The sequence below is a fragment of the Microbacterium sp. M28 genome, assembly GCF_025836995.1.
GTDB lineage: Bacteria > Actinomycetota > Actinomycetes > Actinomycetales > Microbacteriaceae > Microbacterium.
Genome location: NZ_CP107546.1, coordinates 3,060,955 through 3,115,014, shown reverse-complemented (window position 1 = coordinate 3,115,014; position 54,060 = coordinate 3,060,955). Strand labels below are relative to the sequence as shown.

Below are 54,060 nucleotides of genomic sequence, written 5' to 3'. Positions count from 1 at the left end.
GAGGACGCGAACGTCTACGACCGGCATCCGCGGGAACTCATGGGGGAGTGACGCTCGTCCGCGCGGGGTCCCTGTCATCCGCGGAAACGAGACGTGCGCACGCGGTCCGTCGTCCTTAGATTGGGTGTTCCCCGCTTGCTGTGAAGGAGTCCCGCGTGTCCGACTTTCAGACCACGACCGCCGCGCGCACGGCACAGCATCCGTTCGACAGCAGGACCCGCTTCCAGCTCGATCGGCCCGAGAGCCGCAAGTGGAGTCTGCATCCGGGGCGCATCGGTGCCTGGGTCGCCGAGATGGACTTCGGGGTCGCGCCCGAGATCGCCGAGGCGATGCACCGCGCGATCGACGAGGAGAACCTCGGTTACCTCTCGCCTCCGCTCGCCGCGGAGCTGGGTAGCGCGACGGCCGACTGGATGAGCGCCGAATACGGCTGGGCCGTCGACCCCGAGCGGGTGCACGCCGTCTCCGATGTCATGGCCGTCCTGCGGGTGGCGGTCGAGGAGTACGCGCCGGCCGGGTCACCGGTGATCGTGCCGACTCCGGCGTATATGCCGTTCCTGACATATCTGCCCACGATCGGGCATCCGGTGATCGAGGTCCCCGGCGTCGAGGTCGACGGTCGGTGGCAGCACGACCTGCAGCGCATCGACGAGGCGTTCGCCGCCGGTGCCCGCACGCTCGTGCTGTGCAACCCGCACAACCCGACCGGGACCGTCGCCGATCGCGCCGAACTCGAGGCCATCGCCGAGATCGTCGAGAGGCACGGTGGGCGGGTGTTCGCCGATGAGATCCATGCTCCGCTGCGGTTCGGCGGGCGACCGTTCATCCCGTACGCGTCGGTGTCGGAGGCGACCGCCGCGCACACCATCACCGGTACGAGCGCGTCGAAGGCGTGGAACATCCCGGGCCTCAAGACGGCGCAGCTGATCACGTCGAACGATGCCGATCAGCAGCTCTACCGCGGCTTCGGGTTCTCGGTGCAGCACGGCGCGGCGACGCTGGGCGTGGTGGCCTCGACGGCCGCGTACCGGGCGGGGAAGCCGTGGCTGGACGGCGTGATCGACTACCTGGACGGCTCGCGCACGCTGCTCGGATCGCTGGTGTCTGAGCATCTGCCCGGCGCCGTGTATCGGGAGCCGGAGGCGACGTACATCGGCTGGATCGACACGAAAGCCCTCGGCATCCCCGGCCCGCCCGCGGAGTTCTTCCGCGACCAGGCCGGGGTCGTCCTCACCGAAGGACGCCTGCTCGGGCGCGGGTACGAGGACTTCGTACGTGTGGTGTTCGCCACGCCGCGGCCGATCCTTGAAGAGGCGTTCGCGGCGATGGGGGCGGCTGTCCGTAGTGAGCGCTGACCTGCGCTCCTAGAGGTCGACCTTGGCGTTGTCGCCGCCGTCGTACTGCCTTCCCGTGAGCTTGGACTTCACGAAACTGAAGGCGGTGGCGATCTTCCCGCCGGGGCTGTCCCAGTACTCCGCCGATTCGGCCGTGAACTTCAGCACGCCGACGAAGGGGTCGTCCGGTCCGTCGGGGAACCACGCTTCGACCACCGGGTTCCACAGTTCTTCGATCTTCTGGCGGTCTTCGATGAGGCGGGCCGTGCCGGAGAGCGACACCCACGAGTCGGAGGAGCTGAACGAGACGTTCGCCTCGGAGTCGGCGGCGAGGTCCGCCACCGGAGACGCTTTCTTCGAGACCAGGAACCACAGGTCGCCGTCGAACTCCGCTTCCTGGACGGTGAGCGGATGGGCCACCAGCTTGCCGTCCGTGTGCCGGGTCGCGAACATGGCGAAGCGGAAGTCCTTGATGAGCTCGGCGACCTTCTTGCGCTCGTCGATGGTGTCGGTCATGGTGTCACCTTTCCCTGTCGTCGGATGCTGCACATGCAATGATGCCCGCTCGGCCGGGTTGCGCCGAGGGGGTTGAGGCGGGGACGGGCAGCGGCTACGGCATCCGACGTCAGTGTGCGGGCTGGGGACGCCAACCCGACCAGTCGGGACGATCGACGATGCAGAAGCGGTTGCCCTCGGGGTCTTCCATGATCACGTAATCGGCGTCTTCCGGCAGGTTGTCCCAGTGCACCTCGCGGGCGCCGAGCTCGGTGAGTCGACGCACCTCGGCGGCCTGGTCGTCGGCGTAGATGTCGAGGTGGATGCGTGGCGGCAGGATCCGCTCGGAATGATGGGCATCCAGGGCGATGCAGGGGGCGTCTGCATCACGCGGTGTGAGGACGACCCAGTCCTCGTCCGCCGGATCCCGCTCGACGTAGCCGAGCGCAGCCTGCCAGAAACGGGACTGCGCGGGGAGGTCGCTGACGCGGATCACGATCGACACGATCTTCAACATGCGGCACAGCGTAAGTCGGGCTCTGGCACCCGGACAAGGGGGATGCGCGGGGCGAGGACCATCGCCCCGCGCATCCGGGGCTTACTGAACCGACCAGCCGCCGTCCGAGGCGAGGATCGCGCCGTTGATGTTCACGGCGTCGTCCGAGAGCAGGAACGTGATCGAGGCGGCGAGGTGCTCGGCCGTCGCCACAGTGGGGATCGCCTGCTGGAACGGCGCCAGGCGCGCGGAGCCGTACTCGGACATGTTCGGGGGCATCGGGATGCCGGTGGCGACGCCGCCCGGAGCGACGGAGTTCACGCGAATGCCCTTCGGCCCGTACATGAACGCCGCCGACTTCGTGACGCCGATGATGCCGTGCTTGCTGGCCGTGTAGGCGTTGCCGGAGGAGTTTCCTCGGAGGCCCGCTTCGCTGGAGACGTTGAGGATCGCGCCGGTTCCGGCGGCTTCCATGATCGGCAGGACCGCGCGCATGAGCTTGAACGGTGCGGTGAGGTTGATGGCGATGACGCGGTCCCACACGGCATCCGTCGTCTCGCCCGCGGGGGAGAAATCGTCGTTGATGCCGGCGATGTTCGCGAGGCCGTCGATTTTGTCGCCGGCGGCGGCGATAACTGCGTCGATGGCATCCTGCTTCGTGAGGTCGCCCGCGACCGTGATGACATCGGGAAGTTCGGCCTTGAGGGCCTCGAGCTTCTCGGCGGAGATGTCGGCCGCGACGACGCGTCCGCCTTCGCGGGCGATGCGGGATGCCGTGGCCCTGCCGATGCCGGATGCCGCGCCGGTGACGATCACGGTCTTGCCGGCGAAGCGGCCGGTGGTGGGCTTCTCGGTCCAGCCGGTGGATTCGGCATCCTCGGGGATCTCGCCGCCGTTGGCAGAGCGGACGAGGTCGTCGACGACGGCCTGGGGCAGGGCGCCCTGGCTCATGGCGACGAGCTGCTGCAGGGGCAGGCCGAGGACGGGGGTGAGGACTTCGGGGTCGGCGCCGGTCTTCTCGAACAGGCCGCGGATGAGCGGTCCGCCGGTGGGATCGTTCAGCCATTCGCCGATGGTGGAGTGTGCGGTCAGGGCCATCGTGGTCTCCTTCTTTCGCTTTCTCTATATAACGCAACGGTGCGTCTAGTTATTTCTGAGGGTACTACTCGGTAGCCTGTGAGCGTGCCGAGACCTCGAAGCGAACAGGCGCGCCAGGCCGTGCTGGCGGCGATGCGCGCCGCGCTCGTGGATGAGGGGTACTCGTCCGCGTCGATCGAGGGGCTGGCCGCAGCGGCCGGTGTCTCGAAGCAGACGATCTATCGCTGGTGGCCGTCGAAGGCGGCGATCCTGGGGGAGGCGCTGCTCGACGGAACGCTGCCCGGCGCGGACATCGCGCTGCCGCAGACCTCGGATCTCGAGGCTGACCTACGGGCGTGGTTCACTGCGATGTCCGCATCGCTGGGGGATGCCGAGGGCGTGGCGCTCGCGCGGGCGCTCATCGCCGTCACCGCGACCGATGCCGAACTGGGTGCCGCGCTGAACGAGAAGCTGGCGGCGCCGATCCGCGGATGGGTGTCGCAACGGCTGGCTCGTGCGGTCGAGGCCGGGGATGTGCGGGCGGACGTGGATGCCGCGGTGATCGCCGATCAGTTCGTCGCGATGGCCAGCTACGGGGCGCTGCAGGGGAAGGTGCTCGGGGCAGAGCAGGTGGATGCTGTGGTGGGAGTGCTGATGCGGGGGATCACCTCCTAGCTCGCTGAGCTTGTCGAAGCGCGCGCCCGCCCTTCGTTCGCTGAGCTTGTCGAAGCGCCACACACCGTCAGGCGACGTTCTCGATCAGATTCAGCTGCGTCCCATCCGGGTCGACGAGGAAGCCCGCTCGCTGCCCCCAAGGCTGAGGCTCCACGGGGTGCAGCCGAGGGAACCCGACGGACGCCTCGATGACCCCGGTCGCCCTGATCTGCCGGTACAGCTCATCGACATCGTCGACGCGGATGCTGCACATGAAGGAACTCTCCTCGGGCACGAGGCCGGGAAACGCGAAGAACTCCAACTGGAGCGACCTGCGGCGGAGGATCAGCCAGCCAGCGTCGCGATGGACCAGTCCGAACCCGAACCCTCCGTAGAACGTGATCGTGGCGTCGAAGTCGCGGGATGGCAGATTCGGCACCGCGTGGTCGGTCATGCCGGAAGCCTAATCACCTGGCTCGTGCATCTGACAACGATGTGGATGCCGTGGGGTGAGGGAGCACTTCGTGTCAGGGCTTGGCGGTCTTCTGCATCATCACTTTGCGGGCCACATCGAAGAAGTTCGGGAGGTAGTCGCTTACGCCATCCATCAAGGTCGCCGGATCGATCTTGCCCGTGTATATCTGCTCGCAGAGGCGCATCCACGCTTCGCCGGTGGCCGCGGTGAGTGCGCCGGCGACGCCCGCGTTCACGACGCTACCGACGCCCGGAACCAACTTGATGAAGCTGCGCGTCAGTGCCTGCCCAGAGATCTGCACGCCGAGCTGGGCCAGTGCCCCGGCAGACATCATCGTCTTGAGCTCCAGGTCGTAGATCGTTGCGATGCGGCCCATCATTCCGAGCTGGATCGGCGCCAAGGCCACCGCATCCGCGACGGGGATGGGCGTCGCCGCTGCCGTGGCTGCGAGCGCTGCGGCTCCGGCGATGATGGGGCGCACCATCTCGCGCTTCCACGGGAGGTTGAGCCGCTGAGCAATGCGAAAGGCGTCCTTCGCGTCTTCGGGGGAGAGTGCGAGCGTCTCCGCGACAAGCTCACCGAGTCCATGGCCCTTGCCCTTCCCGTTCGGATCGCTGGTCGATGTGAGCATGACGCGCTCGTAGGGGATAGCGAGCGGCTGTCCGTTCTCGTCGACCGGATGCTCCAACCAGTCGACGAACTCTTCCAGCCCTTTGGCCGCGGTGTACTTGCCCGTGATCGGATTTCGCGCCCAGTCGACTTTGGTCAGGACGAGGATCACCGGCAGACCGCGGGCATCCAATTCCCGGATCATCTCGATGTCAGCGGGCGTAAGGCGGTCGTCGTTGGCTTTCACGCAGTACCAGACGACCGCGATCTGCTCCGCAGACGTCCGTTGGGAGATCGTCTCCAGATGACGCTTCAACTGCTCGCCCGGAGGAACGGCCGAACCGATCTCGAAGCCTTCGATGTCCCAGATGCCGAGCGAGTCGTCATGGTGGTAGTGCACGCCGCGAGTCACCGGTAAGCCTTTGCCGACCTTGGCCAAGTCGCGACCGAAGACTGCGTTCACGAGTGAGGACTTGCCCACACCCGTGCCACCGATCACGGCGAGGTTGAACCGGCCGTACCGGGACTTCGCCTCGGAAGTCGCGTCGAGAAACGGCTGTCCGTCAACCTCGTGAGGTGGGTCGACTCGTTCCGAGGCGTCAGGTCCGGTCATGACGTGAACTCGAACTCGAGCGTGATGTCAGGATCGATAGCCTCCGCGATGCGGGTGTAGAACGCCTCGGCCTGATCTTCGAGGACAGAACGGAAGCCTTCGACGTGCTCGTCTATCGCGTGGTCGGACAGAATTTCCTCGAACACCTCGTCGGTGTCGATCTTCGGGGTTGTCCAGCTGAGGACGCCGTTCTCTTCGTTGGCCACGCTCAGTTCGGGGTTGGCATAGCCCAGCGAGATGAACTCGGGGATGTGGACGTGATATGAGCTGTCGCCCGTCGGGACGATATCCACGTCCTTTCCCTCGATCCCGAATTTCGCGTCGTAGTCGTAGCGCACCAGTACTGAACGCTCGGTGCCCGGAAGCGTGAGGAGCTGGACGTCGCCGATCGCGAGCTTCAGGCCGTCGGCACGCTCCTCCTCGACGTCTGTCATCCCGGCAGTCAGGAGGACGACTTGTTCTTCACCCTTGATCGACCGGATCACCTGGGTGTCGCGGGACTCGGCAGCGCCGAGAAACTTGCCCAGCACGACGCCGGCGAATGCGGCCCCACCGATGAGCGCGAGGATGAAGAGGGCGAGCAGGAGCTTGGCCCAGATCGGTGTCTTTCGGGCAGGGCTTTGTGGCGCCAACGTAGGCGGCGTGGTCATCGCGGTCATGTGTGAGTATCCCCAGATTCCTCGTGCGGTGCGATTGTGGTGGTACCGATGAGATCGGGGTAGCCTGCGGCGGACAAGCTCTTCTCAAGCGTGGTGCACCAATGATCCTCGTGGTCTCCGGTCCCGACGCCGTGCAGAAAAAGCAGGGTGGGTTGTGGCGGCATGGAGTCCTCGTTTCTCCCCGAAAAGTGCAGCGTGCACGACGATCAGAGTAGCGCCCGGCACACGCTCCTTGGCCTCGCGGTCGTCACTACCCCCGAGCGGGTCTGCAACTACTGCTGACATGGCCTGCGGTCCTGCCAGATGTATCAGGCAGGACCCCGCGCGCTCTTGATCATTGAATGGATCCTCTGCGCGAATCGGAGTCGTGATGTCAGGTCGGTGGACGGGCAAACGCGCGCTCGTGACAGGCGCCAGCAATGGCGTCGGACTCGAGATCGCCCGCAGCCTGGCGGAGGAAGGCGCACGGTTGATCCTCCCGGTGCGCAGCCGGCTCAGGGGAGATGCCGCCGCCCGCAGCATCCTCGCATCGGTCCCGGACGCCGAGATCGACGTCCGCGATCTCGATCTCGCCCGTCCGGAGACCGTGACGGCACTCGCGATGGAGTTGCGCGCCGAGGGCGAGGCCGTCGATCTCTACGTGATGAACGCCGGCGTCGTGCTACTCGGCGATGCCGAGCGTCACCTGACCGAGCAGGGGATCGAGCTGCATCTCCAGACCAACTTCCTCGGCCATTACGCGCTGACGCTACTGCTGCTGCCGTTGCTTCGACGCAGCCGCGCACGTATTGCCGTGCAGCTCAGCCTCGCCGCCCCGCACGGGCGACTGGATGATCTGCAATCCGAGCGGCGATATCACCCGCTGCGTGCCTACGCGGCATCCAAGCGTGCACTCGGGATCTACGCCTACGCGCTCGCTCAGTCCAGCGTCGCAGGCATCTGGGGCGTGAACGTGCAACTGTGCCATCCCGGCGTGGTGCCGGGCACCGGCATCGCGGCCGACGCTCGCAAACGGGCGCCCGCCGCCACCAGCCGGTTCGTCGAACGCCTCGGCAGCACGCCTCGCCAAGCAGCGGAAACTGCGCTCGCCGCGCTGGCATCCGACGCCGTGCCCGGACAGTACTACGTGCCTTCCGCGGCCTTCGAACTGTCGGGTTCACCGCGCGAGCGCCCGGCGCCCAATGCGTTCACCGATCCGCGGGAAGCCGACCGGATCCTGGAGATGGCCGAAAGTCTGGCGATCGCGTCGCGCTGCACATAGCGGCTCCGCGCACATCGATGGGAGTCAGAACGGCGTCTCATCCACCCCGCTCGCCGCCCAGCTCTGCCCCGGCGCCGCCCATCCGTCCGTCGTGCCCGATCCACCGCCGGCCCCCGCAGGCGCAGTCACCGCAGCATCCCGGGCCTGCCCGCCTCCGAAGCTCCCGCCCGACCGCTCCTCGCGCGTCACCTGCGCGGTCGCATATCGCAGCGACGGTCCGATCTCGTCGATCTGCAGCTCCATGCTGACGCGGTTGTTGCCCTCGCGGTCCTGATACTCGCGCTGCTGCAGCCGCCCGCTGGCGATCACGCGCATGCCCTTGGTGAGCGAGCCTGTGATGTTCGTCGCAAGATCCCGCCAGGCGGAGCAGCGCATGAAAAGAGCGTCGCCGTCTTTCCACTCGTTCGCCTGTCGGTCGAAGCTGCGCGGCGTGCTGGCGATTGTGAAGCTGGCGACCGCGACCCCGCCCTGCGTCTGGCGCAGCTCGGGTTCGGCGGTCAGGTTGCCCACGACGGTGATGATCGTCTCGTTCATGTTCTTCACTCCGGTTCCGTATGCTCTTCATCTCGTGTCGAGACTGCCTCGTCGGTGAGGTGAGCTCAGCGTACGCCGCCGCGCCGACATCGACCGCCCGCCGACTCGCATAGCACGCGGCATTCCGCGTCAAAATGGATAAGTATACGTATTCAGACCGTTATGGAGGATTCTCTAACTTAGGCTTCCCATACTCGACTGCATACGTATACCATCGGCCGTATGGCACACATGAAGCATCGGATCCTGCCGGTTCTCGCACTCGCAGCCGTGGGCACAGTCGCCCTCACCAGCTGCGGAGCCGGCAGTCGTACCGACAACGAGAACGCGACAACGGTGTCGTGCGACTACACCGCGCCCGAAGGTAAGACGACGGTCAACGTCCTCGCCTACAACTCCTCCGCCATCGACCCGTTCACGGACACGATGGTCTCCAGCTGCACCACCGACGATGTGACCCTGAAGCACGACCCCATCGACTTCGGCGGGCAGGTCACCAAGACGACCGCGACCCTCTCCGGTGAAACCGGCACCTACGACATCATCGAGACCTACGGATTCGTCATCCCCGGCCTCGCGAGCGACGAGAAGCTCGTCCCCCTCAACGACCTGTACGAGAAGTACGCCGACGACTACGGCCTGGACGCGATCAGCGAATCGATGCGCGAGGGCATGTCGTTCGACGGGGAACTGTACGCCCTGCCGATGCAGGCACAGATGTTCGTCATGGCCTACCGCACCGACGTGTTCGAAGACCTCGGACTCGACGTGCCGACGACCTTCGACGAGATGATCGCGGCGGCCCAGGCGATCCAGGATGCCGGAGTCATGGACTACCCGATCGCGCTGCCCTGGCTCGCGACCAGCGATGTCACGACCAGTTACGAAGCAGCCATGAACTCGCTCGGCGCTGATTTCGTCGACGAGTCAGGCAACGTCACCCTGAACACGCCGGAGGCGAAGCAGGCGCTCGAAGCGCTCATCACACTGAAGCCCTACATGGACCCGCAGGTCACGACGTTCGACCAGCCCAAGGTCCAGCAGCAGATGTACAACGGCACCGCCGCGATGTCCATCATGTTCTCCGGCCGCATGAACGACCTGACGCTGCCCGCGAACTCCAAGCTCGCCGACTCCTTCGGCTTCGCCGGGGCCCCCAAGCTGACCTCCGACGCGGAGTTCTCCTACAACCGGCTCTCCATCGACGGCTGGTCGATCCCCTTCAACACGAAGCTCGATCACGAGATGCTGTTCGTCATGATGGCGTCGGCCGTGAGCGAGGACGCCTCGACCGCCTCCGTCCCCGCGGCCTACCCGGCACGCGAGGGCATGGTGACCGCGGACAACTCGCCGTACGGTGAAGCAGCCAACGATTCGATCGCGTCGGCCATGCCGCCGATCGTCAACGCCTCGCTGGCCGACATCACCAACGAGATCCGTCCGATCCTCGTCGACGTCATCAACGGCAAGACGACCGTGGACGATGGTCTCGCACAGATGCAGGCCGCCGGCGAGAACATCGCGGGCTGAGTTCGACCGACGTCCGATGACGGTGATCCGGGAGCCACGGCATCCGGATCACCGTCACCCCGGAAAGGATGCCAATGAAGGCACGTGAATTCTGGCTGCTCGTGCTCCCGAGCGTCGTCGTGATGGGAGGACTCCTCGTCCTCCCGCTGATCAAGACGATCCAGTGGAGTCTCGAAGAGGTCAGGTACGGAACCCCTGGAACGTTCGTCGGCTTCGCCAACTTCGCCGACGCACTGACCGATCCGCGCTTCGGCAGCGCCGTGATGTTCACGGTGGCGGTGACCGTCGTGACGACGATCATCCTGCTCTTCCTCGGCTACATCATCGCCACCGGCATCAACCGCATCACCACGTCGCGACCGCTGGTGCTGGGCATCATGCTCGTCTCGTACGTGCTGCCGAACCTCGTCGGCGCCGTCGCGTTCTCGTGGCTGTTCGACGACAACTTCGGTGGGGTCGTCAACCGGCTGATCGGCTTCTTCGGCGGCACGCAGGTGCTCTGGTTCACCGACCAGGTGCCCAACGCCATCCTCGTCATCGCGAACACCGTGTGGCACATGCTGCCGTTCGCGATGCTCATCATCCTCGCCGGCCTCCAGGGCGTGCCGGCAGAGCTGCGCGAGGCGTCGAAGATCGACGGCGCGAACGCCCTGCAGACGCACCTGCACGTCATCATCCCGACGATCCGCGGCGTGCTCGGCTTCGTCACGCTGATCACGATCATGGACGTGCTGCGCATGTTCGACAACCTGATCCCGCTCTCCCCGCAGGCCGCGTCGATCGGCAACGAGTCGATCATGCTCTACGTCTACTCCGTCGCCTTCGCCGACGGCGCCCAGAAGCTCGGGCTCGGCAGCGCGATCAACGTGCTCACGATCATCCTCATCCTCATCATGCTGATCCCGTTCATCCGGGGCATCTTCAAGGAAGCGAAGGCCGAACGATGACGCTCACGGACCTCGACCTTTCCACCCGCGCCGTCACCACGGCCGGCACCGGCAAGCGCCGCTCCGGCTCCCGTCGCCGGCCGCCGGTGATCACCGGCATCCTGCTGGCGATCCTGTGCGTGGTGATGCTCAGTCCGTTCATCTGGATGGCGCTGTCGGTCACCAAGCCGACCGACGTCGCCTTCTCGAACCCGCCCGTGCTGTGGGGATACGAGCCGACCCTCACGGCCTTCGTGGACCTGTGGCAGACGACCTACTTCGCGGACTATCTCGTCAACACCATCGTGGTCGCCGTCGTCTCGACCGTGATCGCCCTCGTCATCGGCATCCCGGCGGCCTACGCGTTGTCGCGCTTCCCGAGCTACGTGTCGGCGCTGCTGCTGATCCTTGCGCTGATCTTCCGCGCCCTGCCCCGCTTCGCCGTTGTGCTGCCGATGTACGACATCAGCCGCGCCATCGGCATCTACGACACCACCTTCGCGCTCGCCATCGCCCTGGTCGCGATCAACCAGCCGTTCACGATCTGGCTGCTGCGGAACTTCTTCGCCGAGATCCCGCGCGAACTGGACGAGGCCGCGATGATCGACGGCTGCACCCGCATCGGGATGCTGCGGCGCGTCATGATCCCGCTCATGGGCCCCGGCATCCTCACCGCGGGGATCTTCGTCTTCCTGTTCGCCTTCCAGGAGTACCTCACCGCCCTGGTACTCACCGATACGTCCTCCAAGACGGTTCCGGTGTTCATCGCGACACAGCTCGGGCAGACGCTGCCGATGCTGCAGCAGGCCGGCGCGGCATCCATGCTCCTGACCATCCCGGTGTTCGTGATCGCCTTCATCGCGCAGAAATACCTGGTGGCGGGTCTGAGCGACGGCGCCGTCAAGGGCTGACGTGCATCCGATCGTCCTGCTGCCGGGCATGAACTGCTCGGCGGACCTCTGGTCCGACTGCGAGTTCGGCGAGACGCTGACGCCGTCGCTCGCGCACGAGACGATCGACGATCAGGTCGACGCGCTCCTCGCGGAACTGCCGAATCGGTTCGTCCTCGCAGGGCTCTCCCTGGGCGCCATCGTCGCGATGGCGCTCGCCCTGCGGGCGCCGGAGCGCGTGACCGGACTGGTCCTCTCCTCGACGAACGCGAAAGCCCCCACACGGGCGCAGCAGGACGGCTGGCAGGAATGGCTGCGCCGACTGGATGCCGGAGACACGGCACGCGACCTGCAGCACGGCATCCTTCCACTGCTCCTCTCAGAAGACGTCCGCCTGCGCCGACCCGATCTCGTGGAGCGCACGCTCCGCATGGGAGACGAGACGAGTGCGGCGCACCTGCGCGCGCAGCTGCGCATGCAGAGCACGCGCACCGATCTGCTGCCCCGGCTGTCGCGGCTGCCGATGCCGGCGCTGGTCATCTCCGGCCGCGAGGATGCCCTGTGCCCGCCGACCTTCCACGCCGAGATCGCCCATGAGATCGCGTGTACGCGCCTGGTCTCCGTGGATGCCGGGCACCTGGTGCCCCTCGAACGGCCGCGGGAGTTCAGCGATCTCGTCGGCACCTGGCGCGAGCGGCAGCGGATCTGACGGGAGGCCGTGGATCCCCTGCCGCTCGGCGCGTGCTCAGCGGGTCGGCGCCGCCAATGCCTGCAGATGCTGCATGAGCGAGGACGCCAGGTTGTAGACGACCAGGTTCGCTCCGTCCGCGAACGCCTGCTCGCCGCCCTCGCGGGTGCCGACGATGTCCATCCGCAGCGAACCGGCCGCAGCGAGCTCGGCGTTCACGGAGGCGATGGCCTCGGCGAGCGGTGGATCGGATTCCCCGCTGGAGGCCGCGAGATCGGCCGGCCCGATCATGATGCCGTCCAGCCGAGGCGTCGCGATGATCCCCGCCGCGGCAGCGACGCCGCCCGGCGACTCGATCATGCCCAGCACCAGCGTGTTCTCCAGGAACCAGTCCTTGTGCGCCGCCGGTGGTGTCTGCCCGAACCGTCCGGCGCGGCTGTACGTCGCGAAGCCGCGCGACCCGACCGGCGGATACATCGCGGCATCCACCAGGGCGGCCGCGTCATCCGATGTGTCCAGATGCGGGGCGAGGATGCCCTGCGCCCCCTGATCGAGGACGCGGAGGATCTGGTTGCGGTCGTCCTCGCCCACGCGCACGACGACCGGCACGTCGTGCACGCCCGCCAGAGCGATGTGGTTGCGCAGCGCGATGAGATCCGCCGGTCCGTGTTCGCAGTCGATCAGCACGAAGTCCATGCCGGCGATCGCCGACATCTCGACGAGCTCTTCCGCCGGCATCCGCACGAGGACACCCACGAGCCGCTCGCCGTCCAGCGCTCGCTCCCGCAGTGACGCGGTCATCACGCCACCATGCCCGCGGACAGGTCGACGTCCGCGCCGCACATCCCCGGCATCCCGAGCATCGCGACGACCGCGGAGCCGACCTCCGCCTCGGTGACCATGCGGCCGAGCGCCGAACGCGAGACGAACGCCGCCTCGGCATCCTCGACCGACGAGCCGGAGCGCTGCGCCTCGAGGCGGAAGTTGCGCTCCATGCGCGGGCCGGCCACGGGGCCGGGGGAGAGGGTGTTCACCCGTACCCCGGCAGGGCCGACCTCGAACGCCAGCGTCGAGGTCAGGCCGATCACCGCCATCTTCGAAGCGCAGTACGGGGTCCGATGTGCGAGCGGGCGCTTGCCGGAGACCGACGCGACGTTGATGACGTCGCCGTCGCCTCGAGCGATCATGCCCGGCAGCAGCGCGCGGCACATCATGAACGTGCCGCGGACGTTGACGTCGAACACCTCGTCCCAGTCGTCGACCTCGATGTCGACCAGCGCCGACACCGGCCCGGCGATGCCGGCGTTGTTGACGAGGATCGACACCTCGGTGCCCTCGAGCGATTCCGCCAGGGCGGCGACGGATGCCGGATCCGACACGTCGCCGGCGATCCACCGTGCTCGGGAGCCGAGCTCGGTCGCCACGGCTTCCAGCTTCGCGGTGTCGCGGCCGACCAGGATGACCTCCGCACCGGCGGCGTGCAGGGACCGCGCGATCGCCGCGCCCAGTCCGCTGCCGCCGCCGGTGACGACCGCGATGCGATCGGTGAGGTCCGTCATCGAACGCCTGCCTCCGCGGGGTGCGCCGCCTCGATCCACTCGTACTCCGCTCCGGCGTGCCGCCAGGCGCGGGCGTCGCCCGAGCGGGCGTGGCCCTCGAACAGTTCGACGCGCGACGCGCGACCGCACACCTCGCCGAGCTGCGCGGACGACTCGGCCGAGGTGACCTCCTGATAGGTGACCGTGCGCAGGTACTTGCCCACCCACAGCCCGCCCGTGTAGCGAGCGGCGCCCAGCGTCGGGAGCACGTGGTTCGTGCCGATCACCTTGTCGCCGTAGGAGACGCAGGTGTTCTCCCCGAGGAAGAGCGCGCCATAATCGTGCATGCGGGTGAGCGCCTCCCGCGGGTTCTGCGTGAACACCTGCACGTGCTCGAACGCGAAGTCGTCCGCGATGCGGTACGCCTCGTCCAGATCCTCGGCGACGATGACCTGACCCCAGTCGCGCCAGGCCGGTTCGGCGTAGTCGCGCGTCGACATCCCGGGGAGCAGCTTCTCGATCCACTCGATGACCTGTTCGCCGAGGGCCTGCGACGTCGTCACGAGGACGGCGGGGGACTCCGGGCCGTGCTCGGCCTGCGACAGCAGGTCGACCGCGGTGAAGAACGGGTCGGCGTGCTCGTCGGCCACGATGAGGATCTCGGTTGGACCGGCGAACAGGTCGATGCCGACCTCGCCGAACAGCTGGCGCTTGGCCTCGGCGACATAGGCGTTGCCTGGGCCGGCGATCATGTTGACCCGCTCGATCGTGTCGGTGCCGACGGCCATCGCCGCCACAGCCTGGATTCCGCCGAGGACGTAGATCTCATCGGCGCCCGCCATCTTCATCGCGGCCACGGTGGCCGCGGGGATCTCGCCGCGGATGGGCGGCGTGCACGCGACGACCCGGGGGACGCCGGCGACCTTCGCGGTGATGATCGTCATGTGCGCGGAGGCGGTGAGAGGGTACTTGCCGCCGGGGATGTAGGCACCGGCGGCCTGCACCGGCACGTGCTTCTGACCCAGGAAGACGCCGGGAAGCGTCTCGACCTCGATGTCGACGAGCGAGTCGCGCTGCGCCTGCGCGAAGCGGCGGACCTGCGTCTGGACGAACTCGATGTCGGCGATGACCTGCGGATCCAGCGTCGCGATGATGTCGTCGACTTCGTCGTCTGAGAGCCGGTAGGAGGGCGGGCTCCAGTTGTCGAACTTCTCCGCGTAGCGGCGGACGGCGTCATCGCCGTTCTCCCGGATATCCGCGATGATATCCCGCACGCGCTCGGCGACATCCTGCTGCGATGTGTCAGCGAACGTCTTCGTCGGCGCGCTCTTCAGATGCAGGGGCATAGACTGATCCTTTCAATGCATACGTATGTGGCAAGTATGACCCCGTATGCACAGACGGTCAAGCGCACTAGAATCCGAAGAGCTCGGAGGGGGACAGCCAATGGTGGTTACCAGTAGGGACGTCGCGCGGCTGGCCGGCGTTTCGCAGCCAACAGTGTCGCGTGCGCTGCGGGATGATCCGCGGGTCTCCGCCGAGACGAAGGTCAGGGTCCGCGAAGCCGCGCAGGTGCTGGGATACGTCCCCAGTGAAGCCGGCCGAGCACTGTCCTCCGGACGCACGCGCCGGATCGGACTGCTGCTGACCGACCTCGACAACCAGTTCTATTCGCACATCATCGCCCCGGCCCATCGCGAGCTCGAGCGTCTCGGCTACCAGCTCATGCTGCACACCGAGTCGGCAGACAACGACACGATCGCGGAGCGCCTCACCGCCAACGGCCTGGATGGCGTCATTCTCGCGACGATGACGATGGATTCGGTCGCGCCCGTGCGGCTCAAGGACCGCGGACTGCCGTTCGTCTACTTCAACCGGACCGGCTCGCTCGTCGACGCCGATGCGGCCGTCGTCGACCCCGCTCCCGGCTACCGAGAGGCCGTCGCCACCGCCGCGGAACACGGTCACCGTCGGGTCGGCGCCGTGCTCGGGCCGAGCAACACCAGCACGGCGCAGGTCCGCGAGCGCGCGCTGACCGACGCCCTCCGCGAGCACGGCATCGCCCTCGATGAGTCGGCGATCCGACGCGGTGTCTACAGCGCCGCGGCCGGCGAGGCCGGCGCGAGCGAGCTGCTGCAGGGACCCGATCGCCCGACGCTGCTGTTCTGCGGCAACGACGTCGTCGCCTACGGGGCGCTCAACGCCGCGCATCGCGCGGGTCTGCGGGTTCCGGAGGACCTCTCGATCGTCGGGTTCGACGACCTGCCCGAGGCATCCTGGCCGATCATCGATCTGGCCACGGTCGGCTACGACATCGGGGGGATGGCGGCCGCCGCGGCCGACCTGATGGTGCGCAGGATCGAGGCTCCGGATGCTCCGCTCGAGCGCACCCGATTCGCCTCGGCGTTCGTCGCGCGACGCAGTCTCGCGGAGGCGCCCGCCTCCTGAGCGGTGCATCTGGCCTGACACGCGTGTGTCTGAGCGATGACCCTTGCATCCGGTTGTGCATACGCATACACTGCCAATCATCGCCAGTCCGTGAGCATCGAGGTTCATGGTCGACGACGTCTCACGAAGGAGTAAACGAGCGTGCCACTGGATCCGGTCGCCTATCAGCCCTACACCGACCCCGATGACTTCATCCGCGAGGTCACCGACCTCATCTGGGTCGATCGTTCCATCAGCTACATCCGCGAGAACTACGAGCCGGACTCGATCGTCCACGGCGCGTACGGAACCTCGACGACGCGCGACGAGGTGATCGAGGGCACTCTCATGCGCATCTCGGCCACGCCGGATCGCACCGGGCAGGCCGAGGACGTGATCTGGGAGGCGCGCGGCGACGACGCGTTCCTCAGCTCGCACCTCGTGCTCTCGGGCAGCCTGCTGACCTCGGAGCACAGCCGCACGATCGCGAACTGCCTGTACCGGCGCGGGCGCATGGTCGAGGAGTGGGTCGTCCGCGACTCGCTCGCCGGCGCGCTGGCTCGCGGCGCGGACCTCGACGAGCTCGCCAGGGCGCAAGCCTTCCGCGGGTACACGGGTTCGTGGACCGAGCCGGCACCCGCCGACCCGATCTCGGTCGGCGACTCCGGCCCCCGCCCGGACGACCACCGCTCCGAGGTCGAGCGCGTGATCGACATGATCCAGACCGTCTGGAACGAGCGCGACCTGCAGAAGGTCGAGAAGTACTTCGACCGCGACCTGGTTCTGGTGACGGTCGGCAACCGGGTGATCATCCGGCCCGAGGGCTACCGCCGCGCGCTGCTCGGCTTCCTCGAGGCGTTCCCCGGTGGGCAGTTCGAGATCCGCGACATCCAGACCAACTACGACGTCCGCTACGCGGGTCTGCGCGTCGCCGTCACCTGGAAGTTCGTCGGCACCTACAACGGCAAGCCCAACTACGGCCCGCTGACGGGCAAGCCCGTCGACGTGCTCGGCATCTCGCAGTTCACGTTCCACAAGGGCGCGCTGGTCAAAGAGGTGCGTCTCTGGGACGACATCGCGCTGCGCGCGCAGATCGCCGGAATGCGCGGCGACGAGCCGGTCGGTCCGAGCAACATCTACTGATCGAGAAGAGGAAGAGAAGACCATGAGCGACGTCATCGTCGACACGAAGGAGATCGAGCGCCGGACCATCCGCCGCTCGGACTGGGTCCCGTGCAACTCGGCATTCATCGACTGTCGGACCCCGGGGTCCGACCAGAAGGAGAACTACTCCTTCATCGGGGTCGGGGTGTCGCAGAACGCCAGCCAGTACATCAACCTGACCGAGAACCACGGGTTCAACACCGGCGCCGCCGGTATGCCCAACGGCATCTCGAACAACCTGCACCTGCACTTCACCGCCGAGGTGTTCATCAACCTGGGCGGCGAGTTCCGCCTCCGCTGGGGCGTGGACGGCAAGCAGGGCGAGTACATCAGCCACGATGGCGATGTCATCTCGATCCCGACGTGGATCTTCCGCGGGTTCACGAACGAGGGCCCGGATGAGGGCATCCTCTACACCGTGCTCGGGCGCGACGACACCGGAGGAATCATCTGGGGGCCGTCCGTGCTGCGTGAAGCCGAGTCCTACGGCCTGCACCTGACCGCGGACAACCGGCTGATCGACACCGTCGCCGGTGACGAACTGCCGGACGACGTCGCCCTGATCACGCCGATGAAGCAGGAGTACATCGACGAGCTCACGACGTACTCGGTCGAGGAGATGCGTTCGCGTGTGGTCCAGCCGGGCGATCGCGCCTACTCGTCGCACTCGCTGCTGTGCGCGGCCGTCGACGGCGGCCGGGCGGATGTCGCGCTCGTGATCGGGTACGGCATGACGGAGAACCGTCGGCAGGTGCCGTCCATCCACGAGCCGCACTCCTTCAACCTCGCCTGGGTGCGGGCGGAGGCCGGGCAGGGGGTGCTCACGCATCGCCACCAGCAGACGCAGGCGCTGCTGATCAAGTCGGGGCGCTGGGCCATCACCGTCAACGACGACCCGTCCACCACCGTGACGCTCGGCGCCGGTGACTCATTCTCGGTGCCTGTCGGCGCCTGGCGGTCGTACTCCTGCGTGGAGGACGGCGAGTCAGGACCCGGCGAGATCCTCGTGATCAACGGCGGAGACGACCGCGTCTACCTGGAGTGGGCGCCCGAGGTCATCGAGGCGGCAGCCGCGGCCGACTGGACCATCGACCCGAACGGCTACCTGGCGCCTCTGGGCGTCATGGTGACGGCGACGGAAGACGACTGACCCGAACCACGAGGGGCCGGAGCGACCCTCCGGCCCCTCGTCATGTCGTCCGCGAAACGTGGCCGTGCCACCTCAGATAAGGCGCGTGCGTCCGCCGTGCTCGGTCACGCGTTCCAACAGCATCTGCTGGGCGAGTTCGGCGAGCCGCTGTGTCGCCGGCGAGATGACCACGCCCTCCCGTTGCACGAGGGCAACGGTGTCGTACAGAGGCTCGGAGAGCGGGAACGTGCGGATGTCCTCGGGGAACGCGTCGGATTCGGCGATGGTGCGCGACACGATGGTGTCGGCGGCTCCAGCCGCCACCAGCCCGAGGGCGGTCTCGACATGTTCGACTTCGATCGCGGGCTCGAGTGTCAGGCCCCGCGCCTGCGCTCGGTCAAGAAGCTGCCGGCGCGTGGGATCGTTCCAGCCGGCGTAGGCGTCGTACAGCACGAGCTTCGCGGCGGCGATCTCCTCGATGCCGATGGCGCCGCCACGTGCTGCGCGGGTCGACGAGGCGAAGACGACCTCGTCGCGGAACAGGGGGGTCACCGACAGGCCGGTCGCCGAGATCGGCAGCACGACCAGTCCCGCCTCGATCTCGCCCGTCGCGACCGATTCCGCCACGAGAGCCGAGTTCAGGCCGACCAGACGCACTCGCACGTGGGGATGGCGCAGATGGAACGTCTCGACCAGATCGGACAGGTCGTAGTAGGCCGCGTTGCGCAGGACTCCGAAGGTGCAGATGCCACCGTCGAGCGATCGAAGCGCGGCGAGCGCGCCCATGCCGTCGCCGATCGCCGATACCGCGCGGAGGGCGTGCGGGCGCAGTTCGCGAGCAGCCGCTGTAGGCACCAGCCGGCGTCCGCCACGGGTGAACAGCGGCAATCCGAGCTCGCGCTCGAGGCGTGCGATGAGTTCGGAAACCGAGGCCTGGGTGGAGTCGATCTCCATCGCGGCTGCAGTGAAGGACCCCGAGTCCATCGCTGCGAGAAACGCCCTCAGTTGAGCAAGAGTCACGCGAGAACGATACAGCGATCACCCGCGACGGGGGCGCTCAACGCGTGCCGAAGGCCACAGAGCGGATGCCCGTGCGCGCCGATTCGGCGGCGGCGAGCTCGCGCTCGGCGGTGAGATCGAGCGAGCGGCCGAGCAGCGCGTAGACGCCGCCGGAGACGATCAGGCCAGCGAAAAGCGCGATGTCGATGCCGCCGAGCATCGTCGCCACGGGGCCGGTGTACCAGACGGTCGACACGAAAGGCACCATGGCGACGATGCCGGCCGCGTAGGCGGTGAGGCCACGCCAACCCCAGGAACCGTACAGTCCGCGCGGTTCGAAGATCTGGGTGACGGCGTAGGTGCCGCGGCGCACGAAGTAGTAGTCGACGAGGTTGACCGATGTCCATGGGACGAGCACGTACAGCAGCACCACGAGGAAGCTGCCGAAGCTGTCGAGGAACTCACCCGACGACAGTGCGGCGCCCAGGAAACCGGATGCCGCGACGACCGCGCAGGCGATGATGCGCAGCCGGCGGGTGGCGCGGACACCGTGCAGCGAGTCCAGCGTCGCGATGACCTCGAGTGCGGCGGCGTAGATGTTCACGGTGATCACTGTGATGAGCGCGGGCAGAGCCGCCACGAGGAGCACGATTCCGGAGCCGGGGATGACCTCGTCGGCGGCTCGGCGGACGGCCTCGATCGGATCGAGGCCGGCGAAGAGCGACGCGACGTACGCGCCGAGGATCATCAGCCAGCTGGCGCCGACGAAAACCCCGGAGTAGGTGTAGAACGACGCCTTCGCGGGGCTGGTCTGCGGCGGCAGGTAACGCGAGTAGTCCGAGACGTAGGGCGCCCACCCCAGGGCGTACGCCGAAGCGGCCCCGAACTGCACCAGGAAAGCCGGCCAGTTCACCTCGCCGGACCAGAAGCTCGCCGCGGGCAATGGAACGAAGAAGATGGCCAGCACGGAGAAGAGGCCGAAAGTCGCGAGGAAGAGCCAGGTGAGCCATGCCTGGGTGCGGTGGATCCAGTGGTAACCGAAGATCGCCAGTGAGAGCGCGAGGATCGTGATCAGCGCGTACCAGAGCAGCGGGGTGTCCATGCCGGTGACGGTCGCGACGACATCGGCGGCGAGGATCTGGTTGAAGATGTTGAACCCGACGATGCTGGCGATGACCACGAGGCAGATCACCGCCACGCCGCGGTACCCGAACTGCGCACGCGATTGGATCATCTGCGGCAGCCCGAGCTGCGGTCCCTGGGCGGAGTGGAAAGCGGTGAACACCGTACCGACGGCGCAGCCGAGCAGGACGGCAAGCACCGAAGTGAGGAAGTCCGCGCCCATCGCGACACCGACCATTCCGCTGGCGAGGGTCGTGAGGTTGGCGTTGGACATGAACCACAGCGGGAACAGTGAGGTCGGCTTTCCGGTGCGCTCGTCGAGCGGCACGTAGTCGATCGATTTGACTTCGATGGCAGCGGTGCGCGGAGCGGCGGGGGCGGCATCCATGACGGCATCCTTTCGCGCGGCCCGGTCGGGCGCCGGTTGCGCAGGTGGTGTTCGGGAGTGGATCAGTAGAGTTCGGGGCGCCGATCGGCGAACACGTCGTTGCGCGGGCCGATGGCCTTGTCGTCCGGGAAGAGTTCGACATCGGCGAGCGCGATTCCTTCGACCTGCTCGTCGGCGATCCACCCGTGAGCATCGATGATCGCGCTGCCGCCCGTCCACGGCACATCGCGCTCGCTGCCGTGACGGTCGGCGATGACGATGGGCAGGCGTGACGAGCGGGCGGCAGCCATGGCCTGGACGGTCTCGGGCGGATGCTCCTGCGGTGGACGCGGAACGAGCGGCCAGTTGACGGGGAGCGCGAGGATCGACGCGCCGGAGAGAGCAAGACCGCGCGGGACCTCCGGGAACTCATTGTCGTAGCAGATGGCCACTCCGAGGCGGAAGTCGTCGGTATCCACGAGGAGCCCCGGGTGGTCACCCGGCGTGAACACGGCCTTCTCCTGGTCCCAGAGGTGGGACTTGCGGTAGTCAGCGAGCCGGCGTCCGTGGCCGATCACCGCCGCCGTGTTGAAGAGCCGGTCACCGTCTCGTTCGGCATAGCCGAAGACGGTGATGACATCCGCCGGAAGCCGGTGCCCGAGGTTCGTCAAGAGCGCATCGTCCGCGCGGAGGGCGAGACCGCGCGCCTCGGTGGCGTCCTCGAAGACATAGCCACTGGTGGCGAGTTCCGGCGCCACGACGAGCTCTGCTCCCCGGTGGGCAGCCTCGACCACGGCGGTGACGATCGACTCGAGATTGCGCTCGATGTCACCGAAGACGATGGTCGGACTGACCGCCGCGACTTTGGGCATAGGGACACGCTAGGGCGGTGACGACCCGGCGGCAATGCGGACGCGGCGATAGGTGGCAATGGATTTACCTGTGGCAAAACCATAGGCAAGCCCTATGAAAGACACAATGATGTCCCGGCTTGTCCGATGTTCACGCCGATCGTAATCTGCTCCTATGCGCTACAGCTCACCCGTTCTGCAGAGCCTCGACGGCTCCTACCACCACCTCAAAACCCCGCTCATCGATGCCCCGGCAGCGCAGCGCGATCCCGCGGTCATCGAGACCGTCTCCGGGATGCTCAGCGACATCCAGAAGCGCGGCATCGACGCCGTCCTGGACTACGCGCGCACGCTGGACCGGTACGACGGCCGCGACATCGAACTCTCCGCCGCGCAGATCGCGTCCAGCGGTGATCGTCTGCCGAGCGACCTGCGCGAGGCGATCGAACTCGGCGCCGCGCGGACCCAGGCGTTCGCGAAGGAGTCGCGTGCGCACCTGAAGGACTTCGAGACCGAGCTCGTCCCGGGGCTGGTCACCGGCGCGCGGTACGTCCCCGTCTCGCGGGTCGGCGCCTATCTTCCCGCCGGCCGCTTCCCCCTGACGGCCAGCGCCTTCATGACCGTCGGCGTCGCCAAGGCCGCCGGCGTCCCCACGGTCATCGCGTGCACCCCGCCGCAGCCCGACGGCAACGCGAACGACGCGGTCGTCTACGCCGCGCACCTCTCCGGGGTCGATCGCGTGTTCGTGCTCGGCGGTGTGCAGGCGCTCGCCGCCATGGCGTACGGACTGCTCGGAGACCTGCCGGTCGATATGCTCGTCGGCGCGGGCAACGCCTTCGTGGCAGAGGCCAAGCGCCAGCTGTTCGGCACCGTCGCGATCGATCTGCTCGCCGGTCCCAGCGAGGTCGCGGTGATCTCCGATGAGACCGCCGACCCCGAGCTCGTCGCCGCTGACCTGCTCGGCCAGGCCGAGCACGGTCCGAACTCGCCCGCTGCGCTCGTCACGACATCCGAGGAGCACGGCAAGGCGGTCATCGCAGCCGTGGAGCGTCAGCTCGAGACCCTGTCGACCGCCGAGATCTGCGGCCCCGCGTGGCGCAACTACGGCGTGGTCACCGTCGCGAAGGACCGTGAGACCGCGGCGGCGTTGATGGACGACCTCGCCCCCGAGCACCTCGAGCTGCTCACCGCCGACGACGACTGGTACCACGAGAACCTCCGCAACTACGGGTCGCTGTTCATCGGGCCGTGGAGCACCGTCGCCTACTCGGACAAGGGCATGGCGGGCACCAACCACGTTCTGCCGACGGCCGGTGGGGCCAAGCACAGCGCCGGTCTGTCGGTGTCGCGCTTCCTGAAGCCGCTGACCTATCAGCGGATCGCCCGTGAGGCGACGCCCGAGCTCGCGAACGCCGTGCAGGTGATCTCGGATTCCGAGGGCATGGCGGCGCACAGCGCTACCGCGACGCTGCGACTCGAGCGGCTCTGAAATCGGATGCCGGGGGCGGAGCACACGCCCGCCCCGGCATCCCGCAACGGGCTCTACGCTCGAACCATGACCACCGACGTCCGCAACATCGACACCGCTCTCGCCGCGATCTCGGAGCACTGGCAGCCGCACCGCCTGACGAGCATCAACGATTACGACGTCAAGGTCGTGAAGCTTCAGGGCGAGTTCGTCTGGCACACGCATCCCGACACCGATGAACTCTTCATGGTGATCAGCGGGGAGCTGACGATCCAGCTCCGCGACCGCGATGTCGTCCTCGGGCCGAACGACGTGTTCGTCGTCCCGAAGGGCGTCGAGCACTGCCCGAAGGCGGACGGCGAGGTGCACGCGCTGCTGTTCGAGCCGCAGGGCACGGTCAACACCGGGGACGCCGGAGGCGAGCGCACTTCAGAGCTGCGCGAACTCGGCTGAGCTCGTACCGCGGACATCGGTGGAATCAAATCGGCCAGCACGTATGGGTCAAATGAAGCAGAATGCCTAGTGGATCTGCATGCTGATTTGATTATCTGATTCCAGATTTGGAGCGGATGCCGCCTCAGGCGGATACTCGGGTCATCCCCGCAGCCCGTTTTCGACCGGAATCCGCCATGAATCCTGCCGCTGTTCTCACGTCGGACGCGACCATCGCCGTTGTCGGTGCCGGCCGCCTCGGCACGGTCCTTGCACGGGCGCTGCGCGCCACGGAGTTCGACGTCCGCGGGCCCTCCGGCCGCACCGACGAGATCCCGCAGAGTGACATCGCACTCCTCTGTGTCCCGGATGCGGCGATCCCCGAGGCGGCGGCGCGCACGCGACCGCACGTCACCCTGCTCGGCCACGTCTCGGGCGCCACGCCGCTGACCGACGTCGACTTCAGCATCCACCCGCTTCAGACCTTCACCGGCACCGAGTCGCCCGAGGTCTTCCACGGCATCGGCGCCGCGATCGACGGGCGCACGCCGATCGCCCGCGAGGCGGCGGAACACCTCGCCCGCGCCGTCGGCGCTCGGCCGTTCCCCGTCGATGACGCCCACCGTGCGAGCTATCACGCGGCGGCATCCTTCGCCTCGAACTTCGTGTTGACCGTGCTGGATGCCGCAGAGCACCTCGCCGAGTCCGCCGGCGTCTCGGACGCTCGCGACCTGCTCGCGCCGCTGGTCCGACAGAGCGTCGATAACTGGCGCGAACGCGGCGCGAGCGAGGCCCTGACCGGCCCCATCGCCCGCGGCGACATCGCGACCGTCGAGCGGCAACGCGAGGCCGCGGAGCGGGAAGGCCTCGACGTGCTGTTCGATGCGCTCGCGAACGCGACAGGGGTGGTCGCTCGGGGTGAGCGCGTTTCGACTCGGTCGCTGCGCTCCCTCGCTCAACGAACGGAGAAGGGGCGCTCCCTCGCTCACGGAGCGGAGAACCCCGCTGCAGGGACGAGTGGAGGAGACGCATGAAGATCCTCCGCACCATCACCGAGATCCGCGCCACCGTGCAGGCCGCGCGTGCCGAACACCGCACCGTCGGCCTCGTCCCCACGATGGGGGCCTTCCACGAGGGCCACCTCTCCCTCATGCGCGAGGCCCGCGCCCACAACGATCTCGTCGTCGTCTCGCTGTTCGTCAATCCGACCCAGTTCGCGGCGAACGAGGACCTCAGCACCTACCCCCGCGACGAAGCCCGTGACGCGGCGCTCGCTGAAGCCGAGGGCGTCGACGTCCTCTTCGCGCCCGAGCCGTCCGAGGTCTACCCCGACGGGTTCGCGACCACGGTCCACGTCGCCGGCATCACCGAGGTGCTGGACGGCGCGAGCCGCGGCATCCATCACTTCGACGGCGTCGCGACCGTCGTGATCAAGCTTTTCGGGATCGTCCGCCCCGACGTCGCGTATTTCGGGCAGAAGGATGCCCAGCAGGTGCTCGTCGTCCGCCGCGTCGTGCGCGACCTGAACCTCGACGTCCGCATCGAAGCCTGCCCGATCGTGCGCGAGGCCGACGGGCTCGCCATGAGCTCGCGCAACGTCTACCTCGACCCGGATGCCCGCGCGCAGGCGACAGCCCTCAGCCGCGCACTCGATGCCGCGCATGCCGTCCACGACGCCGGCGCTCGGGATGCCGCAGTCATCCGCACGGCAGCCCTCGAGGTCCTCGACGGCGCCGGGATCAGCCCGGAATACCTCGAACTCCGCGATGCCGAGACCCTCGAGCCCGTCGCGACCACTCGGAACGACACCCTCCTCGCCGTCGCCGCCCGCGTCGGCGCCGCCCGACTGATCGACAACCACACCCTGAGAGGCGACGCCTGATGCGACGCACCATGCTGAAGTCGAAGATCCACCGCGCGACCATCACGGCCAGCGATCTGAACTACGTCGGATCCATCACGGTCGACCCCGACCTGCTCGACGCCGCCGACATCCTGCCGTACGAGCAGGTGCACGTCGTCGACGTGAACAACGGCGCCCGGTTCGTCACGTACACGCTGGCAGGCGAACGCGGGACCGGCGAGATCAAGGTCAACGGCGCCGCCGCCCGCCTCGTGCACACCGGCGACACGATCATCGTCATCTCCTACGCGGACTACTCCCGCGAAGACTTCGAGGGCTACGAGCCGGTGGTCGTTCACGTCGACCCCACCAACGCGATCGTCCAGATCGACGCCGCCGTCGGAGAGCTGGTCGCCTGATGAGCGCGCGCCCCGCCCCTGCCCGGCGTCTCACGCTGCGCGACCTCGCCGCCAAGAAGGCCGCCGGCGAGAAGATCGTCATGGTGACCGCCTACGACCACCCCAGCGCGCAGATCGTCGAGGCTGCCGGTGTCGACGTCGTGCTGGTCGGCGACTCCGCCGCGATGACGGTGCTCGGCTACGACAGCACCGTCCCGGTCACGATCGACGAGATGCTCATGCTCACCAAGGCCGTGCGGCGGGGCCTCGAACGTCCCCTGCTCGTCGGTGATCTGCCGTTCGGCTCGTACGAGGCATCCGACGCCGAGGCCATCGCGACGGCACGACGCTTCGTCAAGGAAGCCGGCGTCGACCTCGTCAAGATCGAACGCGGCGGCACGTCGATCGATCGGGCCCGCGCGCTCGTGTCGGCAGGAATTCCCGTCGTCGGACACGTCGGACTCACCCCGCAGACGGCCGCGTCGTTCGGCGGCTACCGCGCACAGGGACGGCGTGCCGACGCCGCGCTCGCCGTGATCGACGACGCCATCGCGCTGCAGGATGCCGGATGCACGATGCTCGTCATCGAGGCCGTCCCGTCCGAGGTGACGGCTGCGCTCATGCCGCTGCTTGAGATCCCCGTCGTCGGGATCGGTGCCGGAGCGGATGCCGACGGGCAGGTGCTCGTGTTCCATGATCTGCTCGGCATCCACGCCGGCGGAGCCGCGCGCTTCGTGCGCCGTTACGCCGACCTGCGCACGGATGCCATCGCCGGTGTCACGGCTTACGCCGACGAGGTGCGCAGCGGGGCTTACCCGGCGTCCGAGCACACGTACGCCATGGCGAGGGGCGAGGTCGGTCGGCTCGAGAAGCTGCTCGCCGCGCGCTGAGTCCGTGCGGCGAGATCAGGGCGTCTGCCTGAGATCAGGACGATCCCGGCCGGATCGTCCTGATCTCGAGCCACTCTCCTGATCTCGCGCAGCCGGCTCAGCCCGCGGCATCCTCCGGCACCCACCGAAGCAGGTCGCCCGGCTGGCACTCGAGCGCCTCGCACAGCGCATCCAGCGTCGTGAACCGGACTGCCTTGGCCCGTCCGTTCTTGAGCACGGCGAGGTTGGTCGGCGTGATGCCGATCCGTTCGGCGAGCTCTCCGACACCCATCTTGCGGCGCGCGAGCATGACGTCGATGTCGACGATCACCGGCATCAGATGACCTCGCCCAGTTCGGAGCGCAGCGCCTGCGCCTCGTCCTCTCTGGCGATCGCCTGGCGCAGCAGCGCCTTCATGACGACGACGAGCAGCGCGATCCCGCCGAGCACCAGCGATGCCCCGCAGATCAGCCCGACCAGACCGGGCGCCATGGACCCCGGCGCCAGGATGATCGCCAGCGTCAGCGCGAGGACGGCCGCCACCGCGAAGCACGCGATGATCGCGTTGACCCATCCGAACGAGGATGCCGAGAAGATCGACCCCCGCTTGACCTTCGTGAGCAGCATCCAGACGGAGACGGCGAACACCTGCATCGTCAGGATGCCGAGGGCGATGATCCCCACGAAGACGATGCGTCCCCAGAGCTCTTCCTCGCCGAGATCGAGCCAGAGCGCGGGCACGATGAGCGCCTGCACCACCAGCGATCCCAGCAGCGCCAAGGCGATCACGACCTGCAGCACCACGATGGTCACTTTTCCCACGGTTCCGACCCTTCATCGAGCAACAGTAGGAATCTATCGTTAATCGTTCGATCTGGGAAGTGCCTGCGAACATGCGCCGGGCCTTCCGCGCGCGGAGTTAACGACATATCGTTGACTATCGCTCACCTACGAGGAGGCATCATGAACGGTTCATTCCCCACCGGCGGTTTCGGCTTCGGACCCAACGGACCAGGAGCATCGATCTTCGACGCGTTCGAGCAGCTCCGCCAGACGTTCGAGCAGCCCCGACCGGGCGGATCCTCACGCATGGCCCGCGGTGACGTCCGCGCCGCCGTCATCGCCCTGCTCGCCGAGCAGCCCATGCACGGCTACCAGATCATCAGCGAGATCTCCGACCGCACCGGCGGCGCCTGGAAGCCCAGTGCCGGCTCGGTCTACCCGACGCTCCAGCTGCTCGCCGACGAAGGGCTCATCGCCGCAGAGGAGCAGAACGGTCGCAAGACCTACTCGCTCACCGAGGCCGGCCGGGCCGAGGCGGATGCCGCGGCCGACAAGCCGGCCCCGTGGGAGGCCTTCGGCGGACGCACGGCCGCGAACCTCACCGCCTTGCCCAAGGCGGGCATGGAACTCGCCGGCGTCGCCGCGCAGGTCGCCCGCACCGGTACCCCCGACCAGGTCCAGAAGGCCGTGGACGTGCTCGACGAGGCGCGCCGTAAGCTGTACGCGATCCTCGCCGACAGCTGATCGGAGCGCGCATGGGCAAGGCGGATGCCGACGCAGGCGTGAACGAGGACGCGGATGCCGTGCGAGCCGGGTCAACCGCTCCACCGTCCGCGCCCGCGCCGTTCGCGGACGACGCCGGGCGCGGAACCCCCGCACACCGCGCCCGCTACCGCCGCATCGTGGGCTTCGCGGCGCGCGAGTTCCTGACGGTCTGGTGGTTCGAGCTGGTCCTGCCGCGGTTCGGTCTCGCGTCGCGGGCGGAGCGCACCCGGACGGCGCGGCTGCAGCGTTTCGCGCGCCGCTTCCATGCGCTCGCCGTCGAGCTCGGCGGACTCATGATCAAGGTCGGACAGTTCATGTCGTCGCGCCTCGACGTCCTCCCGCCCGAGATCACTGCCGAGCTCGAAGGACTGCAGGACGAGGTCCCCGCCGTCCCGTTCGCGGACATCCGCGCGCTCGCCGAGGTCGAGCTCGGCGTTCCGCTGGCCCGCGCCTATGCGTGGTTCGACGAGACGGCGCTCGCCGCGGCATCCCTCGGGCAGGCGCATCGCGCGCGCCTGTCGGATCAGGATGCCGAGGACACGGGCCTGCGCGACGTCGTCGTCAAGGTGCAGCGGCCGGGGATCGACGGGATCGTCGCGACCGATCTCGCCGCCCTGCGGCGCGTGGCGCGGTGGGCGAGCCGGGTGCGGCTGGTGTCGAACCGCGTCGATGCGCCAGCGCTCGTCGAGGAGTTCGCGCAGACGTGCCGCGAAGAGATCGACTATCTGCACGAAGCGGCCGGCGCCGAACGGTTCGCCGCGGACTTCGCCGGCGACCAGCGCGTCGCCGCTCCGGAGGTCGTCTGGGAGCGCAGCACCCGCCGCGTTCTGACGCTGTCCGACGTCACGGCGATCAAGATCAACGACACGGCGGCGCTCCGGGCGGCCGGGATCGACCCGACGGATGTGGCGAACGTGTTCGCCGACGTCATGCTCGATCAGGTCTTCACGCACGGCTTCGTGCACGCCGACCCGCACCCGGGCAACATCTTCGTCACGCCCTTGGATGCGGATGCCGGAGGCCCCGCGTGGCGGCTCACGTTCGTCGACTTCGGGATGATGACGTCCGTCCCGGACTCGCTGCGGGCAGGATTGCGCACGCTCGTGATCGCGGTCGCCGGCCGTGACAGCAAGGGGCTGGTCGCGGCCGCGCAGGAGATCGGCGTCCTGCTCCCGTCCGCGGACACGCGGGAGCTCGAACGGGCTCTGACCACCCTGTTCGCGCGCTTCGGCGGCATGGGCTTCGCCGAGCTGCGCGACGTCGACCCGCGCGAGTTCACGGGGTTCGCGACCGAGTTCACCGACACGGTGCGGGAGCTCCCCGTGCAGCTGCCGGAGAACCTACTGCTGCTCATCCGTGCCGTCTCGCTCACGTCGGGGCTGTGCAGCGCGCTGGATCCTGCCTTCAACATCTGGGACCCGGTCGAACCGTACGCGGCGAAGCTGCTCCAGGATGAGGGCGGCAATCTCGTGCAGGACTTCAGCAAGCAGGCGGCGGCGAACGTCGGCATCCTGTGGCGTCTGCCGAAGCGTCTCGACGACGTCATCTCCAGCGCCGACAACGGCACGCTGTCGTTCGACACCTCACGGCTGGAGCGGCGCCTGGACACGCTCGTCGGCATCGGCAAGCGCGTCGTCTCGGCCGTGCTGTTCATGGCGCTCGTGGTCGGCGGCGCGCTGATGCTGGCGCCGGCGCCGGTTCTCGCCTGGATCCTGATCGGTGTCTCCGCGCTGCCGTTGCTGCACGCCCTCTTCGGCGGCCGACGGCGGACTTAATCTCCTGGCGTTTCGAATCGCTTTGTTTGCTCGAAATCGGCCGATCTCGAGCAAACAAAGCGATTCGAACGGGTCAGGCCTTCGCTCCCTCGGCGGCGCTGGTGATGCGAGCGGCCATGCCGGCGAAGATCGATCCGTGGAACGGCAGGACGGCGAACCAGTACAGCCGCCCGGTCAGCCCGCGCGGGAAGAAGATCGCCCGCTGTTCGTAGCGGGCATCCACGCCATCCGGCACTGCCCGCAGCTCCAGCCAGGCGGAACCGGGGACCTTCATCTCGGCGCGCAGCCGCAGCAGGCCGCCGGTCTCGGTATCCGGCTCCTCGACCGCTTCGACCCGCCAGAAGTCGATCGCGTCGCCGACCTGGGCCCTCGTGCGGCTGCGGCGCCCGCGGCGCAGCCCGACGCCGCCCATCAGTCGGTCCATCCAGCCGCGCACGGCCCAGAGGAACGGTGACGAATACCAGCCGTTCTCGCCGCCGATGCCGACGATCACGCGCCACAGCTCGTTCACCGACGCCTTCGTCTGCATGGTGCGCGCATCGGTGAACACGGTGCGGCCGGCCCAATCCGGGTCACTGGGAAGCGGGTCGCTGGGGGCTCCGTAGACCTCGGCATCCTGCCAGCTCGTCTCCACACTGTCGGCGTCGACGCGTCCGAGCGCGAGGCGCACCGCCGTCCGATACGGGGTGAGGCCGCCGTCCGGCGGCGGGATCAACGCGTCGACGTCGTCGTTCTTGACGACGCACTCGTTCTGCAGGGAGGCGACGAGCGGACGCGCGATCGAGCGGGGGACCGGGGTGACGAGATTCACCCAGTGCGATGCCAGCTCGGGCGTCAGCACGGGGAGGGCGGCGATGCCGCGCTGGGGAAGACCTGCCTCGACGGCGTACCCGTTCATCATCTGCCCGTACCGCAGCACGTCAGGGCCGCCGATGTCCACCGTACGATTCACCTCGTCGCCGACGTGCGCGGCACCGAGCAGGTAGTGCAGGACATCGCGGATCGCGATCGGCTGGATGCGGTTGCGCACCCACTTCGGCGCCGGCATGTACGGCAGCACCTCGGTCAGGTGCCGGATCATCTCGAACGACGCCGAACCGGATCCGATCACGACACCCGCCTGCAGCACGAGCGTCGGCACGCCGGAATCGAGGAGGATCTCGCCGACCTCGACGCGCGAACGCAGATGCGGCGAGAGCTTCACGTCGGTCGGATGCAGGCCGCCGAGATAGACGATCCGGCGCACACCGGCATCCTTGGTGGCCTGCGCGATCGTCGTCGCGGCGCGCTGGTCGGCATCTTCGAAGCCCTTCCCGGCGCCCATCGAGTGGATGAGGTAGTAGACGACGTCGACGTCGTCCATGGCGGTGCGCACGGCATCCGCCTCGTCGGCCGAGCCCTCGACGATCTCGCACTCCGATCCCCAGGGGAAGGACGCGGCGCGGGCGGCATCCCTCGCGAGCACCCGCACGCGGTAGCCGCCGTTGAGCAGACGGGGCGTCAGGCGCCCGCCGATGTACCCCGTCGCGCCGAGTACGAGCGCGCGAGGAGCGCCGCCGTCCTCGCGGGGGAGGGCGCGCAAGGCGCTCTCGCGGCCGGTGGGCTGGGTGAGCTCTGTCATGCCCCCGAGCGTAGGCGGCGGGTGGCGCGACGGCGAAGCGGTTGCGCTCGAGGGGGATCTGTGACTTCTGCGGTGCGCCGTCACATGTACGCTTGTACGCATGACTTCTGCGCCCGGCCCGGACCTCGCGACCCGGCGTGCCCGCATCGCGGTCTCCGCGCTGTTCCTCACCAACGGCGCCCTGTTCGCGAACATCCTGCCGCGCTACCCCGAGATCAAGGCCGCGCTCGAGCTCGACAACATCGCGTACGGCGTCTCGGTCGCGGCCTTCCCGGCCGGAGCGATCGTCGCCGGTCTCGCGGCCGCCGTCCTGATCCGGCGGATCGGCTCGGCGCGGGTCGCCGTGGTCGGCACGGTGCTCACCGGCCTCGGACTGCTGGCCGCCGCCTTCGCGCCGTCCGCGGTGCTGTTCGCCCTGGCCCTCTTCCTCGGCGGGGCATCGGATGCCATCACGGACGTCGCGCAGAACGCGCACGGCCTGCGGGTGCAGAAGCGCTACGGCCGCTCGATCATCAACTCTTTCCACGCGATCTGGTCGATCGGCGCGGTCCTCGGCGGCGCGATGGCGGCGGGTGCGATCGCCCTGCGCATCCCGGTCGGCATCCATCTGTCGATCTCGACCGCCCTGTTCGCGATCGTCGCGCTCGTCGCCCTGAAGTTCTGCCTCCCCGGGCGTGACGAGGAGACGACGGAGGATGCCGTCGCCGACGTGCCGGAGATCCAGGGCGCCGTGCGCCGCGGCGTCAGGCCGCGCACGATCTGGATGCTCGTCGCCCTCACCCTGATCGCGATGGCCGGCGCCGTCGCGGAGGACGCGGGCAACACCTGGGCCACGCTCTATCTGTCCGAATCGCTCGGGGCGCCGGCCGCGATCGCCTCACTGGGCTTCATCGCGCTCGTGGGTGCGCAGTTCATCGGACGGCTCCTCGGCGACGGACTGGTCGACCGCTTCGGCCAGCGTGCCGTCGCCAGGGTCGGCGGCCTCATCGCCGCGGTCGGCATCGGCTTCGCCCTGGCCTTCCCGAGCGTGCCGGGGACGATCGCCGGATTCGCCGCCGTCGGATTCGGCATCGCGACGCTCATCCCGGCCGCGATGCACGCGGCCGACGAACTGCCGGGACTGCGGCACGGCGTCGGACTCACGGTCGTGTCGTGGCTGCTGCGGCTCGGGTTCCTGCTGTCGCCGCCGTTCGTCGGCTTCATCGCCGAGACGTTCAGTCTGCAGGCGGGGCTCCTGGTCGCTCCGATCGCGGGGCTCGTCGCGTTCGCGCTCGCCGGAGTGCTGGAGAAGCGGCCCGCGCGGGGCTGAGCCCGGGGACGGATGTCGGGGAAATTCCCGGATGTCGGGAGGTTCGGGCCGGTTTCGCCCGACATCCGGGCATCGTCCTGACATCTGTCCCGGATGTCGGGGACTGGACTGTGCGGCGTCAGCATCGGACGCGGCGGCGCGGTTCACAACTCCTCAGAAATCGCGGTCGCCTCGCGTTCGGGCCGCCATGATGCGCGATTCCACGCGGACAAGGCGATTCGAGCGCGCGATCGGTGAGGAGTTGTGAACAGCGACCGACCGGTCAGCTCCGCGCGTCGGCCGCGGCGAGGCCGGTCCGCATCGCCTCGCGGTCCGCGGCATCCCACGGGCCGGACGCGGCCAGCGGGATCTCGGTCATGAATCGGCGCTGATCCTCCGGGATGCGGGCGACCACGGCATCCGGATCCGACCCGGCAGTCGCGTACAACGCCGGGCCGTCGGCGTAGAACGGGTCGGTCAGGACGAGCCGGCCGTCCGAGCCGCGCATGACGTTCGACGGATTCTCGTCGATCGGCCCGCACCACGGCAGCTCGGCGAGGGCGCGCTCGTGGATCTCCCGCAGGACGCCGGTGAGCTCGGCGACGCTCTCGTCCTCGTCCGCGATGAGGCGGTGCAGCCCGGCGGCGTCCGCCGGGTCGACGGGGTGCAGTCGTTCCATGAGCATGAGGTCTCCGCCGCCGATGAGCCGGTGGTGCGCGAACAATCGCGGCACGAGCAGCGTGTGCTCGGCGCGACGGTAGAGCTCGGCGGTGTAGGGCCCTGTCGGATCGAACGGGCTGATCCGCGCGACCGTCTGCCCATCGGACGACAGCAGTGCGATCGCCCAGTCTCCGGCTCCGATGCGCGACCAGCCGGCATCGGTGAAGAAGCGCTCGACGTCACGGTGGTCGACGTTCGGTGCGAACGACGGGATCTTCGGGGTCATCGATCCAGTCTCCAACAATTCGGATCGGAAACCTCTTGACACGGCATCCGCTCCGCCGTAACGTACAACCAAATGGTTGCACAAACAGAACTGAGCGAAGCGGAGATCGACCGTGTGTTCCACGCACTGGCGACGTCGACGCGGCGTGACATCCTGCGCAGGACGATCGAACAGGAGCAGTCCGTCTCGGCACTCGCCGCCGAATACGACATGTCGTTCGCGGCCGTCCAGAAGCACGTCGCCGTGCTCGAGGCCGCGCACCTCATCATCAAGCGCGCCGAGGGACGCGAGCGGCTCGTCCGCGCCGACCCTGCGATGATCGCCCGCGCCAGGGTGCTCCTCGCCCGATACGAAGAACTCTGGCGGGCACGCGTCGCCCGCCTCGACGACCTGCTGGCAGAGCAAGACCGCCCTGCCGGCTCCGAACCGAAACAAGGAGACTGACATGCCCGTCACCGACGTCATCACCGACGCTGACAACCTGACCATGACCGTCATCGCCGACTTCGCCGCCCCCGTCGAGCGCGTGTGGTCGGCGTACAGCGACCCGCGCCAGCTCGAACGCTTCTGGGGTCCCCCCGGATGGCCGGCGACCTTCACCGCCTGGGACCACACGGTCGGCGGCCGCGCGCACTACCGGATGAACGGCCCGCACGGTGAGACGCCGGGCGGCCTGTGGGAGTTCCTCGCGATCGAGGAGCCGCACCGCTTCGAGGTGCTCGACAGCTTCGCCGACGAGAACGGCGCGCCGGTCGAGGAGCCGCCCGCGACCCGCATGACGTTCGAGTTCTCGGCGACCGACGACGGCACCCGGATGGTGACCACCAGCCATTTCCCGTCGGCCGCGGCGCTCGAGCAGCTCGTCGGCATGGGCATGGTCGAGGGCCTCAAGCTGGCCATGTCGCAGCTGGATGTCGTCCTGCAGGATCTCCGTGAGTACGCGGAGGGCAAGGGTACGCAGGTCGAGTTGCTCGACGACACGCACGTGCGCATCACGCGTCTGGTGAACGGACCGCGCGAGCTCGTCTGGCGTGCGCACCACGATCCGGAACTGATCCGGAAGTGGATGCTGGGACCCGACGGCTGGGAGATGACGGAGTGCGTCGTCGGCACGGAGCCGGGCGCCGCGTACCGCAACTCCTGGGCCCCGGTCGGCGACACCGAGGGCGAGCCCTTCGGGTTCGAAGGCGAAGTGCTCGTGTTCGACCCGCCGCGTCGTTCGGTCACGACCGAGCGCATGCAGGGGATGCCGACCGAGACGCTCAACGACCTCAACCTCTACGAGGAGGACGGCGCCACCCTCATCACGCTGTTCATCGAGTACCCGGACAAGGACACGCGCGACATGATCCTCGCCACCGGCATGACCGATGGCATGGAGGCATCTTACGCGCGACTGGAGAGCACCCTGCTCGCCGTCTGACCCGTGCGTGTCAGAGACCGGACGTCCCGTCCGCGGGGCGGCCGGTCTCTGCATGCGCCGCGCGCCGCTCCCGTGCGTCCTGGAAGGCGATCGTCGCCAGGATGCCGATGAGCAGGATCAGCTCGAAGGCGTTCGTCGCGGCACCACTGGCGATCGGGATCGGGATCGCACTGCCGATCACCATCACGACCGTGACCACGGCGAGCCACGGCCAGCGCTGCCGGATCCACGTGCCGACACCTGCGACCAGCAGCGCGGCGGCGACCACGAGCACCATGAGCGGCGGGCCGGACGCGGCATTCGCGTCGTCGTAGCTCAGCGATCCGTACTCGCGCACCGGCTCGAGCGACACCTGCGCTGCGCCGACCACGATCTCGTACGCCATGAGCGCGAGCGTGATCAGGATCGCGACGGCCACGGACACGGGTCGCGCCGCCCAGCGCACTCCCGACCGGGCGAGGATGCTCCACGCGACGAGCACGAGCAGCGGCGTCGCCAGGGCGTGGAGCCAGAACCGTGCGCCGTTGGCGGTCTCCAGCGACGCGCCTTCGCCGATCATCGCGCCGAATCCGAGGATCGCGTTGTCGTACACGAGGCCGAGGACGACCAGCAGTACGAGATCCGAGGCGCTCGGGCGCCCTCGGCGCGCGAGCAGGACCACGCCCCAGACGAGAAGCACCAGATAGGCGCCGGCGAAACACAGGTACAGGATGCTGTCCACGATCATCTCCTCCGTCGCCCGACCACGGTAGACGGTGCGGGTCGGTCGACGGATGCGGTTGACAGCGTCGAGCCGCTATGAGATCAGCCGCGCGGCTCCCGCGTCGACCAGAGCGCCAGGGCGACGAGCACCGGCTGGAAGAACAGCCGCACGAACCGCTTCATGTCGGTGTCGAGACCGAAGCCGTCGCGGTGGTGCATCCACTGTGACACGTTGCCGGGGAAGACCGCGACGAAGAACAGGGCCGCGACCGTCCCGACGAGCCGGCGGTGCCGATGCGCGAACAGCAGCTTCGCACCCAACGCGACCTCGACCACCCCGGATGCGACGACCGTCGTGTCCGGATCCAGCGGCAGCGACTCAGGCACCTGCGCGCGGAACTCGCGACGGGCGAAGGTGAGGTGCGCGATGCCCGCGAACGCCAGCGCAGACCCGAGGAAGAGCCGGCCGATGGTCCGTGCGGGAGACGACATGGTGCGAGTGTACGCGCCGGACGGACGGTTATGGCGGGCTCGCGTGCGGCAGCGGGAGCGACGTACGGTGGACCGATGATCGATTGGACCTCCTGGACCGGAACAGCCGTCGCCATCGCCATCGCTCTGCTCGCCGCCGTCATCGCCGTGGTGCTGACGCGGCTCATCGCGGCGATCGTGAGCCGCAAGGTGCCCTGGGTCGCCGACCTGGATCGCCGCATCCGTCGCGCGTGGAGCGCGGTCTGCATCACCGTGGCGCTCTGGATCGCCTGCGCGATCTCGCAACCGCTGGAGGAGCGGTGGTGGCCGGCGGTCTCCCGCCTCTTCCTGATCCTCACGATCCTCTTCGGCGCCTGGCTGATCGCCGCTCTCGTCTCCTTCGGCTTCGAGCGTCTCCTGCTCCGCAACGACGCGACGCTCGTCGGCGCCGACATGCGCCGGCGGCGCACCCAGGTGATCGTGATCCACCGTCTCGTGCTGGTGCTCATCGGCGTCGCCGCGGTCGGCACCGCCCTGTTCACCTTCCCCGAACTGCGCGTGGTCGGCACCAGCCTGCTCGCCTCCGCCGGAATCGTCAGCATCATCGCCGGCCTCGCCGCCCAGTCGATCTTCGGGAACCTCATCGCGGGCATCCAGATCGCCTTCACCGACGCGATCCGTGTCGGCGACGTCGTCGTCGTCGAGGGGGAGTGGGGCACGATCGGGGAGATCAACCTGTCGTACGTCGTCGTCTACATCTGGGACGAGCGTCGGCTGGTCGTGCCGTGCAGCTACTTCACGACCAACCCGATCGAGACCTGGACACGGCGCTCCGACAAGATCCTCGGCACGGTCTACATGGAGCTCGACTGGCGGGTCCCGATGGATACCGTGCGCGAGAAGTTCCTCGAGATCGTCGACGCATCGCCGTCCTGGGACCGCCGCTCGGCGAGCGCCGTCGTCACCGATTCCGTGGGTGGCAACGTCACCGTGCGGTTCGTGATGTCGGCGAAGGACTCCTCCGACCAGTGGGATCTGCGCTGCCATGTGCGCGAAAGCCTGATGACGTGGCTGCAGCGGGAGCACCCTGAGGCGCTGCCGCGCACGCGCGTGCTCGTCGACGCGCCAGCGGCCGAGAAGGTTCCCGCCGCCGGGTGACGCCGTCAGATCAGGCGGCGCAGCGCCTCTTCCAGGGACACGCCCTGCGCGTCGGCCCGATCGCGCAGGCGTGCATGCTCGTCCGGTGTGAGCGAGAGGTGCAGGTCGATCGCCTCTGCGGTCGGAGCGTCGAGTCCCGCGAGCAGGTCGGACGCCTCGGCCCACAGCGGAGCCGCGAGGGATGCCGCTGCGGCGGGCGACGGGGCGGATGCCGCGGCCGCCGCGGTCGTGTCCGCCGCCGTCGTGGGAGCGCGGCGAGCTGAGTCGGCCATTGCGCCGGGGCCGTCGGCCGGAGCGGATGCCGCGCCGGCCGCGCCGGGGCCGCTTGCCGAGTCGCCGGCCGTGCGCGCCCCCGCGGCGACCGCCGCCGACCCGGCGACGGCGGCTCCGGCATCCGAAGCCCGTGTGAAACCGGGGCCCCGGCGCGGCTCGACCTTGGCCTGATACGCCTTCGCGGCGGCGTTCGCGCGTTCGTCCGCCGCCTCGTTCAGGGCGTGGCCCGCGTGACCCTTGACCCACGAGAACGACACGTCCCGCCCGCGCATCTCCTCGTCCAGCGCCTCCATGAGCTCGCGGTTGAGCACGGGGCCGCCGTCGGACTTGCGCCATCCGCGGCGCTTCCAGCCCGGCATCCACTTGGTGATCGAGTCGATGACGTACTTGCTGTCGCACTCGATGACGAGCTTCTCGTCCGTGCCGGCCGTCGCGCGCAGCAGCTCGAGCACGGCCTGCAGCTCACCCTGGTTGTTCGTTCCGTGCGGCGATCCGCCCGCTGCCCAGTTCGCGTCGTCGATGTACCAGGCCCAGCCGTTGGGGCCGGGGTTGCCCAGGGCGGAGCCGTCTGCCGCGGCGGTGATCGTCATCCTTCGAGCGTAGCCGCGCGCGCTGCACGGCCCGGGCGTGGCGGATCAGGCGCGGCGGAACGTGAAATATCCCGCGACGGCGCCGTGATTGACCACGCCCTCACCGGTGCCGAAGATGCGGGCGGACGTCGTCGCCCCGCTCTCGACGAACGTGTAGCCGGTGTGCTCGAGGCGCCACCCGGACTTCTCGATCTCACCGAGGAAGTACCCGATGGTGTCATCCGTTGACATCATGTTGCCCGCGGAACCCCAGGACGACGACTCGCCCGTGAGCAGGCTCACGTCGAGTTGCAGGTGCAGCAGGAGGTCGCCACGGGCGTGGACGTCCTTGGCGTGCTGCAGCAGCCGAGCGGCCACATCTGCTGTGGGCATCATTCCTCCACGGTCTCGAACGTCCGGATCGGCACCAGCGTAGCGATCATCCCCATTCGATGGCGATGACGATCGAGCGCTCGACGCCGCCGTCGACGGGAGTCTCGTAGCGCACCGGCATCCCCGGGTGGGCGACGGAGAACCAGAACGTGGCCGGCTGCGCATTCGGCTGGTCGCGCACTTCGTAGCGCAGGCACTCCACCGTGCCGATCGGCAGATCCAGCGTCTCGGACGACAGCACCGTCCGATCGGACGGGAACGCCGCGTGCGCCTGCAACTCGGACCAGGTGACGCGGCTGCTCTCGATCCGCCCGTCGACGATCCCGGTCGGACCGGACGTCCAACGATCCAGTGTGGCGCCATCGGCATCCGTCTCGCGGAAGCGATTCACCCGCAGCGAACTCGTGCCGTCGGGCGTTTCGATCCGGATCCGGATCGTCTTGCCGCCGCCTGTCGCGCGGCGGATCTCGTCGGCCGTGAACGGGGTCGGCAGGAGGCCGGGGCCGAGGACGTGCGCCTCGGGATCAGCGTCGATCATGCTGCCATTCTGCCCGGTGCGCGACGAAGCATGCGATTCGATTCCCCTCGACGGGTCGAGGCGGGATGCTGGGGTCATGGACATCTCCATCGACACGGAATGCGTGATCGCCGGCGGCGGACCCGCCGGGCTCATGCTGGGCCTCCTCCTCGCCCGGGCGGGCGTCGACGTCGTCGTCCTGGAGAAGCACGCGGACTTCCTCCGCGACTTCCGCGGCGACACGATCCATCCATCGACTCAGGATCTGCTGGCCGAGCTCGGCCTCCTCGACGCGTTCCTGCAGCGCCCGCACGCCGACATGCCCCGAGTGCGGCTGAGCTGGCACGGGCAGGAGCTCACGCTCGCGGACTTCACGCGGCTGCCCACCCGCCGGAAGGTCATGACGTTCATGCCGCAGTGGGACTTCCTGGATCTGCTCGCCGATGCCGCGGCGCGCCACCGCGGCTTCCGGCTGCTGCGTTCCACGCGCGCATCGGGGCTGATCCGCGACGGCGATCGCGTCGTCGGCGTCACCGCGGACGGACCAGACGGCGCCGTGACGGTGACCGCACGACTCGTCGTCGACGCGTCGGGGCGCGACTCGGACCTCCGAGCGCAGGCGGGTCTCATCCCCGTCGGGGTCGCCGCCGCCATGGACGTCCTCTGGTTCCGGCTTCCGAAGGCGCCGGACGAGCACTACCCGTTCGTGCAGGCCGGTGCGGGCATGATCATCACGATCGACCGCGGCGACTTCTTCCAGATCGCGCACGTGATCCCCGCCGGATCCTGGACCGGCTCGGAACAGGACCTGGTGGGCGTGAAGCAGCGCATCGCCGGGATCTCACCGCGCATGGCGGAACCCGTCGCGACCGTGTCGACCGACGACGTGCACCTGCTGCGCGTGCGGCTCGAGCGGCTGCGCCACTGGTACGTCGACGGCCTGCTGTGCATCGGCGATGCGGCGCACGCGATGTCGCCCGCCGGCGGCGTCGGCATCAATCTGGCGATCCAGGATGCCGTTGCCGCCGCACGGCTTCTCGCCCCAGTGCTGCGCGAGCGCGCGCCGAGGGGGCGCGAGCTGCGTCGCGTGCAGAGACGACGCATGTGGCCGGTGCGGGTCACCCAGCGGGTGCAGCGCATGATGCAGCGGCCGCTGCTGGCGACGTCCGCGCCCGACGGTGCGCTTCCGGTGCCGCTGCGCGTGGTGCGCGATCACCCGGCGCTGACGCACGTCACCGGACGATTCATCGGGCTCGGTGCGCGACCGGAACGCCTCGGCTGAGACGGCCGCCGTTACGGGCCGACGACCCGATCGACGAGCTCGCGGATCAGGGCGCGGTCGGTCGGCGTCACATCGAGGGCGGAGTGGATGCTGATGCCCTCGATCGTCGCATCGAGAAGTCGAGCAGTCGTCGGATCGAAGTGCCGCTCGAGCGCGACCCGACTGCGTGCCATCCAGGCCGTGGTGAGCTCCCGGTAGCGTTCATCCCGCGCCGCGAGCGTGTACAGCTCATGCGAGAGGACCAGCTCTCGGTGGCCGGCGAACACATCCTGCTGGATGAGGTCGACGACGGCATCCTTGGCCTGATCCCGCGTCATGTCATGCCCGAGGCGGGCTTCGAAGCCGTCGGCGATCGTGTGCGAGAGGCGGGTGAAGGCAGCGCGAAGCAGGTCGTCCATGCCGTCGAAGTGGTAGGTCATCGAACCCAGCGGGACTCCGGCGGCCTCGGCCACGCGGCGGTGCGTGGTCCCCGCGACGCCGCGTTCGGCGATCACGTCGAGGCACGCGTCGATGATGCGGTCACGGCGCTCGGGGTCGTAGCGCGGGTTCGTGGCCATCAGATGCTCCGGACGACCTTCGCCGGATTGCCGACGGCGACCACGTTCGCCGGGATGTCCTTTGTGACGACCGCTCCGGCGCCGATCACGCTGTTGTCTCCGATGGTGACGCCGGGACATACGATGACCCCGCCGCCGAGCCAGACGTTGTCGCCGATCGTGATGGGCTGGGCCGCTTCGAGCTTGTCGCGCCGCGGCTGAGGTTCGACCGGGTGCGTCGGCGTGAGCAGTTGGACGTTCGGTCCGATCTGGCAATCGGCGCCGATCGTGATCTTCGCGACGTCGAGCGCCGTGAGGTTGAAGTTGATGAACGTGCGCGCCCCGATGGAGATGTGCTCGCCGTAGTCGACGAACAGGGGAGGGCGGATGACGGCATCCGGAGCCAGTTCGCCGATGAGGTCCTCGAGCCAGCCGCGTGCGGCGGGGTCGCCGGAGATCACCTGGCGGTGGTACAGATCCGCCAACCGGGCCGCCCGCGCTGCACGCTTCTCGATCTCGGGGTCGTCGGCGATGTAGAGGTCGCCGGCGAGCATGCGCTCGTGGTTCGTGCGGGTGTCGCCGAGGAAGTAGTCCTGCATGTGTACGAGTGTACACATCGTCGGAGGGGGCCGGATCAGGGTGCGGGTGGTGCGCCGTCGCTGTGGTCGGCGGCCTCGGGGACCGGTGGCGCGACGGGGAACACGATCGACTCGACCGAGGCGCCGAGACCGATGCTCAGCGGGTCGATCTGGCCCGGAGGAAGCTCGTCGGCGGCATCCGATTCGGAGGGCTCGCCGGGGAGCGCGGCCCAGGCGCCCTTGTCTTCGGGGCGTTGCGTGAACATTCCCATGCGTCCATTGTGCGCCCCGTCGCCTGCTCAGTACTCGGCGATGACGATCTTCTTCTGGTTCATCATCGTCTCGTAGGCGCCAGGGCGCTCCATGAGTTCGCCCATGTTCTCTGGGACGATCTGCCAGCTGACCCCGTAACGGTCGGCGAGCCAACCGCACTGCTCGGCCTCGGGCACAGCGCTGAGGGCGTCCCAGAGCCGATCGATCTCGGCCTGGTCGGCGCAGCGCACCTCGAGCGAGACGCCGGCGCCGAACGTGAAGTCCTGCACGACGGCGGAGTCCATCATCGAGAACGGCTGCCCTGCGAGATGAAACTCTCCGAACATGACGTCGCCGGCCGCGGCGGGGCCGGTCGGCTCGGTGTACTCGGCGATGAAGCCGAGGTGCGCGTCGTCGAACAGCGAGACGTAGAACTCGGCGGCTTCCTGCGCCTTGCCCTGAACCGGACCGCTGAACATCAGCTGCGGGATCACGAACGGACGCGGCTCGCCCTCGGGGTCGGTCAGGATGAGCTGCCAACTGACACCGAAGCGGTCTTCGACCCAGCCGTAGCGCCGGCTGAACGGGTACTCGCCGACCTCCATCAGCACCCGCCCACCGTTCGAGAGTCCCTTCCACGTCTCGTCGAGGGCTCTCCGCGCGGCGTCGACGTCGTCGTCGAAGGCGAGCGGATCGAAGTTCAGCATGAACGAGATGGACGGGTTCGGGCGGAACTCGTCGCCGGCGTTGATCAGCGCGATCTGGTAGCCGTCGACGTCCAGATCGACGACCAGGGTCTCACCGGCGAACTCCGCCTGCCAGTCGGGGACGTCATCGGGATATCGGGCGCTGACGCGCGTGCCGGTGCGGGGGAGCACCTCGCTGTAGAAACCGCCGGCCTCGTCGGCGTCGCGGTTGAACCAGAGGTTGGGGATGATCTTCTGCGCCATCGTGACTCCTCGATGAGTGGGACGTTGTCACTGATTCAACAGTGGGCCTCCGACACGGCCTGTGCAAGGGTGTCTGCGGTTCAGGCCCGGTTCGCCGAGCGGACGGCCTCGACGAGGTCTCGCCACGGGCCGGTGACCGCGGGCTCGGGGAGCTCGCGCTCGAGGCGCTGCTCAGGGGTCCGGGCCCGGATGATCCAGACGTAGCGGTCGGCTGGACGCGGCGACGGCCCCGGTTCGGGTGCCGGTTCCGGCCTGGCGGCCCCACGGCGGGCGGGGGCGGTCGGCGAGGCGGCGCCGCCGGGTTCGGATCCGTCCTGTTCGGGAGCATCCTCTGCTCGGGTGTCCGGCCCCGACACCGGCCTTGAGCCGTCATCCCAGGGGCACGCCTCGACGAGGAGGAGCCATCGATCCGCGTCGTCGTCCCCGGCATCCACCCGCCACTCGCGTCGCAGGCCGGCGAAACCGCCGCTGCGCACGACGACGATCGTCACGGCTTCATCGTGGTGCTGAGCGCTCATCCTCGTACACGCCGACCGTTCTCCATGCGGTGCGGACGGCGGTCGTCACCTCCGATTCCTCACCGTACAACTCCGTGGCGGCATCCGCAGTGGCGTCCGCGAACGTCCGGAAGTCGGCCGCGCTCGACAGCTCTCCGATCAGGGCGCGATACCAGACCTGCCCTGCGCGCTCCCAGGCGTGTCCGCCGAGCGCTCGCGCGGTGAGCGCGAACGCGCGGTTCGGGATGCCGGAATTGATGTGCACGCCGCCGTTGTCCTCGGTGGTGTTCACGAAATCGCGCATGTGTGCAGGCTGCGGGTCCTTGCCGAGCTCGTCGTCGTCATAGGCGGTGCCGGGCTCGAGCATGTTGCGCAGCGCGACCCCCTGGACCTCGTCGGTGAAGATCCCCCGACCGATCAGCCAGTCGGCCTGCTCGGCAGTCTCGCCGGCGGCATGCTGCTCGGTCAGAGCGCCGAAGACGTCGGCGATGGACTCGTTCAGCGCGCCGGACTGCCCCTGGTAGGCGAGCCCGGCGGTGTGCTGGATGACGCCGTGGGCCAGCTCGTGTCCGATGACGGACAGCGCGCCGGTGAACCCGCGGAACACCTCGCCGTCCCCGTCGCCGAAGACCATGCGCTCGCCGTCCCAGAAGGCGTTGTCGTAGTCGAGGCCGTAGTGCACCGTGGCGTCGAGCGGTGCCCCGGCGTCGTCGAGCGAGTTGCGGCCGAAGGCGCCGAGCAGCAGCTCGAAGGTCGCCCCGAGCCCGTCGAACGCCTCGTTGACCGCGACGTCCTCCACCGGGCCCTCGTCTTCTGTGCGCACGATGACGCCGGGAAGGGTCTCCGCGTTCTGCGCGTCGCTGATCGTGCGGTTGGGGGCATCGGAGAGCTCGGCGACGAGCGAGCCGTCGGCGTCGATCGACAGATTGATGCGCGCGCGATAGGGCGGGCGGCCGGCGAGGAGCGTCTGGCGGGCGGCATCGGCGGCATGCGGGAAGCGCCCGGATTCGGCAAGGCGGGCGAGCAGATAGGCGGGAATGATGCCGGGCGATGTTGTGCTCATGACATCGACCGTACGCCCGGCCGGGGACATACAGGCGGCTCGCGTAAAATCGGCGTAATGACCGATGCCTCTGACCCCCTGCTGGACTCCGGCATCGACCCCGAGGATCTCGAGACGACGCTGCGGGTGCTGGCCTCGCTGCACGAGATCGACCAGGAGCACCCCGATTACATCGCGGTCCGTCGTGCCACGGCCGCCATGTTCAAGGCCGCCAAGCGCGTCCGCCGCAAGGAGATCCGCGACGCGATCGCCGAAGCGGACAAGGCCGTCGTCGCCAACACCGCCACCGGTGCTCCCGATCGGATCGACGACGAGACGCGGGGTATTCCGCTCGCGGCATCCACCGAGGCGCCGACCGCAGGAACACTGCTCAAGCCGCGCAACTGCTACATCTGCAAGCAGCCGTACACCGTCGTCGACGCCTTCTATCACCAGCTCTGCCCCGAGTGCGCCCGGTTCAGTCACGCCAGGCGCGACGCCAGGACCGACCTCTCCGGCCGCCGCGCTCTGCTCACCGGAGGGCGTGCCAAGATCGGCATGTACATCGCGCTCCGGCTGCTGCGCGACGGCGCGCATCTGACGATCACGACGCGTTTCCCGCGCGATGCGGTCCGCCGCTTCACCTCACTGCCCGACTCCGCCGAGTGGCTGCACCGTCTGCGCATCGTCGGCATCGATCTGCGCGACCCGGCGCAGGTGATCGGACTCGCCGACTCGGTCGCCGCCCAGGGCCCGTTGGACATCCTCATCAACAACGCGGCGCAGACCGTGCGTCGCTCGCCCGGCGCATACTCGCTGCTGACGGATGCCGAGCTGCAGCCGCTCCCCGACGGACCGCTGCCCGAGATGGAGACGTTCGGTCACACGGCCGACCCGCATCCGCAGGCGCTGCAGGCGTCGGTCGACGCGCATCCTCTGCTGTCTGTCGCGGCGCTCGCCGGTACCGTCGCGGAACAGGGTGGTCAGGCGCTCACCGCCGAGGACCTCGCGAAGCTCGCGATGGCACCGGGTTCGTCGTCGCTCGAGAAGCATGCCGACGGCAGCGCGATCGATGCAGGCGGTCTCGTGCCCGATGTCAACCGCACGAACAGCTGGGTGCAATCGGTCGATCAGGTCGACCCACTGGAGATGCTCGAGGTGCAGCTCGCGAACACGACTGCCCCGTTCCTGCTCATCAGCAGGCTCAGGGCGTCGATGGCGGCATCCGATTTCGACAAGAAGTACATCGTCAACGTGTCGGCCATGGAGGGGCAGTTCTCGCGCCGCTACAAGGGGCCGGGGCATCCGCACACGAACATGGCGAAAGCGGCATTGAACATGCTGACGCGAACGAGCGCCGGCGAGTTGTTCGAGTCCGACCGCATCCTCATGACGGCGGTCGACACCGGCTGGATCACGGACGAGCGCCCGCACTACACGAAGGTGCGCCTCGCGGAGGAGGGCTTCCACGCTCCACTCGACCTCGTCGACGGAGCCGCGCGCGTGTACGACCCGATCGTGCAGGGCGAAGCGGGCAACGACCTGTACGGCGTCTTCCTGAAGGACTACAAGCCGAACCCCTGGTGAGCGCGCGGGGCTGTCCTGGCGGGTGCAGATGCACGATCGGGGAACGAATGCACGATGAAATCCGGCATCCGGTCGTGCAGGTGTTCCCGCGTCGTGCAGGTGTTCCGGCTGTCGCTCACGAGCTGCCCGCGGTCAGTGCGCCGACGCGCCCAGGTTCGCCGAGGCCCAGCGGCCGAGCTGATCGAGGATCGGCAGGAGGCCGAGCCCACTCTCGGTGAGCTCGTACGACACCGAGACCGGCGGGCCGGCGTCGACCGTACGGGCGACGAGACCCGCCTGCGCCAGCTCACTCAGACGGTCGGAGAGCACGGTGTCGCTGATGCCGTCGACCGCGCGTCGCAGCGCCGCGAACGACGACGGACCCCCGCCGAGGGTGGCCACGATCATGCCGTTCCAGCGCTTTCCGAGCACGCTGAAGGCCAGGGTGACTGCCGCGTCACAGATCTGGACGCTCACCTCGGTCTCGGCCATGCCTCCAGTCTAACGGTGCTAGTGTGTTCGCAGTCGCTAAGAAAAACGTAGTGACTACGAAAAGAGAAAGGACTGCCCTATGTCGCTGTTCCGTCTGGATGCCAGCATCCTGCCCGCGACCTCCGCAAGCCGTCAGCTCGCCGACCTCGTGGAGGCCGAGTGGACCGCAGCGCACCCGGACTCGACGGTCACCCGTCGCGACGTCGCACTCGACCCGGTGCCCGCGACCGCATGGGCCGACGCCGTCACCGGCGGATTCGTCGAGGCCGAGCAGCGCACCCCCGCGCAGAACGCCGCACGCGAGCTGGCGACGACATTCGCCGACGAGCTCATCGGTGCCGACGCGCTGCTGTTCGCCGTCCCGCTGTACAACTACGGTGTCTCGCAGCACTTCAAGACCTGGTTCGACCTGGCCTACACCGACCCGCGCATCGATCCGACCGGCACCGCGCTGAACGGCAAGCCCGCCACTCTCGTCACTGTTCTCGGCGGCAACTACGCGCCCGGTACCCCCAAGGAGGGCTGGGACCACTCCACCGCATGGCTCCGTCGCGCCCTCGAGGACGTCTGGGGCCTCGACCTGCGCGTCGTGCAGCGCCCGTTCACCCTGGTCGGCGTGAACCCCGCGATGGATGCCTTCGCCGACGCCGCTCAGGAGCTGAAGACGGCCGCCGAGGAGTCCGCTCGCACGTACGGCCGCGAGATCGCGGCCAAGCGCGGCGCCGCGGCCTGACCTGCCAGGAACGGATGTCGGGAGCGATCCCGGATGTCAGAGCGATCCCCGCGTTTCGCCCGACATCCGGGAATTCTCCCGACATCCGTCGCCGGCCGTCCGTCCCCGTCGCGCCGCAGCCGCCGCTACACCGCGCGCGGCAGCCACACCGTCACGACGAGCCCGCCGCCCGTTCGGGGCGACAGCACGAGCGCGCCGTCGTGCGCCTCGGCGATGCGGCTGGCGATCGCGAGGCCAAGTCCGACGCCGACGTGATCGTCCGTCCTGGCGCGGTCCGCTCCGCGCTGGAACGGCTCGGTCAGCGTCGCGATGGTATCCGGGTTCAGCGGCGGCCCGGTGTTCTCGACGACGAGCGCCATGGCACCCGGTCGCGCGTGCGTCCGAGCCGCTACCATCCCGCCGGCCGCGACGTTGTGGACGATCGCATTGTGGACGAGGTTCATGACCAGCTGCTGCAGCAGCGCGGGCGAGCCGGCGACGGTGCCGGCGTCGCCGCCGACGTCGATCGTGACGCCGTGACGGTCGGCGAGCGGGGCAAGGGTCTCGACCGCCTCCTCTGACAGCAGCGAGAGCTCGACGGTCTCCCTGGCGAAGGCGCGGCGCTCGGCACGGCTCAGGACGAGCAGCGCTTCGGTCACCTCGATCGCGCGGCTGTTGACCTGCTGCAGTCGGTCGATCAGGGCGTCCACGTCGCGCTCCGGGTCGGTGCGTGCGACCTCGAGCATCGTCTGCGAGATCGCCAGGGGAGTGCGCAGCTCGTGCGAGGCGTTCGCGGCGAAGCGCTGCTGCTCGGCGGCATCCGCCTCGAGCCTGTCGAGCATCGAATCGAACACGTCGGCGAGATCGCGGAACTCGTCGCCCGGCCCCTCCAGGGCGACCCGGTGCGACAGCGACCCCTGGGCGACGGCGGCTGCGACGGCGCCGATCCGATCCAGCGGCGCCAGCATCCGACCGGCGAGCCACCATCCGCCGGCGATCCCGACGACGAGCAGCACGATCATCACGAACGCGGCGGAGGGCACGAACGCCCGGATGAGGTCGTCCCGGTTCGGGACGAAGACATCCGCGATGATGCCTCCGGTCGGTACATACCGCAACAGGAATACGGCGACGGCGGCGAGCAGGAGCACGCCGGACGCGACGACCACCGCCGCATAGCTGAGGGTGAGCTTGACCCGGGCGCTCATCCCGCGGCGCCTAGGCATCCGCATCCGTTCCGATGCGGTACCCGACGCCGGGGACCGTGATGATCAGCGGCGGATCCCCCAGTCGCTTGCGCAACGACGACACGGTGATGCGCACGGCGTTCGTGAACGGATCGGCGTTCTCGTCCCAGGCGCGTTCGAGCAGCTCCTCGGCGCTCACGACCCCGCCCCCGGCACCCACGAGCACCTCGAGCACCGCGAACTGCTTGCGCGTCAGAGACACGTAGCGTTCGTCGCGGAACACCTCGCGACGGAAGGGGTCGAGCCGCAGGCCGGCGATCTCGAGCACCGGAGGCCGCACGTGCGCGCGGCGTCGGTCCAGCGCTCGCAGCCGCAGGATCAGTTCGCGCAGTTCGAACGGCTTGGTCAGGTAGTCGTCGGCGCCGAGCTCGAACCCTGAGGCCTTGTCGTCGAGTCGATCAGCTGCGGTGAGCATGAGGATCGGGATGCCGCTGCCTGAGCCGACGATCCAGCGCGCCACGTCGTCGCCCGATGGGCCGGGGATGTCGCGGTCGAGCACGGCGATGTCATAGGCGTTGATGCTCAACAGCTCCAGCGCGGTGTCGCCGTCGCCGGCGATGTCCGCGGCGATGGCGTCGAGGCGGAGACCGTCGCGGATGGCCTCAGCGAGGTAGGGCTCGTCCTCGACGATCAGCACGCGCATTTCTGCATCCTACGCAGGCGCGCATATCGGGAACATATGAGAAATCGCATACGCCCTCGCAACACGGCCGCGCGTTCACTGGTGATCATGAGTCACCCTGCTGCATCCCGTCGTGCTCGCCGTCGGCGCGCCCTCGTCCTGTTCGGAACCGCCGCCGTGACCTGCGCCCTCGCGCTCGCCGTGCTGCAGACGATCCCCGCGGCGAACGGTTCGGTCGCGGTGCCGCCGGCGCCGCCGCTGGCCGAGGCGGTCTATCAGCCGACGGCCGCCGACGGCTTCATTCCGGAGGACGAGCGTCCGACCGTGTTCGACGACTCGTCGCCCGCCGTCGTCAACCTGCGCCCTGAACTGCTCGAGGCGATCCGTGCCGCGGCGAAGCGGGCCGAGCGCGACGGCGTCGAGCTGCGCGTGAACAGCGGCTGGCGATCCGCGGAGTACCAGCAGCGGCTGCTCGACGACGCGACCGTCGAGTACGGGTCGGCGGCCGAGGCCGCCCGCTGGGTCGCCTCGCCCGCGACATCCGCCCACGTCACCGGCGATGCCGTCGACTTCGGGCCGGACCGGGCGCTGGACTGGTTGTCGCAGCACGGCGACCGCTTCGGTCTCTGCCAGATCTACGAGAACGAGCGCTGGCACTACGAGCTGCGTCCGGATGCCGCCGCCGACGGCTGTCCGCAGATGTACGCCGACCCGACAGACGACCCGCGGATGCAGTCGTGACTCTCGCCGAGCAGGGCACGGATGCACGACCGGGGAACGGAGGCACGTTCCCTGATCGTGCTGGTGCGCCAGGCGGAGGCGACTCCGTGCCCCGGTCGTCCGGTCGGATGCCGCGGCCGACGCTGCACGTCGACCCTTCGGCCGTCGCGGCGAACATCGGTCGGATCCGTGCGGCGACGACGAGCGACATCATGGCCGTGGTCAAGGCCGACGGTTACGGCCACGGGCCCGTCGCGATCGCGCAGGCAGCCGTCGCCGCCGGGGCGACCTGGCTCGGCATCACCGACGTCGATGAGGCGGTGCCGCTGCGGGAGTCCGGCCTGACGCAACCGATCCTCGCGTGGCTCAACCCCGGTGGAGTCGACGCGGCCCTCGCCGCCCATCTGCGCGTCGACGTGGCGATCGGGTCGGTCGACGAGCTGCGGCAGCTCATCGACGACGCCGAGCGGCTGGTTCGCGTGCATCTGCAGATGGACACCGGGATGTCGCGCGGCGGCAGTCCGCTGGAGGAGTGGAACGAGCTGCTCCGGATCGCCAGAGACGGCCGCTCGAGAGGTCGCATCGATGTCGTCGGCGTCATGGGCCATCTGCCGCTGGCCGACCGCGCGGACCCGGCCGCGAACGCGCCGGCCGTGCTGCGCATGCGTCAGGCGCGCGATGCCGTCCTGCGCGCCGGATTCGGACCGCTCATGGTTCACCTGGCGGCGACCGCCGGGGCGCTCACCGACGCGGCGACGCACTTCGATCTCGTCCGCGTCGGCGCTGGGCTGGTCGGCATCGACCCCTCCGACACCGTCGCCCTCACCGGGGCGGGGACGTTCACGGCGCCGGTCGTCCACTCCACGCACGTCGCCGCGGGCACCGCGGTCGGCTACGGCGCGCAGTTCGTCGCACCGCACGCCACGCACCTCAGCGTCATCGGCGTCGGGTATGCCGACGGCATCCCGCGGGAGCTGTCCCCCGGCGCGAGCGTCGCGATCGGGGAGCGGCGGCATCCGATCGTCGGACGCGTGTCGATGGACCAGATCGTCGTCGACACCGGGGACGCCGCGATCGCGCGGGGCACCGTCGCGACCGTGTTCGGCCCCGCCGGCCCCGCGCCCACGATCCAGGAGTGGGCGCACTGGGCAGGCACCATCCCGCACACCATCGTCACCGGCATCGGGACGCGCATCAGAAGGAGCACCACATGAACCAGCACGTCGTCGTCATCGGCGGAGGAGAGAATGCGGAGCACGACGTGTCCGTCGCGTCGGCGGACGGCGTCGTGCAGGCGCTGCGGAACCGCGGCTGGGCCGTGGATGCGCTCACGATCGGTCGAGACGGCATCTGGCGTTCAGAGTCGGGTCCGCTCGGTCTCGGCATCGCCGACTCGGTGGCGGCAGCGGCCGCCCTCATGGGACGCGCGGATGCGGTGTTCCCGGTGGTTCACGGCGAACTCGGCGAGGACGGCGCGCTCACCGCGCTGTGCGCACTCGCGCATGTGCCGGTGGTCGGGTCGGGGTTGAGAGCCGGTGCGATCGGCATGGACAAGTGGGCGACCAAGCTCGTCGCCCAGGCGATCGGCATCCGCACGGCGCAGGGCCGGCTCGTCTCGGCATCCGACATCGGCGACGAGGAGTTCGAACGACCCGTCGTCGTCAAGCCGGTGTCGGCCGGGTCGAGCTTCGGGGTCTCGCTCGTGCAGGATGCCGGTGACCTGCGCCACGCGCTGCACACCGCGGCCGAGTTCGATCGCAGGATCCTGATCGAGGAGGTCGTGCACGGTCGCGAGATCGACGTCGCCGTGCTGCGGGAGGCCGATGGGACGCGCTGGGCCGCACCGCCGCTCGAGATCCGCACGAGCGGCCTGTTCGACACCGAGACCAAGTACGACGGCTCGGCGCAGTTCACGGTGCCGGCCGTCCTGGATGCCGTCGAGCACGCAGCTCTGGTGCAGGCCGCGCTCGCGATGTTCGACGCGCTGGGGTGCTCCGGCGTCGCGCGGATCGACTTCTTCCTGACGGCGGACGGTCCCGTGCTCAACGAGGTGAACACGATGCCGGGGATGACCGCGGCCTCGCAGGTGCCTCGGATGTTCGCGGCGGCGGGTGTCGGCTACGAGGAACTGGTCGAGCGACTGGTGGCGGGCGCACTGGCACCGACCGGGCGTCGGATTCCGGTCGCGGGCGGCGCGGGAATCTGACCGGGACACCTGCACGATCCGGGAACGGATGCACGGGGGATTCCGGCATCCGGTCGTGCAGGTGTTCCCCCGTCGTGCAGGTGTCCCGGCCGACGCGACTTCAGGCCGCGTCGTGGGCGCGGATCAGCAGAGCGAGCTGACGCCCCGCGGTCAGCAGCGGCTCCTTGCTGCGACGCACCTGTGCCGTGACCTCCGCGCCCTCCAGCGTCGAGATGACCGTGCTCGCGAGATCACGGGCGGTGCGTGCGGGGAAGCCGCCGTCGACCAGCTTGTCGTGCACGATCTGCTCCCAGGACGCGAACGCGTCGACGCAGGCCTGCCGGATGTCGGAGTCGCCGCCGAGCGTCTCCAATGCCGCGGCGGTCACGGGGCATCCGTCCGTCCAGCCGGAGGCGCTGAGCGCGTCGGCGAGGTGTCGAACCGCGGCCGTCACGGCGTCCGCGGGGTCCTGTTCTCCGGCGAGAGCCGTGCGCAGCAGGATGGCGAACTCCTCGGCGCCGTGTTCGAGAGCCGCGACGCCGACCGCCTCCTTGCCGCCGGGGAAGAAGTGGTAGACCGAGCCGAGCGTGGCCGACGCCTCCTGCGCGATCTGCTTGATGCCGGTGCCGACGTAGCCCTGCCGCTGGATGAGGCGAGACGCGGCGACGACGATCCGCTCCCTGGTCTGCATGGCCTCAGCCTATCCGACGATTGGTTAGAGCGTTCGTTCTAGAGGCATGCTACCGTGTCGACATGCGCTGATTAGAGCGCTCGTTCTAGAAAGGGATCGTCGCATGAACAACACGCCATCCGTCACCGTCATCGGTCTGGGACCCATGGGGCAGGCCATGGCCGGCGCCTTCCTCGACCGCGGGTACGACGTCACGGTCTGGAACCGCACGCCGTCGCGTGCGGACGCGCTGGTCGAGCGAGGCGCGGTGCGTGCGCCCGACGTCGCGCAGGCCGTCGCGGCGAACGAGCTCGTCATCCTCAGCCTCACCGATTACGACGCGATGTACGCCACTCTCGCGCCGGCCGAGCAGGTCCTCTCGGGGCGGACGCTGGTGAATCTCAGCTCGGACACCCCGGAGAAGGCGCGCGCCGCAGCGCTGTGGGCGCGGGAACGCGGTGCCGTCCAGCTCACCGGCGGCGTGACGGTGCCGCCGTACGAGATCGGCACGCCGGATTCGGCCACGTTCTACAGCGGACCACGGGAGGTGTTCGAACTGCATCGGAACGCGCTTGAGGTCATCACCGGTCGGACCGACTATCGCGGTGAGGATCCCGGCCTCGCCGCCCTGATGTACCAGATCGGCATGGTCATGTTCTGGACCGCCATGGCCGGCTACTGGCAGGCGATCGCGCTCGCCGAGGCCAACGGCATGAGCGCCGCCGACATCGTGCAGCACGCCGTCGAGACGGCAGGCTCGCTGCCCGGGTTCTTCTCCTTCTACGCCGACCGGATCGAGGCCGGTCAGCACTCCGGCGACGTCGACCGGCTCGCGATGGGCATGGCCAGCGTCGAGCACGTGCTGCACACGAACACGGACGCGGGCGTCGACGTCACGCTCCCGGCCGCGGTCGCAGCCGTGTTCCGCAAGGGGATGGATGCCGGCCACGCCGCCGACAGCACCTCGACGCTGATCCGGCTGCTGCAGACCCCGGTCGCCGCCGCACGCTGACTTCAGCGCCCGGTCTGTCCGCCAGCGGATGTCGCCCCGACGTCTAGAGGCGGTCGACCGCGGTCACCCGGACGACGGCCTCGCCCGCCTCGTCGGAGGCGGCGAGGTCGATCGTCGCCGCGATGCCCCAGTCGTGATCCCCGGCGGGGTCGTCGAGGATCTGGC

At 68.7% G+C, this 54,060-nt stretch carries 63 protein-coding genes (2 of these 63 cut by a window edge); 30 read left to right on the top strand and 33 right to left on the bottom strand.

All coding sequences use genetic code 11. The annotated features are described in order from the left end of the window. Positions 1–51, top strand: partial view of a DUF2188 domain-containing protein gene (locus OED01_RS15080; protein ID WP_264156099.1) — the 3' end only. The gene continues 180 nt to the left of window position 1, outside the view; the window shows 51 of its 231 coding nt (coding positions 181–231); the start codon falls outside the window, past its left edge; the stop codon is at positions 49–51. A gap of 104 nt (positions 52–155) precedes the next feature. Then, positions 156–1,355 carry a MalY/PatB family protein gene (locus tag OED01_RS15075; RefSeq protein ID WP_264156098.1) on the top strand — a complete coding sequence of 400 codons (1,200 nt, stop codon included), beginning with the start codon at positions 156–158 and terminating at the stop codon, positions 1,353–1,355. Positions 1,356–1,364: 9 nt separating this feature from the next. Here the strand turns inward: OED01_RS15075 and OED01_RS15070 are convergent, their stop codons facing one another. From OED01_RS15070 to OED01_RS15060, 3 genes are all read right to left on the bottom strand, one after another. After that, positions 1,365–1,850 (bottom strand): pyridoxamine 5'-phosphate oxidase family protein, encoded by a 486-nt coding sequence (locus OED01_RS15070; RefSeq protein ID WP_264156097.1) that lies wholly within the window; start codon positions 1,848–1,850, stop codon positions 1,365–1,367. A 109-nt stretch (positions 1,851–1,959) separates the two neighbouring features. Next, positions 1,960–2,346 carry a VOC family protein gene (locus OED01_RS15065; RefSeq protein WP_264156096.1) on the bottom strand — a complete coding sequence of 129 codons (387 nt, stop codon included), beginning with the start codon at positions 2,344–2,346 and terminating at the stop codon, positions 1,960–1,962. 81 nt (positions 2,347–2,427) lie between these two features. Beyond that, positions 2,428–3,423, bottom strand: coding sequence for an SDR family NAD(P)-dependent oxidoreductase (locus tag OED01_RS15060; protein WP_264156095.1), 996 nt, complete (start codon positions 3,421–3,423; stop codon positions 2,428–2,430). Between the two features lie 84 nt (positions 3,424–3,507). On the opposite strand from OED01_RS15060, the gene OED01_RS15055 reads away from it, so the two are divergent. Next, positions 3,508–4,077: a TetR/AcrR family transcriptional regulator gene (locus OED01_RS15055; protein ID WP_264156094.1), complete on the top strand. Its 570-nt coding sequence runs from the start codon at positions 3,508–3,510 to the stop codon at positions 4,075–4,077. A 67-nt stretch (positions 4,078–4,144) separates the two neighbouring features. Here OED01_RS15055 and OED01_RS15050 read toward each other — a convergent pair whose 3' ends face one another. The 3 genes from OED01_RS15050 to OED01_RS15040 form a co-directional block, all read right to left on the bottom strand. Continuing rightward, complete coding sequence (locus OED01_RS15050; RefSeq protein WP_264156093.1) at positions 4,145–4,510, bottom strand: bleomycin resistance protein; 366 nt, start codon at positions 4,508–4,510, stop codon at positions 4,145–4,147. A gap of 73 nt (positions 4,511–4,583) precedes the next feature. Continuing rightward, positions 4,584–5,753, bottom strand: coding sequence for a GTPase family protein (locus tag OED01_RS15045; protein ID WP_264156092.1), 1,170 nt, complete (start codon positions 5,751–5,753; stop codon positions 4,584–4,586). After that, positions 5,750–6,412, bottom strand: a complete 663-nt coding sequence (locus OED01_RS15040) for a hypothetical protein (RefSeq protein ID WP_264156091.1) — start codon at positions 6,410–6,412, stop codon at positions 5,750–5,752. Before OED01_RS15040 ends, OED01_RS15045 begins: the two co-directional genes overlap by 4 nt. A 370-nt stretch (positions 6,413–6,782) precedes the next feature. On the opposite strand from OED01_RS15040, the gene OED01_RS15035 reads away from it, so the two are divergent. Beyond that, positions 6,783–7,673 carry an SDR family NAD(P)-dependent oxidoreductase gene (locus OED01_RS15035; protein ID WP_264156090.1) on the top strand — a complete coding sequence of 297 codons (891 nt, stop codon included), beginning with the start codon at positions 6,783–6,785 and terminating at the stop codon, positions 7,671–7,673. A gap of 24 nt (positions 7,674–7,697) precedes the next feature. Here OED01_RS15035 and OED01_RS15030 read toward each other — a convergent pair whose 3' ends face one another. Further along, a complete protein-coding gene (locus OED01_RS15030) occupies positions 7,698–8,207 on the bottom strand; it encodes a single-stranded DNA-binding protein (protein ID WP_264157984.1) in 510 nt (169 codons plus the stop codon). Positions 8,208–8,429: 222 nt separating this feature from the next. Here OED01_RS15030 and OED01_RS15025 point away from each other — a divergent pair, with 222 nt between their 5' ends. The 4 genes from OED01_RS15025 (at position 8,430) to OED01_RS15010 (ending at position 12,262) form a co-directional block, all read left to right on the top strand. Continuing rightward, complete coding sequence (locus OED01_RS15025) at positions 8,430–9,737, top strand: ABC transporter substrate-binding protein (RefSeq protein WP_264156089.1); 1,308 nt, start codon at positions 8,430–8,432, stop codon at positions 9,735–9,737. Positions 9,738–9,811: 74 nt separating this feature from the next. Further along, positions 9,812–10,684: a carbohydrate ABC transporter permease gene (locus OED01_RS15020; protein WP_264156088.1), complete on the top strand. Its 873-nt coding sequence runs from the start codon at positions 9,812–9,814 to the stop codon at positions 10,682–10,684. Beyond that, positions 10,681–11,574, top strand: coding sequence for a carbohydrate ABC transporter permease (locus OED01_RS15015; RefSeq protein WP_264156087.1), 894 nt, complete (start codon positions 10,681–10,683; stop codon positions 11,572–11,574). Before OED01_RS15020 ends, OED01_RS15015 begins: the two co-directional genes overlap by 4 nt. 1 nt (position 11,575) lies before the next feature. Beyond that, positions 11,576–12,262 carry an alpha/beta fold hydrolase gene (locus tag OED01_RS15010; protein ID WP_264156086.1) on the top strand — a complete coding sequence of 229 codons (687 nt, stop codon included), beginning with the start codon at positions 11,576–11,578 and terminating at the stop codon, positions 12,260–12,262. Positions 12,263–12,298: 36 nt separating this feature from the next. On the opposite strand, the gene OED01_RS15005 is transcribed toward OED01_RS15010, so the two are convergent. Genes OED01_RS15005 through hisD (OED01_RS14995) form a run of 3 tightly spaced genes read right to left on the bottom strand, consistent with a single transcriptional unit; the run spans position 12,299 to position 15,125 of the window. After that, positions 12,299–13,042, bottom strand: a complete 744-nt coding sequence (locus tag OED01_RS15005) for an aldolase/citrate lyase family protein (RefSeq protein ID WP_264156085.1) — start codon at positions 13,040–13,042, stop codon at positions 12,299–12,301. Then, positions 13,042–13,800: an SDR family NAD(P)-dependent oxidoreductase gene (locus tag OED01_RS15000; protein ID WP_264156084.1), complete on the bottom strand. Its 759-nt coding sequence runs from the start codon at positions 13,798–13,800 to the stop codon at positions 13,042–13,044. Before OED01_RS15000 ends, OED01_RS15005 begins: the two co-directional genes overlap by 1 nt. Next, on the bottom strand, positions 13,797–15,125 hold the full coding sequence (hisD, locus tag OED01_RS14995; RefSeq protein ID WP_264156083.1) for a histidinol dehydrogenase: 1,329 nt from the start codon (positions 15,123–15,125) through the stop codon (positions 13,797–13,799). Before hisD (OED01_RS14995) ends, OED01_RS15000 begins: the two co-directional genes overlap by 4 nt. 46 nt (positions 15,126–15,171) lie before the next feature. Between hisD (OED01_RS14995) and OED01_RS14990 the strand changes: the two genes are divergently transcribed. The 3 genes from OED01_RS14990 (at position 15,172) to OED01_RS14980 (ending at position 18,520) form a co-directional block, all read left to right on the top strand. After that, on the top strand, positions 15,172–16,227 hold the full coding sequence (locus OED01_RS14990) for a LacI family DNA-binding transcriptional regulator (RefSeq protein ID WP_318841112.1): 1,056 nt from the start codon (positions 15,172–15,174) through the stop codon (positions 16,225–16,227). A gap of 141 nt (positions 16,228–16,368) precedes the next feature. Then, positions 16,369–17,349, top strand: coding sequence for a nuclear transport factor 2 family protein (locus OED01_RS14985; protein WP_264156081.1), 981 nt, complete (start codon positions 16,369–16,371; stop codon positions 17,347–17,349). Between the two features lie 22 nt (positions 17,350–17,371). Continuing rightward, positions 17,372–18,520, top strand: coding sequence for a cupin domain-containing protein (locus tag OED01_RS14980; RefSeq protein WP_264156080.1), 1,149 nt, complete (start codon positions 17,372–17,374; stop codon positions 18,518–18,520). 72 nt (positions 18,521–18,592) lie between these two features. Here OED01_RS14980 and OED01_RS14975 read toward each other — a convergent pair whose 3' ends face one another. The 3 genes from OED01_RS14975 to OED01_RS14965 all read right to left on the bottom strand — a co-directional run bounded on the left by OED01_RS14975 (position 18,593) and on the right by OED01_RS14965 (position 21,859). Continuing rightward, positions 18,593–19,519, bottom strand: a complete 927-nt coding sequence (locus OED01_RS14975; RefSeq protein ID WP_264156079.1) for a LysR family transcriptional regulator — start codon at positions 19,517–19,519, stop codon at positions 18,593–18,595. A gap of 37 nt (positions 19,520–19,556) precedes the next feature. After that, the gene (locus tag OED01_RS14970) at positions 19,557–21,008 is read right to left on the bottom strand and encodes a purine-cytosine permease family protein (protein ID WP_264156078.1); all 1,452 of its coding nucleotides are present in this window, start codon (positions 21,006–21,008) and stop codon (positions 19,557–19,559) included. Positions 21,009–21,070: 62 nt separating this feature from the next. After that, positions 21,071–21,859 carry a nitrilase-related carbon-nitrogen hydrolase gene (locus OED01_RS14965; protein WP_264156077.1) on the bottom strand — a complete coding sequence of 263 codons (789 nt, stop codon included), beginning with the start codon at positions 21,857–21,859 and terminating at the stop codon, positions 21,071–21,073. 154 nt (positions 21,860–22,013) lie between these two features. Between OED01_RS14965 and hisD (OED01_RS14960) the strand changes: the two genes are divergently transcribed. The 6 genes from hisD (OED01_RS14960) (at position 22,014) to panB (ending at position 26,869) form a co-directional block, all read left to right on the top strand. After that, positions 22,014–23,327: a histidinol dehydrogenase gene (hisD, locus tag OED01_RS14960; protein ID WP_264156076.1), complete on the top strand. Its 1,314-nt coding sequence runs from the start codon at positions 22,014–22,016 to the stop codon at positions 23,325–23,327. Between the two features lie 66 nt (positions 23,328–23,393). Continuing rightward, the gene (locus OED01_RS14955) at positions 23,394–23,759 is read left to right on the top strand and encodes a cupin domain-containing protein (RefSeq protein ID WP_264156075.1); all 366 of its coding nucleotides are present in this window, start codon (positions 23,394–23,396) and stop codon (positions 23,757–23,759) included. A 176-nt stretch (positions 23,760–23,935) separates the two neighbouring features. Then, complete coding sequence (locus OED01_RS14950) at positions 23,936–24,772, top strand: Rossmann-like and DUF2520 domain-containing protein (RefSeq protein ID WP_264156074.1); 837 nt, start codon at positions 23,936–23,938, stop codon at positions 24,770–24,772. Then, positions 24,769–25,620: a pantoate--beta-alanine ligase gene (panC, locus tag OED01_RS14945; protein WP_264156073.1), complete on the top strand. Its 852-nt coding sequence runs from the start codon at positions 24,769–24,771 to the stop codon at positions 25,618–25,620. The genes OED01_RS14950 and panC overlap by 4 nt, the downstream gene beginning before the upstream one ends. Further along, complete coding sequence (panD, locus tag OED01_RS14940) at positions 25,620–26,000, top strand: aspartate 1-decarboxylase (protein WP_264156072.1); 381 nt, start codon at positions 25,620–25,622, stop codon at positions 25,998–26,000. The genes panC and panD overlap by 1 nt, the downstream gene beginning before the upstream one ends. Beyond that, the gene (gene panB, locus OED01_RS14935) at positions 26,000–26,869 is read left to right on the top strand and encodes a 3-methyl-2-oxobutanoate hydroxymethyltransferase (RefSeq protein ID WP_264156071.1); all 870 of its coding nucleotides are present in this window, start codon (positions 26,000–26,002) and stop codon (positions 26,867–26,869) included. The genes panD and panB overlap by 1 nt, the downstream gene beginning before the upstream one ends. A gap of 97 nt (positions 26,870–26,966) precedes the next feature. Here panB and OED01_RS14930 read toward each other — a convergent pair whose 3' ends face one another. Next, on the bottom strand, positions 26,967–27,185 hold the full coding sequence (locus OED01_RS14930) for a helix-turn-helix domain-containing protein (protein WP_264156070.1): 219 nt from the start codon (positions 27,183–27,185) through the stop codon (positions 26,967–26,969). Continuing rightward, the gene (locus tag OED01_RS14925) at positions 27,185–27,670 is read right to left on the bottom strand and encodes a DUF2975 domain-containing protein (protein WP_264156069.1); all 486 of its coding nucleotides are present in this window, start codon (positions 27,668–27,670) and stop codon (positions 27,185–27,187) included. Before OED01_RS14925 ends, OED01_RS14930 begins: the two co-directional genes overlap by 1 nt. 141 nt (positions 27,671–27,811) lie before the next feature. On the opposite strand from OED01_RS14925, the gene OED01_RS14920 reads away from it, so the two are divergent. Then, complete coding sequence (locus tag OED01_RS14920) at positions 27,812–28,375, top strand: PadR family transcriptional regulator (protein ID WP_264156068.1); 564 nt, start codon at positions 27,812–27,814, stop codon at positions 28,373–28,375. An 11-nt stretch (positions 28,376–28,386) separates the two neighbouring features. After that, a complete protein-coding gene (locus OED01_RS14915) occupies positions 28,387–30,171 on the top strand; it encodes an ABC1 kinase family protein (protein ID WP_264156067.1) in 1,785 nt (594 codons plus the stop codon). Between the two features lie 73 nt (positions 30,172–30,244). On the opposite strand, the gene OED01_RS14910 is transcribed toward OED01_RS14915, so the two are convergent. Beyond that, entirely contained in the window at positions 30,245–31,792 is a 1,548-nt protein-coding gene (locus OED01_RS14910) for an SDR family oxidoreductase (RefSeq protein ID WP_264156066.1), read from the bottom strand. Between the two features lie 100 nt (positions 31,793–31,892). Here OED01_RS14910 and OED01_RS14905 point away from each other — a divergent pair, with 100 nt between their 5' ends. Continuing rightward, on the top strand, positions 31,893–33,101 hold the full coding sequence (locus OED01_RS14905) for an MFS transporter (RefSeq protein WP_264156065.1): 1,209 nt from the start codon (positions 31,893–31,895) through the stop codon (positions 33,099–33,101). Positions 33,102–33,363: 262 nt separating this feature from the next. Here OED01_RS14905 and OED01_RS14900 read toward each other — a convergent pair whose 3' ends face one another. Further along, positions 33,364–34,026: a hypothetical protein gene (locus OED01_RS14900; RefSeq protein WP_264156064.1), complete on the bottom strand. Its 663-nt coding sequence runs from the start codon at positions 34,024–34,026 to the stop codon at positions 33,364–33,366. A 72-nt stretch (positions 34,027–34,098) separates the two neighbouring features. Here OED01_RS14900 and OED01_RS14895 point away from each other — a divergent pair, with 72 nt between their 5' ends. Together OED01_RS14895 and OED01_RS14890 are read left to right on the top strand one after the other, a co-directional pair. Then, positions 34,099–34,470 (top strand): ArsR/SmtB family transcription factor, encoded by a 372-nt coding sequence (locus OED01_RS14895; protein ID WP_264156063.1) that lies wholly within the window; start codon positions 34,099–34,101, stop codon positions 34,468–34,470. Between the two features lies 1 nt (position 34,471). Continuing rightward, positions 34,472–35,449, top strand: coding sequence for an SRPBCC family protein (locus tag OED01_RS14890; RefSeq protein WP_264156062.1), 978 nt, complete (start codon positions 34,472–34,474; stop codon positions 35,447–35,449). A 10-nt stretch (positions 35,450–35,459) separates the two neighbouring features. On the opposite strand, the gene OED01_RS14885 is transcribed toward OED01_RS14890, so the two are convergent. Together OED01_RS14885 and OED01_RS14880 are read right to left on the bottom strand one after the other, a co-directional pair. Then, on the bottom strand, positions 35,460–36,170 hold the full coding sequence (locus OED01_RS14885; protein WP_264156061.1) for a hypothetical protein: 711 nt from the start codon (positions 36,168–36,170) through the stop codon (positions 35,460–35,462). 83 nt (positions 36,171–36,253) lie between these two features. Next, positions 36,254–36,643: a DoxX family protein gene (locus tag OED01_RS14880; protein WP_264156060.1), complete on the bottom strand. Its 390-nt coding sequence runs from the start codon at positions 36,641–36,643 to the stop codon at positions 36,254–36,256. Between the two features lie 75 nt (positions 36,644–36,718). Here OED01_RS14880 and OED01_RS14875 point away from each other — a divergent pair, with 75 nt between their 5' ends. Continuing rightward, complete coding sequence (locus OED01_RS14875) at positions 36,719–37,780, top strand: mechanosensitive ion channel family protein (RefSeq protein WP_264156059.1); 1,062 nt, start codon at positions 36,719–36,721, stop codon at positions 37,778–37,780. 5 nt (positions 37,781–37,785) lie between these two features. Here the strand turns inward: OED01_RS14875 and OED01_RS14870 are convergent, their stop codons facing one another. From OED01_RS14870 to OED01_RS14860, 3 genes are read right to left on the bottom strand one after another with little or no spacing between them, the layout of a single operon-like run. After that, positions 37,786–38,643 carry a ribonuclease H family protein gene (locus tag OED01_RS14870; RefSeq protein ID WP_264156058.1) on the bottom strand — a complete coding sequence of 286 codons (858 nt, stop codon included), beginning with the start codon at positions 38,641–38,643 and terminating at the stop codon, positions 37,786–37,788. Between the two features lie 45 nt (positions 38,644–38,688). Further along, positions 38,689–39,018, bottom strand: a complete 330-nt coding sequence (locus OED01_RS14865) for a hypothetical protein (protein WP_264156057.1) — start codon at positions 39,016–39,018, stop codon at positions 38,689–38,691. 43 nt (positions 39,019–39,061) lie between these two features. Beyond that, positions 39,062–39,553: a hypothetical protein gene (locus tag OED01_RS14860; RefSeq protein WP_264156056.1), complete on the bottom strand. Its 492-nt coding sequence runs from the start codon at positions 39,551–39,553 to the stop codon at positions 39,062–39,064. A gap of 76 nt (positions 39,554–39,629) precedes the next feature. Between OED01_RS14860 and OED01_RS14855 the strand changes: the two genes are divergently transcribed. Beyond that, on the top strand, positions 39,630–40,814 hold the full coding sequence (locus tag OED01_RS14855; RefSeq protein WP_264156055.1) for an FAD-dependent oxidoreductase: 1,185 nt from the start codon (positions 39,630–39,632) through the stop codon (positions 40,812–40,814). A gap of 11 nt (positions 40,815–40,825) precedes the next feature. On the opposite strand, the gene OED01_RS14850 is transcribed toward OED01_RS14855, so the two are convergent. The 6 genes from OED01_RS14850 to OED01_RS14825 all read right to left on the bottom strand — a co-directional run bounded on the left by OED01_RS14850 (position 40,826) and on the right by OED01_RS14825 (position 44,690). After that, positions 40,826–41,371 (bottom strand): TetR/AcrR family transcriptional regulator, encoded by a 546-nt coding sequence (locus tag OED01_RS14850; RefSeq protein ID WP_264156054.1) that lies wholly within the window; start codon positions 41,369–41,371, stop codon positions 40,826–40,828. After that, on the bottom strand, positions 41,371–41,949 hold the full coding sequence (locus OED01_RS14845) for a sugar O-acetyltransferase (RefSeq protein WP_264156053.1): 579 nt from the start codon (positions 41,947–41,949) through the stop codon (positions 41,371–41,373). The genes OED01_RS14850 and OED01_RS14845 overlap by 1 nt, the downstream gene beginning before the upstream one ends. A gap of 35 nt (positions 41,950–41,984) precedes the next feature. Further along, positions 41,985–42,200: a hypothetical protein gene (locus OED01_RS14840; RefSeq protein WP_264156052.1), complete on the bottom strand. Its 216-nt coding sequence runs from the start codon at positions 42,198–42,200 to the stop codon at positions 41,985–41,987. A 27-nt stretch (positions 42,201–42,227) separates the two neighbouring features. Further along, complete coding sequence (locus tag OED01_RS14835; protein ID WP_264156051.1) at positions 42,228–43,130, bottom strand: VOC family protein; 903 nt, start codon at positions 43,128–43,130, stop codon at positions 42,228–42,230. A gap of 80 nt (positions 43,131–43,210) precedes the next feature. Next, the gene (locus tag OED01_RS14830) at positions 43,211–43,621 is read right to left on the bottom strand and encodes a hypothetical protein (RefSeq protein ID WP_264156050.1); all 411 of its coding nucleotides are present in this window, start codon (positions 43,619–43,621) and stop codon (positions 43,211–43,213) included. A 4-nt stretch (positions 43,622–43,625) separates the two neighbouring features. Beyond that, complete coding sequence (locus OED01_RS14825) at positions 43,626–44,690, bottom strand: M4 family metallopeptidase (protein ID WP_264156049.1); 1,065 nt, start codon at positions 44,688–44,690, stop codon at positions 43,626–43,628. Positions 44,691–44,747: 57 nt separating this feature from the next. On the opposite strand from OED01_RS14825, the gene OED01_RS14820 reads away from it, so the two are divergent. Beyond that, a complete protein-coding gene (locus OED01_RS14820; protein WP_264156048.1) occupies positions 44,748–46,256 on the top strand; it encodes an SDR family NAD(P)-dependent oxidoreductase in 1,509 nt (502 codons plus the stop codon). A gap of 132 nt (positions 46,257–46,388) precedes the next feature. Here OED01_RS14820 and OED01_RS14815 read toward each other — a convergent pair whose 3' ends face one another. Continuing rightward, entirely contained in the window at positions 46,389–46,727 is a 339-nt protein-coding gene (locus tag OED01_RS14815; RefSeq protein WP_264156047.1) for a winged helix-turn-helix transcriptional regulator, read from the bottom strand. Positions 46,728–46,806: 79 nt separating this feature from the next. On the opposite strand from OED01_RS14815, the gene OED01_RS14810 reads away from it, so the two are divergent. Next, positions 46,807–47,460, top strand: coding sequence for an FMN-dependent NADH-azoreductase (locus tag OED01_RS14810; RefSeq protein WP_264156046.1), 654 nt, complete (start codon positions 46,807–46,809; stop codon positions 47,458–47,460). 125 nt (positions 47,461–47,585) lie between these two features. Here OED01_RS14810 and OED01_RS14805 read toward each other — a convergent pair whose 3' ends face one another. Both OED01_RS14805 and OED01_RS14800 read right to left on the bottom strand, forming a co-directional pair. Continuing rightward, positions 47,586–48,647, bottom strand: coding sequence for a sensor histidine kinase (locus tag OED01_RS14805; protein ID WP_318841111.1), 1,062 nt, complete (start codon positions 48,645–48,647; stop codon positions 47,586–47,588). 10 nt (positions 48,648–48,657) lie between these two features. Then, positions 48,658–49,329, bottom strand: coding sequence for a response regulator transcription factor (locus OED01_RS14800; protein ID WP_264156044.1), 672 nt, complete (start codon positions 49,327–49,329; stop codon positions 48,658–48,660). A gap of 87 nt (positions 49,330–49,416) precedes the next feature. Here OED01_RS14800 and OED01_RS14795 point away from each other — a divergent pair, with 87 nt between their 5' ends. The 3 genes from OED01_RS14795 (at position 49,417) to OED01_RS14785 (ending at position 52,234) form a co-directional block, all read left to right on the top strand. Next, positions 49,417–50,049 (top strand): M15 family metallopeptidase, encoded by a 633-nt coding sequence (locus tag OED01_RS14795; RefSeq protein ID WP_264156043.1) that lies wholly within the window; start codon positions 49,417–49,419, stop codon positions 50,047–50,049. 86 nt (positions 50,050–50,135) lie between these two features. Further along, the gene (gene alr / locus OED01_RS14790; RefSeq protein ID WP_264156042.1) at positions 50,136–51,242 is read left to right on the top strand and encodes an alanine racemase; all 1,107 of its coding nucleotides are present in this window, start codon (positions 50,136–50,138) and stop codon (positions 51,240–51,242) included. Next, the gene (locus OED01_RS14785) at positions 51,239–52,234 is read left to right on the top strand and encodes a D-alanine--D-alanine ligase family protein (RefSeq protein ID WP_264156041.1); all 996 of its coding nucleotides are present in this window, start codon (positions 51,239–51,241) and stop codon (positions 52,232–52,234) included. Before alr ends, OED01_RS14785 begins: the two co-directional genes overlap by 4 nt. A gap of 100 nt (positions 52,235–52,334) precedes the next feature. Here the strand turns inward: OED01_RS14785 and OED01_RS14780 are convergent, their stop codons facing one another. Next, positions 52,335–52,904 carry a TetR/AcrR family transcriptional regulator gene (locus OED01_RS14780; RefSeq protein ID WP_264156040.1) on the bottom strand — a complete coding sequence of 190 codons (570 nt, stop codon included), beginning with the start codon at positions 52,902–52,904 and terminating at the stop codon, positions 52,335–52,337. A gap of 103 nt (positions 52,905–53,007) precedes the next feature. Between OED01_RS14780 and OED01_RS14775 the strand changes: the two genes are divergently transcribed. After that, complete coding sequence (locus OED01_RS14775) at positions 53,008–53,895, top strand: NAD(P)-dependent oxidoreductase (RefSeq protein ID WP_264156039.1); 888 nt, start codon at positions 53,008–53,010, stop codon at positions 53,893–53,895. A 43-nt stretch (positions 53,896–53,938) separates the two neighbouring features. On the opposite strand, the gene OED01_RS14770 is transcribed toward OED01_RS14775, so the two are convergent. After that, positions 53,939–54,060 carry the 3' portion of a DEAD/DEAH box helicase gene (locus tag OED01_RS14770; protein WP_264156038.1) on the bottom strand. It continues 2,395 nt past the right edge of the window, so only the last 122 of its 2,517 coding nucleotides appear in the window; the start codon falls outside the window, past its right edge; its stop codon occupies positions 53,939–53,941.

Coding starts and splice junctions, on each gene's coding strand:
- OED01_RS15070 (WP_264156097.1), bottom strand. CDS start 1,850: ATGACCGACACCATCGACGAGCGCAAGAAGGTCGCCGAGCTCATCAAG.
- OED01_RS15065 (WP_264156096.1), bottom strand. CDS start 2,346: ATGTTGAAGATCGTGTCGATCGTGATCCGCGTCAGCGACCTCCCCGCG.
- OED01_RS15060 (WP_264156095.1), bottom strand. CDS start 3,423: ATGGCCCTGACCGCACACTCCACCATCGGCGAATGGCTGAACGATCCC.
- OED01_RS15050 (WP_264156093.1), bottom strand. CDS start 4,510: ATGACCGACCACGCGGTGCCGAATCTGCCATCCCGCGACTTCGACGCC.
- OED01_RS15045 (WP_264156092.1), bottom strand. CDS start 5,753: ATGACCGGACCTGACGCCTCGGAACGAGTCGACCCACCTCACGAGGTT.
- OED01_RS15040 (WP_264156091.1), bottom strand. CDS start 6,412: ATGACCGCGATGACCACGCCGCCTACGTTGGCGCCACAAAGCCCTGCC.
- OED01_RS15035 (WP_264156090.1), top strand. CDS start 6,783: ATGTCAGGTCGGTGGACGGGCAAACGCGCGCTCGTGACAGGCGCCAGC.
- OED01_RS15030 (WP_264157984.1), bottom strand. CDS start 8,207: ATGAACGAGACGATCATCACCGTCGTGGGCAACCTGACCGCCGAACCC.
- OED01_RS15025 (WP_264156089.1), top strand. CDS start 8,430: ATGGCACACATGAAGCATCGGATCCTGCCGGTTCTCGCACTCGCAGCC.
- OED01_RS15020 (WP_264156088.1), top strand. CDS start 9,812: ATGAAGGCACGTGAATTCTGGCTGCTCGTGCTCCCGAGCGTCGTCGTG.
- OED01_RS15015 (WP_264156087.1), top strand. CDS start 10,681: ATGACGCTCACGGACCTCGACCTTTCCACCCGCGCCGTCACCACGGCC.
- OED01_RS15005 (WP_264156085.1), bottom strand. CDS start 13,042: ATGACCGCGTCACTGCGGGAGCGAGCGCTGGACGGCGAGCGGCTCGTG.
- OED01_RS15000 (WP_264156084.1), bottom strand. CDS start 13,800: ATGACGGACCTCACCGATCGCATCGCGGTCGTCACCGGCGGCGGCAGC.
- hisD (WP_264156083.1), bottom strand. CDS start 15,125: ATGCCCCTGCATCTGAAGAGCGCGCCGACGAAGACGTTCGCTGACACA.
- OED01_RS14990 (WP_318841112.1), top strand. CDS start 15,172: ATGCACAGACGGTCAAGCGCACTAGAATCCGAAGAGCTCGGAGGGGGA.
- OED01_RS14980 (WP_264156080.1), top strand. CDS start 17,372: ATGAGCGACGTCATCGTCGACACGAAGGAGATCGAGCGCCGGACCATC.
- OED01_RS14970 (WP_264156078.1), bottom strand. CDS start 21,008: ATGGATGCCGCCCCCGCCGCTCCGCGCACCGCTGCCATCGAAGTCAAA.
- OED01_RS14965 (WP_264156077.1), bottom strand. CDS start 21,859: ATGCCCAAAGTCGCGGCGGTCAGTCCGACCATCGTCTTCGGTGACATC.
- hisD (WP_264156076.1), top strand. CDS start 22,014: ATGCGCTACAGCTCACCCGTTCTGCAGAGCCTCGACGGCTCCTACCAC.
- OED01_RS14955 (WP_264156075.1), top strand. CDS start 23,394: ATGACCACCGACGTCCGCAACATCGACACCGCTCTCGCCGCGATCTCG.
- OED01_RS14950 (WP_264156074.1), top strand. CDS start 23,936: ATGAATCCTGCCGCTGTTCTCACGTCGGACGCGACCATCGCCGTTGTC.
- panC (WP_264156073.1), top strand. CDS start 24,769: ATGAAGATCCTCCGCACCATCACCGAGATCCGCGCCACCGTGCAGGCC.
- panD (WP_264156072.1), top strand. CDS start 25,620: ATGCGACGCACCATGCTGAAGTCGAAGATCCACCGCGCGACCATCACG.
- panB (WP_264156071.1), top strand. CDS start 26,000: ATGAGCGCGCGCCCCGCCCCTGCCCGGCGTCTCACGCTGCGCGACCTC.
- OED01_RS14930 (WP_264156070.1), bottom strand. CDS start 27,185: ATGCCGGTGATCGTCGACATCGACGTCATGCTCGCGCGCCGCAAGATG.
- OED01_RS14920 (WP_264156068.1), top strand. CDS start 27,812: ATGAACGGTTCATTCCCCACCGGCGGTTTCGGCTTCGGACCCAACGGA.
- OED01_RS14915 (WP_264156067.1), top strand. CDS start 28,387: ATGGGCAAGGCGGATGCCGACGCAGGCGTGAACGAGGACGCGGATGCC.
- OED01_RS14910 (WP_264156066.1), bottom strand. CDS start 31,792: ATGACAGAGCTCACCCAGCCCACCGGCCGCGAGAGCGCCTTGCGCGCC.
- OED01_RS14905 (WP_264156065.1), top strand. CDS start 31,893: ATGACTTCTGCGCCCGGCCCGGACCTCGCGACCCGGCGTGCCCGCATC.
- OED01_RS14900 (WP_264156064.1), bottom strand. CDS start 34,026: ATGACCCCGAAGATCCCGTCGTTCGCACCGAACGTCGACCACCGTGAC.
- OED01_RS14895 (WP_264156063.1), top strand. CDS start 34,099: ATGGTTGCACAAACAGAACTGAGCGAAGCGGAGATCGACCGTGTGTTC.
- OED01_RS14890 (WP_264156062.1), top strand. CDS start 34,472: ATGCCCGTCACCGACGTCATCACCGACGCTGACAACCTGACCATGACC.
- OED01_RS14880 (WP_264156060.1), bottom strand. CDS start 36,643: ATGTCGTCTCCCGCACGGACCATCGGCCGGCTCTTCCTCGGGTCTGCG.
- OED01_RS14875 (WP_264156059.1), top strand. CDS start 36,719: ATGATCGATTGGACCTCCTGGACCGGAACAGCCGTCGCCATCGCCATC.
- OED01_RS14870 (WP_264156058.1), bottom strand. CDS start 38,643: ATGACGATCACCGCCGCGGCAGACGGCTCCGCCCTGGGCAACCCCGGC.
- OED01_RS14865 (WP_264156057.1), bottom strand. CDS start 39,018: ATGATGCCCACAGCAGATGTGGCCGCTCGGCTGCTGCAGCACGCCAAG.
- OED01_RS14860 (WP_264156056.1), bottom strand. CDS start 39,553: ATGATCGACGCTGATCCCGAGGCGCACGTCCTCGGCCCCGGCCTCCTG.
- OED01_RS14855 (WP_264156055.1), top strand. CDS start 39,630: ATGGACATCTCCATCGACACGGAATGCGTGATCGCCGGCGGCGGACCC.
- OED01_RS14850 (WP_264156054.1), bottom strand. CDS start 41,371: ATGGCCACGAACCCGCGCTACGACCCCGAGCGCCGTGACCGCATCATC.
- OED01_RS14845 (WP_264156053.1), bottom strand. CDS start 41,949: ATGCAGGACTACTTCCTCGGCGACACCCGCACGAACCACGAGCGCATG.
- OED01_RS14840 (WP_264156052.1), bottom strand. CDS start 42,200: ATGGGAATGTTCACGCAACGCCCCGAAGACAAGGGCGCCTGGGCCGCG.
- OED01_RS14835 (WP_264156051.1), bottom strand. CDS start 43,130: ATGGCGCAGAAGATCATCCCCAACCTCTGGTTCAACCGCGACGCCGAC.
- OED01_RS14825 (WP_264156049.1), bottom strand. CDS start 44,690: ATGAGCACAACATCGCCCGGCATCATTCCCGCCTATCTGCTCGCCCGC.
- OED01_RS14820 (WP_264156048.1), top strand. CDS start 44,748: ATGACCGATGCCTCTGACCCCCTGCTGGACTCCGGCATCGACCCCGAG.
- OED01_RS14815 (WP_264156047.1), bottom strand. CDS start 46,727: ATGGCCGAGACCGAGGTGAGCGTCCAGATCTGTGACGCGGCAGTCACC.
- OED01_RS14810 (WP_264156046.1), top strand. CDS start 46,807: ATGTCGCTGTTCCGTCTGGATGCCAGCATCCTGCCCGCGACCTCCGCA.
- OED01_RS14805 (WP_318841111.1), bottom strand. CDS start 48,647: ATGAGCGCCCGGGTCAAGCTCACCCTCAGCTATGCGGCGGTGGTCGTC.
- OED01_RS14800 (WP_264156044.1), bottom strand. CDS start 49,329: ATGCGCGTGCTGATCGTCGAGGACGAGCCCTACCTCGCTGAGGCCATC.
- OED01_RS14795 (WP_264156043.1), top strand. CDS start 49,417: ATGAGTCACCCTGCTGCATCCCGTCGTGCTCGCCGTCGGCGCGCCCTC.
- OED01_RS14785 (WP_264156041.1), top strand. CDS start 51,239: ATGAACCAGCACGTCGTCGTCATCGGCGGAGGAGAGAATGCGGAGCAC.
- OED01_RS14780 (WP_264156040.1), bottom strand. CDS start 52,904: ATGCAGACCAGGGAGCGGATCGTCGTCGCCGCGTCTCGCCTCATCCAG.
- OED01_RS14775 (WP_264156039.1), top strand. CDS start 53,008: ATGAACAACACGCCATCCGTCACCGTCATCGGTCTGGGACCCATGGGG.